Annotated in this window: 48 protein-coding genes (1 of these 48 only partly in view); 26 read left to right on the top strand and 22 right to left on the bottom strand. The window is 69.5% G+C overall.

Annotation, left to right across the window (positions count from 1 at the left end):
- Positions 1-102: 102 nt before the first annotated feature.
- Positions 103-2,379 (bottom strand): molybdopterin cofactor-binding domain-containing protein, encoded by a 2,277-nt coding sequence (locus ACSQ2F_RS22010; RefSeq protein WP_436026375.1) that lies wholly within the window; start codon positions 2,377-2,379, stop codon positions 103-105.
- Entirely contained in the window at positions 2,376-2,855 is a 480-nt protein-coding gene (locus tag ACSQ2F_RS22005) for a (2Fe-2S)-binding protein (RefSeq protein ID WP_436026374.1), read from the bottom strand. Before ACSQ2F_RS22005 ends, ACSQ2F_RS22010 begins: the two co-directional genes overlap by 4 nt.
- 185 nt (positions 2,856-3,040) lie before the next feature.
- On the opposite strand from ACSQ2F_RS22005, the gene ACSQ2F_RS22000 reads away from it, so the two are divergent.
- The 3 genes from ACSQ2F_RS22000 to ACSQ2F_RS21990 all read left to right on the top strand — a co-directional run bounded on the left by ACSQ2F_RS22000 (position 3,041) and on the right by ACSQ2F_RS21990 (position 6,547).
- Positions 3,041-4,054 (top strand): porin, encoded by a 1,014-nt coding sequence (locus ACSQ2F_RS22000; RefSeq protein WP_436026373.1) that lies wholly within the window; start codon positions 3,041-3,043, stop codon positions 4,052-4,054.
- Positions 4,055-4,456: 402 nt separating this feature from the next.
- Positions 4,457-5,281 (top strand): esterase, encoded by an 825-nt coding sequence (ypfH, locus tag ACSQ2F_RS21995; RefSeq protein WP_436026372.1) that lies wholly within the window; start codon positions 4,457-4,459, stop codon positions 5,279-5,281.
- A 102-nt stretch (positions 5,282-5,383) separates the two neighbouring features.
- On the top strand, positions 5,384-6,547 hold the full coding sequence (locus ACSQ2F_RS21990; protein ID WP_436026371.1) for a diguanylate cyclase: 1,164 nt from the start codon (positions 5,384-5,386) through the stop codon (positions 6,545-6,547).
- A 20-nt stretch (positions 6,548-6,567) separates the two neighbouring features.
- Here the strand turns inward: ACSQ2F_RS21990 and ACSQ2F_RS21985 are convergent, their stop codons facing one another.
- From ACSQ2F_RS21985 to aceB, 4 genes are all read right to left on the bottom strand, one after another.
- The gene (locus ACSQ2F_RS21985) at positions 6,568-7,323 is read right to left on the bottom strand and encodes a class II glutamine amidotransferase (RefSeq protein WP_436026370.1); all 756 of its coding nucleotides are present in this window, start codon (positions 7,321-7,323) and stop codon (positions 6,568-6,570) included.
- Between the two features lie 8 nt (positions 7,324-7,331).
- A complete protein-coding gene (locus ACSQ2F_RS21980) occupies positions 7,332-8,561 on the bottom strand; it encodes an NAD(P)/FAD-dependent oxidoreductase (RefSeq protein WP_436026369.1) in 1,230 nt (409 codons plus the stop codon).
- A gap of 63 nt (positions 8,562-8,624) precedes the next feature.
- Entirely contained in the window at positions 8,625-10,079 is a 1,455-nt protein-coding gene (locus tag ACSQ2F_RS21975) for a DHA2 family efflux MFS transporter permease subunit (protein WP_436026368.1), read from the bottom strand.
- Between the two features lie 102 nt (positions 10,080-10,181).
- Positions 10,182-11,762, bottom strand: a complete 1,581-nt coding sequence (gene aceB / locus ACSQ2F_RS21970; RefSeq protein ID WP_436026367.1) for a malate synthase A — start codon at positions 11,760-11,762, stop codon at positions 10,182-10,184.
- A gap of 121 nt (positions 11,763-11,883) precedes the next feature.
- Between aceB and ACSQ2F_RS21965 the strand changes: the two genes are divergently transcribed.
- A complete protein-coding gene (locus tag ACSQ2F_RS21965) occupies positions 11,884-12,798 on the top strand; it encodes a LysR family transcriptional regulator (protein ID WP_436026366.1) in 915 nt (304 codons plus the stop codon).
- 22 nt (positions 12,799-12,820) lie between these two features.
- On the opposite strand, the gene ACSQ2F_RS21960 is transcribed toward ACSQ2F_RS21965, so the two are convergent.
- Together ACSQ2F_RS21960 and ACSQ2F_RS21955 are read right to left on the bottom strand one after the other, a co-directional pair.
- A complete protein-coding gene (locus ACSQ2F_RS21960; RefSeq protein ID WP_436026365.1) occupies positions 12,821-13,180 on the bottom strand; it encodes a hypothetical protein in 360 nt (119 codons plus the stop codon).
- Positions 13,181-13,300: 120 nt separating this feature from the next.
- Positions 13,301-14,659, bottom strand: coding sequence for a serine/threonine-protein kinase (locus ACSQ2F_RS21955; protein ID WP_436026364.1), 1,359 nt, complete (start codon positions 14,657-14,659; stop codon positions 13,301-13,303).
- Between the two features lie 141 nt (positions 14,660-14,800).
- Between ACSQ2F_RS21955 and argS the strand changes: the two genes are divergently transcribed.
- From argS to ACSQ2F_RS21910, 9 genes are all read left to right on the top strand, one after another.
- Positions 14,801-16,486, top strand: coding sequence for an arginine--tRNA ligase (gene argS / locus ACSQ2F_RS21950; RefSeq protein WP_436026363.1), 1,686 nt, complete (start codon positions 14,801-14,803; stop codon positions 16,484-16,486).
- A gap of 10 nt (positions 16,487-16,496) precedes the next feature.
- Positions 16,497-17,114, top strand: coding sequence for an SPOR domain-containing protein (locus tag ACSQ2F_RS21945; protein ID WP_436026362.1), 618 nt, complete (start codon positions 16,497-16,499; stop codon positions 17,112-17,114).
- A 63-nt stretch (positions 17,115-17,177) separates the two neighbouring features.
- Positions 17,178-17,822, top strand: coding sequence for a thiol:disulfide interchange protein DsbA/DsbL (locus tag ACSQ2F_RS21940; RefSeq protein WP_436026361.1), 645 nt, complete (start codon positions 17,178-17,180; stop codon positions 17,820-17,822).
- A gap of 119 nt (positions 17,823-17,941) precedes the next feature.
- Entirely contained in the window at positions 17,942-18,571 is a 630-nt protein-coding gene (lptA, locus tag ACSQ2F_RS21935) for a lipopolysaccharide transport periplasmic protein LptA (RefSeq protein WP_436026360.1), read from the top strand.
- The gene (gene lptB, locus ACSQ2F_RS21930) at positions 18,568-19,323 is read left to right on the top strand and encodes an LPS export ABC transporter ATP-binding protein (protein WP_436026359.1); all 756 of its coding nucleotides are present in this window, start codon (positions 18,568-18,570) and stop codon (positions 19,321-19,323) included. The genes lptA and lptB overlap by 4 nt, the downstream gene beginning before the upstream one ends.
- 90 nt (positions 19,324-19,413) lie before the next feature.
- Positions 19,414-20,949: an RNA polymerase factor sigma-54 gene (locus tag ACSQ2F_RS21925; RefSeq protein ID WP_436026358.1), complete on the top strand. Its 1,536-nt coding sequence runs from the start codon at positions 19,414-19,416 to the stop codon at positions 20,947-20,949.
- 5 nt (positions 20,950-20,954) lie between these two features.
- Positions 20,955-21,776, top strand: coding sequence for a helix-turn-helix transcriptional regulator (locus ACSQ2F_RS21920; protein ID WP_436026357.1), 822 nt, complete (start codon positions 20,955-20,957; stop codon positions 21,774-21,776).
- Between the two features lie 54 nt (positions 21,777-21,830).
- Entirely contained in the window at positions 21,831-22,385 is a 555-nt protein-coding gene (locus ACSQ2F_RS21915; RefSeq protein ID WP_436026356.1) for a YbhB/YbcL family Raf kinase inhibitor-like protein, read from the top strand.
- Between the two features lie 79 nt (positions 22,386-22,464).
- Positions 22,465-23,739 (top strand): THUMP domain-containing class I SAM-dependent RNA methyltransferase, encoded by a 1,275-nt coding sequence (locus tag ACSQ2F_RS21910; protein WP_436026355.1) that lies wholly within the window; start codon positions 22,465-22,467, stop codon positions 23,737-23,739.
- On the opposite strand, the gene ACSQ2F_RS21905 is transcribed toward ACSQ2F_RS21910, so the two are convergent.
- The 8 genes from ACSQ2F_RS21905 to ACSQ2F_RS21870 form a co-directional block, all read right to left on the bottom strand.
- Positions 23,682-25,103 carry a sensor histidine kinase gene (locus tag ACSQ2F_RS21905; RefSeq protein WP_436026354.1) on the bottom strand — a complete coding sequence of 474 codons (1,422 nt, stop codon included), beginning with the start codon at positions 25,101-25,103 and terminating at the stop codon, positions 23,682-23,684. The genes ACSQ2F_RS21910 and ACSQ2F_RS21905 overlap by 58 nt on opposite strands.
- A gap of 187 nt (positions 25,104-25,290) precedes the next feature.
- A complete protein-coding gene (locus ACSQ2F_RS21900) occupies positions 25,291-26,013 on the bottom strand; it encodes a 16S rRNA (uracil(1498)-N(3))-methyltransferase (protein ID WP_436026353.1) in 723 nt (240 codons plus the stop codon).
- Between the two features lie 195 nt (positions 26,014-26,208).
- Positions 26,209-26,682, bottom strand: a complete 474-nt coding sequence (locus tag ACSQ2F_RS21895; RefSeq protein ID WP_436026352.1) for a hypothetical protein — start codon at positions 26,680-26,682, stop codon at positions 26,209-26,211.
- A 177-nt stretch (positions 26,683-26,859) separates the two neighbouring features.
- Positions 26,860-28,533: a long-chain-fatty-acid--CoA ligase gene (locus ACSQ2F_RS21890; RefSeq protein WP_436026351.1), complete on the bottom strand. Its 1,674-nt coding sequence runs from the start codon at positions 28,531-28,533 to the stop codon at positions 26,860-26,862.
- 96 nt (positions 28,534-28,629) lie between these two features.
- Positions 28,630-30,066 (bottom strand): NAD(P)(+) transhydrogenase (Re/Si-specific) subunit beta, encoded by a 1,437-nt coding sequence (locus tag ACSQ2F_RS21885; RefSeq protein WP_436026350.1) that lies wholly within the window; start codon positions 30,064-30,066, stop codon positions 28,630-28,632.
- The gene (locus ACSQ2F_RS21880) at positions 30,063-30,389 is read right to left on the bottom strand and encodes an NAD(P) transhydrogenase subunit alpha (RefSeq protein ID WP_436026349.1); all 327 of its coding nucleotides are present in this window, start codon (positions 30,387-30,389) and stop codon (positions 30,063-30,065) included. The genes ACSQ2F_RS21885 and ACSQ2F_RS21880 overlap by 4 nt, the downstream gene beginning before the upstream one ends.
- A gap of 22 nt (positions 30,390-30,411) precedes the next feature.
- Positions 30,412-30,777, bottom strand: a complete 366-nt coding sequence (panD, locus tag ACSQ2F_RS21875; protein WP_436026348.1) for an aspartate 1-decarboxylase — start codon at positions 30,775-30,777, stop codon at positions 30,412-30,414.
- A 60-nt stretch (positions 30,778-30,837) separates the two neighbouring features.
- A complete protein-coding gene (locus tag ACSQ2F_RS21870) occupies positions 30,838-31,953 on the bottom strand; it encodes a Re/Si-specific NAD(P)(+) transhydrogenase subunit alpha (RefSeq protein ID WP_436026347.1) in 1,116 nt (371 codons plus the stop codon).
- Between the two features lie 123 nt (positions 31,954-32,076).
- Here ACSQ2F_RS21870 and ACSQ2F_RS21865 point away from each other — a divergent pair, with 123 nt between their 5' ends.
- Entirely contained in the window at positions 32,077-32,568 is a 492-nt protein-coding gene (locus tag ACSQ2F_RS21865; protein ID WP_436026346.1) for an NUDIX hydrolase, read from the top strand.
- Positions 32,569-32,626: 58 nt separating this feature from the next.
- A complete protein-coding gene (mnmA, locus tag ACSQ2F_RS21860; RefSeq protein WP_436026345.1) occupies positions 32,627-33,712 on the top strand; it encodes a tRNA 2-thiouridine(34) synthase MnmA in 1,086 nt (361 codons plus the stop codon).
- A 99-nt stretch (positions 33,713-33,811) separates the two neighbouring features.
- Here the strand turns inward: mnmA and ACSQ2F_RS21855 are convergent, their stop codons facing one another.
- Positions 33,812-34,495, bottom strand: a complete 684-nt coding sequence (locus ACSQ2F_RS21855) for a CAP domain-containing protein (RefSeq protein WP_436026344.1) — start codon at positions 34,493-34,495, stop codon at positions 33,812-33,814.
- Positions 34,496-34,670: 175 nt separating this feature from the next.
- On the opposite strand from ACSQ2F_RS21855, the gene ACSQ2F_RS21850 reads away from it, so the two are divergent.
- From ACSQ2F_RS21850 to ACSQ2F_RS21835, 4 genes are all read left to right on the top strand, one after another.
- Entirely contained in the window at positions 34,671-35,327 is a 657-nt protein-coding gene (locus ACSQ2F_RS21850) for a methylamine utilization protein (RefSeq protein WP_436026343.1), read from the top strand.
- Positions 35,324-37,771: a putative bifunctional diguanylate cyclase/phosphodiesterase gene (locus tag ACSQ2F_RS21845; protein ID WP_436026342.1), complete on the top strand. Its 2,448-nt coding sequence runs from the start codon at positions 35,324-35,326 to the stop codon at positions 37,769-37,771. Before ACSQ2F_RS21850 ends, ACSQ2F_RS21845 begins: the two co-directional genes overlap by 4 nt.
- A gap of 109 nt (positions 37,772-37,880) precedes the next feature.
- The gene (locus ACSQ2F_RS21840) at positions 37,881-38,579 is read left to right on the top strand and encodes a c-type cytochrome (RefSeq protein WP_436026341.1); all 699 of its coding nucleotides are present in this window, start codon (positions 37,881-37,883) and stop codon (positions 38,577-38,579) included.
- Positions 38,576-39,859, top strand: coding sequence for a c-type cytochrome (locus tag ACSQ2F_RS21835; RefSeq protein WP_436026340.1), 1,284 nt, complete (start codon positions 38,576-38,578; stop codon positions 39,857-39,859). Before ACSQ2F_RS21840 ends, ACSQ2F_RS21835 begins: the two co-directional genes overlap by 4 nt.
- A gap of 67 nt (positions 39,860-39,926) precedes the next feature.
- On the opposite strand, the gene ACSQ2F_RS21830 is transcribed toward ACSQ2F_RS21835, so the two are convergent.
- Entirely contained in the window at positions 39,927-40,553 is a 627-nt protein-coding gene (locus tag ACSQ2F_RS21830; RefSeq protein ID WP_436026339.1) for a mechanosensitive ion channel family protein, read from the bottom strand.
- 146 nt (positions 40,554-40,699) lie between these two features.
- On the opposite strand from ACSQ2F_RS21830, the gene ACSQ2F_RS21825 reads away from it, so the two are divergent.
- The gene (locus ACSQ2F_RS21825; RefSeq protein WP_436026338.1) at positions 40,700-41,848 is read left to right on the top strand and encodes a PEP-CTERM sorting domain-containing protein; all 1,149 of its coding nucleotides are present in this window, start codon (positions 40,700-40,702) and stop codon (positions 41,846-41,848) included.
- A 3-nt stretch (positions 41,849-41,851) separates the two neighbouring features.
- Here the strand turns inward: ACSQ2F_RS21825 and ACSQ2F_RS21820 are convergent, their stop codons facing one another.
- Together ACSQ2F_RS21820 and ACSQ2F_RS21815 are read right to left on the bottom strand one after the other, a co-directional pair.
- Entirely contained in the window at positions 41,852-44,173 is a 2,322-nt protein-coding gene (locus tag ACSQ2F_RS21820; RefSeq protein WP_436026337.1) for a patatin-like phospholipase family protein, read from the bottom strand.
- Positions 44,174-44,236: 63 nt separating this feature from the next.
- Positions 44,237-45,214, bottom strand: coding sequence for a LysR family transcriptional regulator (locus ACSQ2F_RS21815; protein WP_436026336.1), 978 nt, complete (start codon positions 45,212-45,214; stop codon positions 44,237-44,239).
- A 136-nt stretch (positions 45,215-45,350) separates the two neighbouring features.
- Between ACSQ2F_RS21815 and ACSQ2F_RS21810 the strand changes: the two genes are divergently transcribed.
- From ACSQ2F_RS21810 to ACSQ2F_RS21795, 4 genes are read left to right on the top strand one after another with little or no spacing between them, the layout of a single operon-like run.
- On the top strand, positions 45,351-46,256 hold the full coding sequence (locus tag ACSQ2F_RS21810) for an alpha/beta hydrolase (RefSeq protein WP_436026335.1): 906 nt from the start codon (positions 45,351-45,353) through the stop codon (positions 46,254-46,256).
- Positions 46,249-47,433: an efflux RND transporter periplasmic adaptor subunit gene (locus ACSQ2F_RS21805; RefSeq protein ID WP_436026334.1), complete on the top strand. Its 1,185-nt coding sequence runs from the start codon at positions 46,249-46,251 to the stop codon at positions 47,431-47,433. Before ACSQ2F_RS21810 ends, ACSQ2F_RS21805 begins: the two co-directional genes overlap by 8 nt.
- Before the next feature lie 21 nt (positions 47,434-47,454).
- The gene (locus tag ACSQ2F_RS21800; RefSeq protein ID WP_436026333.1) at positions 47,455-50,643 is read left to right on the top strand and encodes an efflux RND transporter permease subunit; all 3,189 of its coding nucleotides are present in this window, start codon (positions 47,455-47,457) and stop codon (positions 50,641-50,643) included.
- A gap of 3 nt (positions 50,644-50,646) precedes the next feature.
- Positions 50,647-52,107 (top strand): efflux transporter outer membrane subunit, encoded by a 1,461-nt coding sequence (locus ACSQ2F_RS21795; RefSeq protein WP_436026332.1) that lies wholly within the window; start codon positions 50,647-50,649, stop codon positions 52,105-52,107.
- A gap of 580 nt (positions 52,108-52,687) precedes the next feature.
- Here the strand turns inward: ACSQ2F_RS21795 and ACSQ2F_RS21790 are convergent.
- Both ACSQ2F_RS21790 and ACSQ2F_RS21785 read right to left on the bottom strand, forming a co-directional pair.
- Positions 52,688-53,425 carry a helix-turn-helix transcriptional regulator gene (locus tag ACSQ2F_RS21790; RefSeq protein WP_436026331.1) on the bottom strand — a complete coding sequence of 246 codons (738 nt, stop codon included), beginning with the start codon at positions 53,423-53,425 and terminating at the stop codon, positions 52,688-52,690.
- A 34-nt stretch (positions 53,426-53,459) separates the two neighbouring features.
- Positions 53,460-53,876, bottom strand: coding sequence for a DUF1761 domain-containing protein (locus tag ACSQ2F_RS21785; protein WP_436026330.1), 417 nt, complete (start codon positions 53,874-53,876; stop codon positions 53,460-53,462).
- Positions 53,877-54,428: 552 nt separating this feature from the next.
- On the opposite strand from ACSQ2F_RS21785, the gene ACSQ2F_RS21780 reads away from it, so the two are divergent.
- Both ACSQ2F_RS21780 and ACSQ2F_RS21775 read left to right on the top strand, forming a co-directional pair.
- Positions 54,429-55,781, top strand: a complete 1,353-nt coding sequence (locus tag ACSQ2F_RS21780) for a C13 family peptidase (protein ID WP_436026329.1) — start codon at positions 54,429-54,431, stop codon at positions 55,779-55,781.
- Between the two features lie 201 nt (positions 55,782-55,982).
- Positions 55,983-56,366 carry the 5' portion of a PEP-CTERM sorting domain-containing protein gene (locus ACSQ2F_RS21775; protein WP_436026328.1) on the top strand. 348 nt of this gene lie beyond the right edge of the window, so 384 of the gene's 732 nt are visible here — the first part of the coding sequence; it begins with the start codon at positions 55,983-55,985; the stop codon falls past the right edge of the window.

Below are 56,366 nucleotides of genomic sequence, written 5' to 3'. Positions count from 1 at the left end.
TGGCGTTGCACGCGATAAGACGCCGCACTCGTTCGAGCGCCCCGGTTCGCAAAGTCTTGAAGGTTTGATGAGGGGTCGCGGCATCGCGGCCCCTCACGCGCTTCACAGCGCGAGCGGAAGACTCCTCAGCCGCTGTCCCGTGAGAGCGAACACGGCGTTCGCCACGGCCGGGGCCACCGGGGGCGTACCCGGCTCACCCACACCGCCCGGCGGGCGGTCGCTGTCGACGAGGTGCGTTTCGATGCGCGGCGTTTCCGCGAGGGAGAGAAGGCGGTAGTCGTGGAAGTTCTGCTGCTGAACGACGCCCGAGCGGATGTCGATGCGCTGATTAAGGGCGGCGCACAGACCGAAGACGATGGCGCCTTCGAGCTGCTGCGCGACGATCGTCGGGTTGACGACGGTGCCGACGTCCGCTGCGCACACGACGCGGATCACCCGCGGTTTTCCGTCGACGAGGCCCACTTCGACCACCTGCGCCACGATGCTGCCGAAACTCTCGTGCAGCGCCAGGCCGCGAGCCCGGCCGGGCGGCAGCGCGCTGCCCCAACCCGCACGTTCGGCGGCCAGTTGCAGCACGGCGGTGTGGCGGGGTTGCTGCTCCAGCATGGAGAGCCGGAAGGCCAGTGGGTCTTGCCCTGCGGCCGCAGCCAGTTCATCGATGAAGCCTTCGCTGAAGAAGGCGTTGTGCGAGTGCCCGACGGAGCGCCAGTAACCCACGGGCACGCCGCTTCGGGTGGCCACATGGGCCATGCGCTGGTTGGGGATCGCGTAGGGCAGGTCGAACAAGCCTTCGCTGTTGCTGCGGTCCGGGGTGTCGGTGGCGGACAGCGACGGCACGGTGCGCTCGAGCCAGCGCGGGGTGATGGCATCGCCCGCGCTGGTGATGCTCAGCGCCAGCAGGTTGCCGTTCGCATCCAGGCCCCCGCGCAGCTCCGCCACGGCCGCCGGGCGGTAGAAGTCGTGCGACATGTCCTCCTCGCGCGGCCACACGAGCTGGACCGGGCGCCCATTGGCCTCCATGGCGACGCGCACGGCCTGCCCGACATAGTCGACATCCAGCCGGCGGCCGAAGCCGCCGCCGAGGTAGGTCACGTGCAAGGTGACGTGGTCGAGAGCGACGCCCGCCACCTCGGCGGCCAGTGCGCGCGCGGCCGAGGGAAACTGGGTAGGCGCCCACACCTCGACCCGGCCCTCGCTGACCCGCGCGGTGCAGTTGATCGGCTCCATGGCCGCATGGGCCAGGTAAGGGGCTCGATAGAGGGCGGTGAGGCGGCGCGCCGCGCCCGCCTGCACGCCCGCCGCATCGCCCTGGCCATGGAACTCGAAACCCGCGCCGGAGGCAGCCGCCTGCCGGGCCGTGCGTTCGAGCCGGACCATGATGCGATCGGAATCGGGCGACCCGGCGGGCGGGGCCTGCCACGTCAGCTCGAGGGCGCGCGCGCCGCGCAGGGCGTGCCAGTACGTGCTGCCGATCACGGCCACGCCGGCCTCGGACCCGGCGAACCGGCGCAGGCGCACGACACGCTCCACTCCGGGCAGGCGCATCGCCGCCGTGGCATCGAGCCGGCCCACGCTGCCATCGAACATCGGTGCATGGCGCACCACCGCGAAGAGCTGATCAGGCAGCCGCACGTCCATGCCGAAACGGGCCGAGCCGTTCACCTTGGCCGGGAGGTCGATGCGAGGCGCCGCCGTGCCGATGAGCGTCCAGTCGCGCCGCGGCTTCAACCGGACGTCCGACGCCGGCGTGGCGGCAGCGACGCTGGCGAGTTCGCCAAAATGGGCGCGCAGGCCGGAGCCGTGCTTCACCACACCGCGTTCGATGCTGAGTTCGGCCACGGGATGGCGCCAGCGCAGCGAGGCGGCACCGAGCAACTGCGCACGCGCGGTGGCCGCCACCAGTCGGAGCACCTCCCAGGCATCGGCGACGCTCGACGAGCCGCCGGTGACCGACAGGCCGAGTTCGGTGGCCACCTTGGCGACCATCCAGCGGGTGGCGCGAACGGTGCCCGTCTGCACATCGGGCTCCAGGGCCGAGGGATGCAATGGCAGGCTCGCGACGAACAACGCGACGTTGCCGAAGATGCGGTCCGGACCGGCGGGCACGAGGCGCACGCGGTGCAGGGGCAGGTCGAGTTCCTCGGCCACCAGCATGGCGAGCGCGGTGTGGACGCCCTGCCCCATTTCGCTACGCGGCATGGCCAATTGCACCGTGCCGTCAGGCAGCACCTTGAGCCATCCGTTGAGCGCGACGGCACCATCCGCCGCAGCACCCCGCACGGCACGGCCCAGCCGGCTGCGCGGCGGCAGCAGGCTCCAACCGACCAGCAGCGCGCCGCCCGCCCCGAGGCCACCGACGAGCAGGCTGCGCCGCTTCATCCGGCAGCAGCCCCGCCGCGCAGCTGGCGGGCCGCGGTCTTGATGGCCTCGCGGATGCGGGGATAGGTGCCGCAGCGGCACAGGTTGGTGATGGCCGCGTCGATCTGTGCGTCGCTCGGATCGCGGTTGCGGGACAGCAAGGCGGCGGCCGCCATGAGCATGCCGCTCTGGCAATAGCCGCACTGGGGCACCTGATGGGTGATCCACGCTTCCTGCAGGGCGTGCGGACGCTCGGGCTCGCCGAGCGCTTCGATGGTGCGCACCGCCTTGCCTTCCACCGCCGCCAGCGGCGTCACGCAGGCGCGCACGGCCTGCCCGTCGACATGTACCGTGCAGGCACCGCAGGCGGCCACGCCGCAGCCGAACTTCGTGCCGGTGAGGTGCAGCACATCGCGAAGCACCCACAACAGGGGCATGTCGGGATCGACGGCGGTGTCAGGCAGGGCGCGGGGTTCGCCGTTGAGGTGAAGGTTCATGCGACGGCCCGCGGCGATGGCGGGCGTTTCGAACAGGGTGACATTCTGACTGGAAGGCCCCCATGCGCTGCCGTGAAGCGCGACACGGAAGCAACGAATGTGACAATCGGGTACGCAGCTTGCATGAGCGCTACCTGCAAGCCTGGTTTTTCGTTCGCATCCCAAGACCTCTACTGGAGTCCTTCATGAGCAGTTCCTTCCGTGCCGTGGCCGTCGCTGCGGCCCTCGCCTGCGCCGGCGCATCCGCCTTCGCCCAATCCACCGTCAGCATCTACGGCCTGATGGACGGCTCGGTGGGTTCGTACAAGACACCCGGTGGCGTGCGCAACAAGGCCGTCGCCAGCGGCGACATGACGACGAGCTTCGTCGGCTTCAAGGGCGCGGAAGACCTGGGCGGTGGCGTCAGCGCCGTGTTCATGCTCGAGCACTTCATGCGGCCCGATGTCGGGGCCGCAGGCCGCTTCGACGGCGATGCCTTCTGGGCCCGCAGTGCCTACGTCGGCCTGAAGGGTGCCTTCGGCTCGACCACGCTCGGCCGCAACACCACGCCGTTCTTCGTCTCCACGCTGGTCTTCAACCCGTTCGGCGATTCGTTCACCTTCTCGCCCAGCATCCTCCACTACTTCCAGGTGGGCGGCGCGCTGCGCGGTGACTCGGGCTGGAGCAACTCGATCGCCTACAAGAGCAACACCTACGACGGCCTCAGCGTGAACCTGCTGGCCAACACCGGCGAGAACGCCCCCACCTCCAAGGGCAACAACCTCGGCGGCAACGTGATGTACTTCAAGGGCGACTTCGCCGGCACCGTGGCTTACCAGAGCGTGAAGAACGGGAGCGGCGGACTGCCGGCGGGCGTGGACAAGCAAGAGGCCCTGCAGGTCGGCGCCACCTACGACTTCAAGGTGGTCAAGCTCTTCGGCCAGGCCGGCCAGGTGAAGGACAAGGGCGCCGCTGCGCTCAAGTCGAACATCTACCTGCTCGGCGCCACCGCGCCGCTGGGCAACGGCCGGGTGCAACTCGCCTACGGCCACGTGGAACGTGAAGCCACCGGCGTGGACGTGACGCGCAAGACCACGACCATCGGCTACGACTACAACCTGTCCAAGCGGACCGACGTCTACGTCGCGGCGATGAGCGACAAGGTGACCGGCCTGGAAGACGGCAGCAGCTACGCCGCCGGCATTCGCCTGACCTACTGACCGCCCGGCGAGCGCACGGGCCGCGGGAGGGCGCCCGTGCACCGGGGACCAAAAGCCCTCGCGACCGACCGCTTCGGCCGCGGCGTACCATGGTGGCATGCGCCGCGCGCGGGCCTCGTCGACGGCCCTTGCGGCGCAACCTCCGATGCCTGTTGCCCGCACGCCCCCCTTTCGCCACGCCTCGATCCCTGGAGGCCGCCGCGCCGGCCCTCGAGTCGCAGGCGGGTGGCACGGCGCCTGCCGCCACCAGCGTGGCTACGCCAAGCCGGTGCAGGACCCGGTTCCTGCGCTCGCAAGACCGGCTCGATGGCCGGCAAGCCAGGCGCCGTGGAGCGCACCAGCCACCTCGGGCGCTGTCCTGCACCGGACGCCGCCTCCAACGAATCCGCAAGAGCCCTGCCGATGAGCACTGATCCCCGTCCGCCCTGGACTCACCAGCCCGGCGCTGAATCCCTCGAGACCGTCATGGGCCGGAACGCGCTGGTCCGCTGGCCCGCCACCCCTGAACCGGCCACGCTGCTGTTCATCCTGTCGCACGGCGTCGGCCTGAGCGCCGAGGCCATGAAGCCGCTCGCGGAGCGCCTGGCGGCCGAGTACCCGCAGGCCGCCGTGGTGAGCGTCAATGCGCCGCGGCCGTACGAGGGGCCCACGTCCGGGCGGGCCGGGTACCAGTGGTTCTCGCCCCAGGGACTCGATGAAGCACTGCGCAAGGAGCGGGTGGCCGCCGCACTGCCCGACTTCATCGCGGTCGTGCGCTGGCTCACCGCCCGCTTCGCCGTGCCGTGGCAGCACACGGCCCTGTTCGGCTTCTCGCAGGGCGCCATCATGTCGCTCGAAGCCGTCCAGGAGGAGCCTCACCTGGCCGGCCGCGTGGTGGCCCTCTCGGGGCGCCATGCCACGGCGCCCGAGCATGCCCCTGAAGACACCACGGTGCACCTGCTGCACGGCATGACCGACCGCGTGGTGCCACCCGGCCCGGCCATCGACGCGGCCGAGCGCCTGGTCGCTCTCGGCGGCGATGTCACCGCGGACATCCTTCCCGGCATCGGCCATGAACTTCATCCCAAGCTCATCGCCAAGGCGGTGGAACAGCTGCGCACCTTCATCCCCAAGAAGGTGTGGCGACAGGCCATGGCCGAAGCCCCCGTGCTGCCACGGCAGGCGTCGAGCACGGAACTGGGCGGCGGCACCCGCCGGACCGCCTGCGACAGCGACGAGGAGGGCTGAGCCGAACGGCCGCCGGTACGGCATGATGGCCGGGAGTTCGTGGAAAGGTCCACGGACGAATGACCGGCGGCGGGCACGCCCCCCGGTAGAGTCCCGAGGTTCATGCCCAACAACTCGTTCAGACGCATCGCACGCGTCGTCCAGCTCACCCAGACGGTGGCGCTCGTGCTGGTCGTCGGCAGTACGGCGCTGCTCTATGGCAGCGCTCGCGACTTCCGCACCGCCGACCGCTGGGTCGACCACACGCACGAGGTGCTCGACGAAATCGACGAGGTGCGCAACTCCGTGCTGCGCGGGGGCCTGGCGCTTCGCAACTACACGCTCTCGGCTCAGCCCCTGTTTCTCGACCGCTTGAACGCCGCCGCCGATGAATCGGCCCTGGCGCTGCGCCGACTGGAGGCGAGGGTCGCCTTCGATCCCGCACAGGCGGCGCGTGCCACCGAGGCCTCCGCTGAAACGGTGGAAATTCTCGGCTGGTACCGCAGCTCGCGCGTGATCGCGGAGCGAGACGGCCCGGAAGCGCTCAGGCGCAGCATGCAGGCCCGCGTCAGCATCGATGCGAGCCAGCGGTTGCGAAAAGTGCTGGATGAGATGGAGCTCGCCGAGCGTGAGGCGCTGACGCGCTACCGCGCCGAACGCGATGCCCGCCTGGACGCCGTGAAGGCCGGGGCCGGCGTGGCCGTTGCCCTGTTCATCGGCTTCATCCTCTGGACCATCGCCTACGCATCGCGGCTGGTCGGGGTGGGCGAGGCCCGGATCGAGCGACTGTCCGCCAATGCCGACCTCGATCCCCTCACCGGCCTGGCCAACCGGCGCGCGCTCGACCGTCGCGTGAAGGAATTGTCAGGCCAGCCCTTCGCCGTGATGGTGTGCGACCTCGACAGTTTCAAGCCCGTCAACGACCAGCACGGCCACGCGGCAGGGGACGAGGTGCTGCGGGCCGTGGCGGCCCGCCTGATGCAGCAGTGCCGTGACAAGGACCTCGTCGTGCGGCCCGGCGGCGATGAGTTCGTCGTGGTCCTGCCCGGCTTGTTGAGCGAGGAGCGTCTGCGTGCCATCGCCGCGCGCATCGGTCTCGCCATTGGGGAGCCGGTTGCCCTGGAAGGCGGCGCGACCGTTCGCGTCGGCGCCTCGATCGGCTTCGCGTCGACCCCTGGCGACATTCCCTTCGATGCCTTGATGCGGGCCGCCGACGCCATGTCGTACGCCGAGAAGAAGCGGCAGAAGGTGGCCACCGGCGAGCGGAGCGGGACGGACGGGCGCTGAGCGACCTGACCGTGCCCCCCTCAATCCACGGCGCGCCCGTCCACGAACACCTTCAGCTCGCCCGGCTGCATCGACGTCCACCGCTCGTCCTGCGTCAGCGGCTCGGTCACGACGACCGCCACCCGATCGTCCGGCGTGGTGACGGTGGCGAAGTCCACGCTCATGTCCTCGTCCTGCAGGCGCGCGTGGCCGAAGGGATGTCGGCGTTCGACGTAGTGCAGTTTCGTGGAGCAATGGGCCCAGAGGGCATCGCCCTGGCTCAGCATGAAGTTGAAGGTGCCGTGCCGGGCGACCCGGGGCACCAGTTCGGCCAGCGTGGCCGTGAGCTCCGGCACGGCGGGCATGCGGGCGTGGGCCTTGGCCAACTCCTGCATCAGCCAGCAGAACGCGCGCTCGCTGTCGGTCGCACCCACCGGACGGAAGGCGCCGTGCAGCACCGGATGAAAGTCCACGAGGTTGCCGTTGTGGGCGAACACCCAGTAGCGGCCCCACAGCTCCCGAACGAAGGGATGGGTGTTCTCGAGCCGCACCTCGCCCTGGGTGGCCTTGCGGATGTGGGCGATGACATGCCCGCTGCGGATGGGGTAGCTGCGCACCATCTGCGCCACCGGCGAGACGCTGGCGCTTTGCGCGTCCACGAAGAGCCGCGCGCCCGCGCCCTCGAAGAAGGCGATGCCGAAGCCGTCCTTGTGTTCCTCGGCCCGCCGGGCGAAGCCGGTGAAGCTGAAGACCAGGTCGGTCGGCGTGTTGGCATTCATTCCGAGCAGCTGGCACATGGCGCGACCTACAACGTGAAGAGCCGCGCCACACCGCGCAGGCTGACGAGGTTGCCCGGGTTGCTGGTTTCTTCGAGCACGCCGGCCATGCGCTCGACGATGCGCGGGTTCTTGCGCGCCCGCCACACCAGCAGGTCGGCCAGCCAGGGATGGGCATTGACCTGGTTGGCGCGCTCGTACAGGTCGAAGCGCGGCTTGAGACGGGCAAGGCGGCTGGCGTAGTCGCTGCGGGTCATCGCGTCGTCATCGCCGCCCACGATGATGGCTTCGGCGCACAGCATGCCGGTCTCGAGTGCCTTGCCGATGCCCTCCCCGGTGAAGGAGTACGTGCTGCCGGCCGCCTCGCCGGTGACCAGCAGCCCGGGGCGCGAGAAGGCCGCGCCCGTCAGCGAGCAGCGCAGGGGCGCCCCCTTGAGCTCGCCTTCCCACTCGCCGTCGGCCATGAGATCGCGGGCCGGGGCGTGCAGTGACGTGAAGGTGTCGAACAAGTCCCGCAGGTTGACATCGCCACGCTTGGCCGTGCCGCCGCCCGGGCGGGCGGTGTGGCTCTGCGCCACGCCCACGCCGATGTTGAACAGGCCCTCCCCGCAGGGAAACAACCACCCATAGCCGGGCCGCAGAGCCTTGTGCCAGACGATGTCGAGCGTGCCGATGCGGCCCGCCATGCGCGGGTTGCGCACATAGCCCCGCAGCGCGATCCCGCTCGGCAGCTGGCGCTCGCAGACGCCGGCGGAGATCAGCGCCTGCGGCACGGCGCCGGTCGCCAGCACCACCCACCGACAGCGCACGTCGCGCACGGCATCGCGCCCGCGCAGGCGCGCGCCGACGACGCGATCGAACTCAACGAGCGGCTCCACGAAACGCAGCGGTGCGTACATGCGCGCGCCGGCCAGCACGGCGGCTTCGCACAGCAGCGCATCGAGCACCTTGCGCGGCAGCACGGCCAGGCGGCCCGGTACGTCGACGCGACCACCTCGTGGCGCGACGCAACCGACGTGGCTCACGCTCTGCGCCCGTGCCATGACCTCGGGCAGGACGCCCAGCCGCTGCAGGGCAGCGTGCGAGTCGGGAATGAGCGCGTCGCCGCAGACCTTGTCACGCGGGAAGGCGTGCTGGTCGACCAGCACCACGTCCAGGCCTTCCCGCGCCAGTTCGATGGCGGTGGCGCTGCCGGCCGGACCGGCACCGACCACGAGGACGTCGCAGGAAGCGGGGAGCAGCTCGGAGGGCAGGTTCATGGTGTGCGACGGCAACGGGGCGTGTCCGCTATCGTAGACGCTCACCGGGTCGCAGTGCTCGGCTCAAGCCGGTGGCGGGTTCGCGTCGGCCGGGTCCTGCGGGCGAGGCTGCATGCGCCACGCGGCCAGCACCGCCCCCATGCAGATGAGTCCCAGCAGGAAGAAGGTCTCGTGGAATCCGCGGATGGGATCGCCCGCATGTACGCGCAGGCGCCACTCGAGCACGATGCCGACCAGGCTCACGCCGACGGCGCCGCCCAGCTGGCGCAGGAAATTGATGCCGCTCGCGCCGTACGGCAGCAGATCCATCGGCAGGGCACGGACGGCACCGAGGTTGAGCGAGGGCAGGACGAGCCCGAGCCCGATGCGGCCGACGATGGCCCACACGGTGATGGTGAGCAAGGCCGTTGCGGCACCGACCGTCATCATCAGCCAGAACGACACCGCCAGCAGCAGCACGCCGGCCGACAGCGTGCGGTGGAAGGCATAGCGGTCGGCCAGCCGCCCGGCCACCGGGATGGTCAGCGCCAGCACGAAGCCGGCCGGCAGCAGCACGGCGCCCGCCTGCGAGGGCGGCAACGCCAGCGCGATCTGCATGAACACGGGGACGAGGTAGGTCGACCCGAACAGCGCCATGCCATAGATGAAGGCGACCACGCCGCCCCACGAGAACGTGTGGTGGCCGAAGAGGCGCAGCTGCATCATCGGGTGCTCGGCCCGGCGTTGCCGCACGAGGAAGCCGGCGGCACCCGCGGTGGCGATCGCGAGCAGCGCGATGGCAGTGCCGTGCGCGCTGTCGTGCAGGTGCACCAGGCCGTTGAGCAGGCAGAGCACGGCCACCGCGAGCAGCACGAGGCCGGGCCAGTCGAGCCGCCGCCGGCTCTCGTTGATGGTGGCGCTGCCCGGCGAGCTGTGCGGCAGGAAGCGCTGCCCCAGTGCGAGCGCGGCCACGCAGAACGGCACGACCACGAAGAAGATCGACCGCCAGCCGAAACCCTCCACCAGCACGCCGCCGATGCTCGGGCCGATGGCCGGCGCCAGCACCACGCCGAAGCCGAAGATGCCCATGGCCTTGCCCTGCTCGTGGCGGCCGAAGGTGTGCAGGATGAGGATGGCGGGGATGGGTTGCAGCACCCCGGCGGCCAGCCCTTCGGCGGCGCGCATGGCGAGCACCCAGTCGATGTTGCGACCGAGGCCGCCACCGATGCCCCCGAGCATCAGCAGCACCATCGCGCCGGCGTAGGTCCGGCGGTAGCCGAAGCGATCCAGCAGCCACGGCGTGAGCAGCATGGAGATCGTCATGGCGGCCATGAAGCCGGCGGAGAGCCACTGCGCACGCTCCTGTCCGAGCGCGAACTGGTGGCTCATGTCGGGCACGGCGACGTTCACGATGGTCGAGGCCATGATGGACGCCATGGTGCCCAGCATCACGGTGAGCAGCACCCACCAGCGGTAGGAGCCGCCGTGGCGCTCGGCAAGGGCTTCGGGGGAAAACGGGTGGGACGGCACGTTCGCCATCCTAAGCGCATCGGCAGCCCATCCTCGGGCGAGGGGCGGCCCGGCCTCCCGGCCGGGCCTTCAACCGGCCGCACCTCGCGGTGCGCCGGTGGCGCGGCACGCTCAGATCTCTTCGTACAGCGGCAGGGTCAGGAATTCCTCGAAGGCGTCCTGGGTGCTCATCGTGGTGAAGATCTCGGCGGCCCGATCGAACTTGCCATCGAAACCGCCGGCCTTGATCTTGGCGAGCTCCTCGGGCACCAGGGCGCGCACCAGATCGGCGGTGACCTTGCGGCCGTCTTCCAGCACGCCCTTGGGCGAGCGGATCCACTGCCACACCTGCGAACGGCTGATCTCGGCGGTGGCCGCGTCTTCCATCAGGTTGTGAATGGGCACGCAGCCGTTGCCGCCGAGCCAGGCGCCCAGGTAGTGGATGCCGACGTTGATGTTCATGCGCAGGCCGGCCTCGGTGATCGGGGCTTCGGGCTGGAAGTTCAGCAGGTCGGCGGCCTTGACCTCGACGTCCGGGCGCTGCTTGTCGAACTGGTTCGGGCGGTCGCCCAGCACGGCGACGAATTCCTTCATCGCCGGTTCAACGAGGCCGGGGTGAGCTACCCAGCCACCGTCGTAGCCGTCGGTCGCGTCACGCTTCTTGTCGGCAATGATGCCGGCCATGGCGACAGCGTTCTTCTCCGGGTCGTTCTTGATCGGAATGAGCGCGCTCATCCCGCCCATCGCCGGGGCACCGCGCTTGTGGCAGGTCTTGAGCAGCAGCAGCGCGTAGGCGCGCATGAAGGGCGAGGTCATCGTGACCTTGGCGCGGTCGGCCAGGCAGAAGTTGCGATCGACCTTGAACTTCTTGATGCAGCTGAAGATGTAGTCCCAGCGGCCGGCGTTGAGGCCGGCACTGTGCTCGCGCAGCTCGTAGAGGATCTCTTCCATCTCGAACGCCGCGTTGATCGTCTCGATCAGGACGGTGGCCTTGACGGTGCCCTGCGGCAGGCCGAGTTCCTTCTGCGTGGCGACGAAGACGTCGTTCCACAGGCGAGCCTCCAGATGGCTTTCCATCTTGGGCAGGTAGAAGAACGGGCCAGCACCACGGGCGATCTGTTCCCGGGCGTTGTGGAACATGAAGAGCGCGAAGTCGAAGATGCCGCCGCTCACGCGCTGGCCGTCGATGGTGACGTGCTTCTCGTCGAGGTGCCAGCCGCGCGGACGCACCTGCAGGGTGGCGATCTTGTCGTTGAGCTTGTAGGTCTTGCCGTTCTGCTCGAGCGTGAGGGTGCGGCGGATGGCCTGGCCGAGGTTGATCTGGCCCTGGATCTGGTTGGACCACAACGGCGAGTTGCTGTCCTCGAAGTCCGTCATGTAGCTGTCGGCACCCGAGTTGAAGGCGTTGATCACCATCTTCGCCTCGACGGGGCCCGTGATCTCGACGCGACGGCAGTGCAGTGCGGCCGGGATCGGCGCCACTTTCCAGTCACCGTTGCGGATGTGCGCCGTCTCGGGCAGGAAGTCCAGCTTGGCGCCGGCATCGAGCTCGCGTGCCCGCTCGACGCGCTTGGCCAGCAGCGCCTGCCGGGTCGGCTCGAACTGACGATGCAGCTTCGCGACCAGCTCGAGGGCGGGCAGCGTCAGGATGGTCTCGAACCCGGGAAGGATGGGCGCGTTGATCTGCATGCCCTGGGGCAGGGAAAGGCTCATGGTGTCGTGCTTTCAGGCGGAAGGGTGGAACGGTATGCCGGGACTTTATTCCATCCCTTCTCTCCCATTAAGCGCCTGAAAAGTCTTTGATTTGTGACTTTCCTGAATATAGTCATTGGCCATGGACAAATTCAAGCAGCTGGAATCCTTTGTCTCGGTGGCGGCCAGGGGCAGTCTCACCGCGGCCGCGCGTGCCGAGGGCGTGGCGCCTGCCGTCATGGGGCGGCGCATCGATGCGCTGGAAGAGCGCCTGGGGGTGAAGCTGTTCGTCCGCACCACGCGCCGCATCACCCTCACCCACGAAGGCAGCGCGTTCCTGGAGAACTGCCAACGCCTGTTGAGCGACCTGACGGCGGCGGAGTCCGGGGTGAGTGCCGGCGGCGCCCGCGCCAGCGGGCATCTGCGCATCACCGCGCCGGCCGGCTTCGGGCGCCGGCACGTCGCACCCCTCGTGCCGACCTACCTCGCTGAACATCCCGACGTGCGCGTGTCCCTGAACCTGAGCGACCGGGTGGTGGACATCGTTCATGAAGGAGTCGACTGCGCGGTGCGGGTGGGCGACCTGCCCGACAGCAGCCTGGTCAGCGTGCGCCTCGCCGACAACCGGCGGCTCTGCGTCGCCACCCCGGCTTACCTCGCCAAGGCCGGCGTGCCGCACCACCCGGAAGACCTGGCGCGCCACGAGTGCCTGACCCTGTCGAGCGACGCCAGCCAGACGCGAGGCTGGGCGTTCTCCATCGACGGGGCCGTCACCCACTTGCGCCTGGCCGGGCGGCTCGACTGCAGCGACGGTCAGGTGCTGCACGACTGGTGCCTCGCCAGCCTCGGCCTTGCCTGGCGCTCGACCTGGGAGGTGCAGAGCGACATCCGGCAGGGCCGGCTCGTGAGCGTGCTCGACGCCTATGCCGCACCGCCGAACGGCATCTATGCCGTGTTCCCCCATGCGCGGCACATGCCGCTGCGGGTCCGCCTGTGGATCGACTTCCTCAAGCAGACCTACAGCGACGAAGCTTACTGGCGCTCGCACGGCGGCTGAGCCGCGCGGTGCCCTCAGGCCTTCAGTTCGCCGCGCATTTCTTGACGAAGCTGTTGCGCGCGGCGCCAGCCAGCTTCTTCTCGTCGGCCTGGACGGCGCAGCGCGCCTGGGACGACTCGGCGGCCGAGTCCTTCTCGCACTTCTTGACGAAGCTCGCCTTGGCCGCTCCGGCCAGCTTCTTCTCGGCGGCACGGCCGTCGCAGGTGGCGCTGGCCGCCGAGGCACCGGCATCCCGCTCGCACTTCTTCAGGAAACTGGTCTTGGCAGCGCCGGCAAGCTTCTTCTCGGTGGCCTGGGCGTCACAGGTGGCGTCGGCCGCGAAAGCCGCGGGGGGGCACAGGGCGGCGGCGACGATGGCGACGGCGGACAGCAGGTGTTTCATGGGAATGGCTCCGTGAAGGTGGCGCTGGGATGGACAGGACCCGCAGCGCAGTATGCGCGGCAGGCGCTCCAGAGGCAACGCACGGGCAGGTAACGCGGCCGACAGGCGGCCGCGTCGGTCTCAGAGGATGCGCCGCGGATGCGCGATCGACTCGTGCGCCGCATGCAGGCGCCGCACCAGCACCCGGATGAAGGCCTCGTCGAAGAGGTGGCGGCAGTTGGGGCTGACCTGCGCCAGGTTCTCCGGGGTGAAGCTGATGGTGGTGGTGGCTTCGGTGACGATGACGTCGGTGCTGTGGCGGCGCAGCTCGTCGCTCGGCGCCAGGTAGGCCATCTCGCCGACGGACGTGCCCGCACCGAGCTGGGCCACGCGCTGACCGTCGCGGAACACCTCCACCTCGCCCTGGGCGATGATGTGGAAACTCGTGCCCTCTTCGCCGCGCCGGTACAGCGCGTGGCCGAAGGCGAAGCGCTGCCAGCGTGCGCGGTGCACCACCTCCCAGAGCTCGACGTCACCGAAGTTGCTGAAGAAGTCGAGCGAGCGCAGGAGGTTGAAGCGCTCGGAGTCGAGTACGCCCTGCAGATGGCCGCGTGGCACCTGCTGCGTGGTGATGAGACTGGACAGCGCCTGCGCGAAGGCTTCCCAGCTGCCGTAGCGATCTTCCGGGCGCTTGGCCACGGCGGTGAGGATCACGTCGTCGACGCCGGGGCCGACCCCCGAGCGCAGCTGGCTCAGGAAGGCCGGGTCGGCGGTGTAGATCTGGTTCATCATGGCCGACTGCGACCCGGCGTCGAACAGGGGCCGGCCGGCGATGAGGTGGTACAGCACCGCACCCAGCGAGTAGATGTCGGCGCGGCAGTCGAGGGTGTTGCCGTCGAGCTGCTCGGGCGACATGTAGGCGAGCGAGCCGACCCGGTAGACCTGCGTGGTCTCGGAGGCCATGTTGAGCGCACTGCCGAAATCGCTCACCTTGACGTCGGTGATGTTGCCGTTGGTGATGACGGCCAGCAGGTTGGCCGGCTTCACGTCGCGGTGGATCAGGCCCTGGCGGTACACGTAGCCGAGCGCCATGGCGCACTTGAAGCCGATCTCGACGATGAGCTCGAGCGGCAGCAGCTGGTCGGGCCGGCAATAGCGGCGCAGGGTACTGCCCGGCACGTACTCCATGACGATGTAGGGCTCGCGCGGATCGGCGACCGCATCGAAGATCTGCACCACGTTCGGGTGGTTGAGGCGTCCGACGAGCGCGGCCTCGGCGGCAAAGAAGCGCTCGAAGAAGCGGCCGTCGCCCGGGTCGTCGACCGCGCCGGACCGCACCCGCTTGATGGCGACGTCACGCTGGTGGAACTCGTCGCGCCCGAGGAACACCTCGCTCGTGGCGCCATCGCCGAGCCGGCCGATGATGGGGTACTTGCCGATCTGCGCAGGCAGCGGCAAGGCATCCATCGGGGCGAAGTCGGAGGGGGAAGGTGTGGACATCGGTTCAGGGTGGGGCGGCCTGGCGGCCCCGCGCCCTCCATCTTGTCATTGCCGGCAGGCGCTGGCTTTCCAAATTACACACGTTTCACAGGCCAGTTCCCTCCCCGGGCGAACCCGGAGACGCCACTTAGAATCCCGGCCATGATCCAAGCCAAACAGGAATTGCTGCAGGCACTGGCCGCCGCGACCGCGGAAGTCAGCCCCGACAGCACGCTGCGCCCCGCATTCGAGCTGCCCAAGCAGGCCGCCCACGGCGACTTCGCCATCACCTCGGCCATGCAGCTGGCCCGACCGCTGCGCAAGAACCCGCGCGAGGTGGCCCAGGCGCTGGTCGATGCCCTCGGCCGCCAGCCCGCCGTCGCCCGCTGGGTGGACGCGCTCGAGATCGCCGGTCCCGGTTTCATCAACCTGCGCCTGAAGGCCGCCGCCAAGCAGGCAGTGGTCGCCGAGGTGCTGTCGGCCGCCGACACCTTCGGCCGCCAGCCTTCCCAGGACCAGCGGGTGGTGGTCGAGTTCGTGTCGGCCAACCCGACCGGGCCGCTGCACGTGGGCCATGCACGCCAGGGGGCCCTGGGCGACGCCATCTGCAACCTCTTCGAGAGCCAGGGCTGGACGGTCAACCGCGAGTTCTACTACAACGACGCGGGCGTGCAGATCGGCACGCTGGCGGCCTCGACCCAGGCGCGCATCAAGGGGCTCAAGCCCGGCGACGCGGGCTGGCCCGAGTCGGCCTACAACGGCGACTACATCGCCGACATCGCGGCCGACTTCATGGCCGGCAAGACCGTCAAGGCCGACGACCGCGAGTTCACGGCCTCGGGCGACCCCGACGACCTCGATGGCATCCGCCAGTTCGCCGTCGCCTACCTGCGCCATGAGCAGGACCTGGACCTGCAGGCCTTTGCCGTCCGCTTCGACAACTACTTCCTGGAATCGAGCCTCTACACGAGCGGTGCGGTGGAGGCCACGGTGGCCCGCCTGACCGAAGCCGGCAAGACCTTCGAGCAGGACGGCGCGCTGTGGCTGCGCACGACGGAGTACGGCGACGACAAGGACCGCGTGATGCGCAAGTCCGACGGCACGTACACCTACTTCGTGCCCGATGTCGCGTACCACCTGAACAAGTTCGAGCGCGGCTACACCAAGGCGATCAACCTGCAGGGCACCGACCACCACGGCACCATCGCGCGCGTCCGCGCCGGCCTGCAGGCGAGCAACTCCGGCGTGCCCGAAGGCTACCCGGACTACGTGCTCAACACGATGGTGCGGGTGGTGCGTGACGGCGCGGAGGTCAAGATCTCCAAGCGCGCCGGCAGCTACATCACCTTGCGTGACCTGATCGACTGGACGAGCAAGGACGCCGTCCGCTTCTTCCTCATCAGCCGCAAGGCCGACACCGAATTCACCTTCGACATCGACCTGGCGCTGAAGACGAACGACGAGAACCCGGTGTTCTACGTCCAGTACGCCCACGCCCGGCTCAGCAAGGTGCTGCGCGACTGGGCCGCCAACCAGGCTGGCGATGTCGCCACGCTGAAGGATGCCGACCTCGGGCGGCTGGTGGCCCCGACCGAAGCGGCGCTCCTGCTCAAGCTGGCGGAGTATCCGGACATGCTGGCAAGCGCCGCGGCCACGCTCGCCCCGCACGACGTCGCCTTCTACCTGCGCGAGGTGGCGAGCGCCTTCCACAGCTACTATGCCGCCGAGCGCTTCTTCGTCGAGGACGCCGAGCTGATGCGCGCGCGCATGGCCTTGCTGGCCGCCACCCGGCAGGTGCTGCGCAACGCGCTCGGCATGATTGGCGTGAGCGCGCCCGATTCGATGTGATGGAGAACGAATGAAGAACCAACGTGGTGGCTTTTTCCTGGGCATGATCGTCGGCCTGCTGATCGGGCTCTCGCTCGCGCTCGGGGTGGCGCTGTACATCGCCAAGGTGCCCGTGCCCTTCGTGGACAAGGTGAAGCACCGCACCCCGGCCGAGGATGCCGCCGAGGCCGAGAAGAACAAGAACTGGGATCCCAACGGCGGCCTGGCCAACAAGAACCCGCTGCCGCGCCCGGGCACCTCGTCGAGCGGCGTCGTGCCGGCCACACCGCCGGCAACGCCCCCGGCCGTGCCCGGCACGCCGGCCTCGACCCGCGACCCTGCCGCCATCCTGGGCGACAAGCCCGCTGCACCTTCCGCACCGACCACGTCCACCAGGTCGCCCGCTGATGCGTTGATCAGTTACTTCGTCCAGGCCGGTGCGTTCGGCCGGGCCGAGGATGCCGAACAGCAGCGGGGCAAGCTCGCCATGCTCGGCATGACGGCGCGGGTCACGGAACGCGAGCAGTCCGGGCGCACGGTCTACCGTGTGCGCCTCGGCCCGTTCGAGAGGAAGGAAGACGCGCTGTCAGCGAAGGAACGCCTGGACGGCGCTGGTGTCGACGCCGCGCTCATCCAGGTCCAGAAGTAGGAACGGGCCTGAACTTTTGGCCCGGGCCCCACTCCACACCCCGTCATCAGCTTGGAACCGAACATGAAACGTCGCGATTTTTCCGCCCAGCTCGCCGGCCTCGGCATCGGCCTGTCCACCCTGGCCAGCCCGCTGACCGCGTCCGCGCAGGCTGCGATCAAGGACTCCGACTACGTGCGCCTGAGCCAGCCGCTGTCCACGGAAAAGGGCAAGATCGAGGTGCTCGAGTTCTTCTGGTACGGCTGCCCCCATTGCTTCTCGTTCGAGCCGGCGCTCGACGCCTGGCAGAAGAAGCTCCCGGCCGACGTGGCGTTCCGCCGCGTGCCGGTGGCCTTCCGTGAGAGCTTCGCCATTCACCAGCGCCTCTACTACGCGATCGAGGCCATGGGCAAGGTCGAGGAACTGCACCGCAAGGTCTTCCAGGCCATTCACGGCGAGCGCAAGCGCCTCGACAAGGAAGCCGATATCCTTGCCTTCGTCGAGAAGAACGGCGTCGACAAGGCCAAGTTCCTCGAGGTCTTCAACTCGTTCACGGTGGCCACCAAGGCCAAGCAGGCAAGCCGCCTCGTCGACGCCTACAAGATCGACGGCGTCCCGGCGCTGGGCATCCACGGTCGCTACTTCACCTCCGGCCAGCTGGCGGGCTCGCCCGAGCGGGCCCTGGTGGTGGCCGATGCGCTGATCGAGCGCTCGCGCAAGGGCGGCTGATCGCCGGTCGGGCCTCGCGGCGGATGGCCGCGCAGCCCTTCCCCCGCAGGCAGGGGAGCAGTTTTATTTCAAGCGGCATGCAACTTGTGGCTAGAATGGTCTGCAAGTTTCATGCCGCTATGAATTCATCCCCTTACAAATCCCTCTGGTGCCTCGTACCCGCCCTCGTGGCGGCACTGATGGCCACGCCCGTCCTGGCCGAGCGGGCCGACCGCCTGAAGAAGATGGAGGTCGAGTCCGACCAGCCGGGCAAGGTCGACCTGCAGAAGCAGATCGTCACCTTCAACGGCAACGTGGTCGTGACCAAGGGCACGCTCATGCTGCGCGCCGATCGCATCGAGGTCCGGGAAAGCGCGGACGGTTACCAGGTGGCCATCGCGACCGGCACGCCGGCCCAACCGGCCCGCTTCCGTCAGAAGCGCGAGGGGGTCGACGAGTACATCGAAGGCGAGGCGGAGCGCCTGGAATACGAGAGCAAGGCCGACACGCTGCGCCTCATCAACCAGGCCCATGTGCGCCGCCTGCGGGGCTCTGAGGTGGCCGACGAAGTGTCCGGCGCCCTGATCGTCTACGACAACGCCGCCGAGGTGTTCACCGTTTCCGGTGGCGCGAAGGCCGCGACCCCGGCCAACCCGACCGGTCGCGTGCGCGCCGTGCTCGCCCCACGCGCCGGCACGCCAGCCGCGGCCGAAGCGGCCAGCGCGGCGGCCTCCCGCCCCGCTCCGGCACCGGCCGGAGGCCAGCCGTGAACGCGGCGGCCTCGCACAGCCTCGTCGCCCAGGGCCTGCAGAAGACCTACGGCGCGCGGCAGGTCGTCAAGGACGTTCGCCTGTCGGTGCACGGCGGCGAAGTGGTGGGCCTGCTCGGCCCGAACGGCGCCGGCAAGACCACGAGCTTCTACATGATCGTCGGGCTGGTGCGGGCCGACGCCGGCGAAATCACCCTCGCGGGCCAGCGGGTCGAGCGCCTGCCCATCCACCAGCGCTCCCGCCTCGGCCTGAGCTACCTGCCGCAGGAAGCCTCCATCTTCCGCAAGCTCACCGTCGAGGAGAACATCCGGGCGGTGCTGGAACTGCAGCACGATGCCGACGGCAAGGCGCTGTCCAAGGCACGCATCGACCAGTTGCTGGCCGGGTTGCTGAACGACCTCAGCATCGAGAAGCTGCGCGACAGCCCGGCACCTGCCCTGTCCGGCGGCGAACGGCGTCGGGTGGAGATCGCCCGGGCGCTGGCGACCCAACCTCGCTTCATCCTGCTCGACGAACCGTTCGCGGGCGTCGACCCCATCGCCGTGATCGAGATCCAGCGGATCATCGGCTTCCTGAAGGGACGTGGCATCGGCGTACTGATCACCGACCACAACGTGCGGGAGACGCTCGGCATCTGCGACCGGGCCTACATCATCAGCGAGGGGCGTGTGCTGGCCGAGGGCACGCCGAGCGAGATCGTCGAGAACCCGGACGTGCGCAAGGTGTACCTCGGCGAACACTTCCGGATGTGAGTCAGGCATGCGCAGCAGTACCTTCCGCCTCTTCCCGGGCCGCGCCGGCGCGGGCCGCCTGTCCTCCCCGACCTTGAGGGAGTGCACGGCATGAAACCGTCCCTTCAGGTCCGGCTCTCGCAGCACCTGGCGCTCACGCCCCAGCTGCAGCAATCGATCCGGCTGCTGCAGCTGTCCACGCTGGAGCTGCACCAGGAAGTCGAGCAGATGCTCGAGCAGAACCCGTTCCTCGACGTCGAGGAAGACGCGACCACGCCTTTCGAGCCCCTGGCCGAGCGGCTGACCGCGACCGAGCGGGTGGCCGAACGCGAGACCGAGCGGGCCGCCGAATCGCCCACGGCCGATGCCGCCGAGGACACCGCGGGCGTGGACGCCGCCGAGTTCGGCGCCACCGAGCGCGAGGACTGGGAGAACGGCACCGAGCGCGACGACTTCGACGGCATTCGCGAGCTGCCCAGCTCCAGCAGCTCGTCGTCCTCCCAGGGCGACAACGATGACTTCGAGCCGCAAGACCGCAACCCCGCCGGCCCGAGCCTGCAGGACCACCTGCGAAGCCAGCTGCTGGGCATGCGGCTGAGCCCCGAGGATGCGGCCGCGGTGCACGTGCTGATCGAGTCGCTCAATGACGAGGGCTACCTCGACGACCCGCTGGAGGACATCGCCGCCCAGCTCGCCGAGGCCGACGAAGACCGCGAGCTACTGCTCGAGCGGCTGCAGGTGGCGCTCAAGTGGCTGCAGAACATGGACCCGCTCGGCGTGGGCGCGAGCAACCTGGGCGAGTGCCTGGCCATCCAGCTGCGTGCCCTGCCGCGCTGCGAGGCCCAGACCATCGCCATCATCATCTGCAAGCAGCACCTGGAGCTGCTCGCCAGGCGCGACCTGAAGAAGCTGATGGCGGCGACCGGAGCCGACGAGGAACTCATCAAGGCCGCGCAGGCGCTGATCGTGCAGCTCGAGCCCAAGCCCGGCCGGCGCTTCGCGCGAGCCGAGGCGAACATCATCGTGCCGGACGTGATCGTGCAGAAGTCCGGGCGCAACTGGAAGGTCGTGCTCAACCCGGACGTGATGCCCAAGCTGCGCATCAACGACCTGTACGCGCAGGCCATCCGGCAAAACCGCGGTGCCGGCGGAAGTGGCGCAGGCGCCGCACTCAGCTCCCGGCTGCAGGAAGCGCGCTGGTTCATGAAGAACATCCAGCAGCGCTTCGACACCATCCAGCGGGTGTCCCAGGCCATCGTGGAACGCCAGAAGAGCTTCTTCACCCACGGCGAGATCGCGATGAAGCCCCTCGTGCTGCGCGAGATCGCCGACGAGCTCGGCCTGCACGAGTCGACCATCTCGCGCGTCACCACGGCCAAGTACATGGCCACGATGTTCGGCACCTTCGAGCTCAAGTACTTCTTCGGCTCGTCGCTGAACACCGAGGCCGGCGGCAACGCCTCCAGCACCGCCGTGCGCGCGCTCATCAAGCAGCTGGTGGCCGCCGAAGACCCGTCCAAGCCGCTGTCGGACAGCCAGCTGAGCCGCATGCTCGAGGAACAGGGCATCCAGGTGGCACGCCGCACGGTGGCCAAGTACCGCGAGGCACTGCGCATCGCGCCGGCCAACCTGCGCCGCGCCATGTAGGCCTCATGCGCACCGACGGTCTCGTGGCAGGCGCTGCCGCGGCCCTGGTGGCCAGCACGGTGCGACATCGCCTGAAGACGATCGTCGTCAGGGACGACCTCATCGGATGGGTGCAGTCCGGCACGAAGACGCTGCACGAGCACGACGCGCGACGCCAGTGGCACCGCGACGAGATCTTCCTGCTGCAGCGGGGCACCGCCTGGGACGTGGAGAACGATCCGGCCCCTGACGGCCACTACCGCGCCCTCGTGCTGCTTCCCGGGACCGAGCGGCTGCGGCAGTTCGAACCGGGCCCGGGCCCGGTGCGGAGCGTGGACGCGAGTGCCCGCCTGCCGGCCGATGCCGAACTGCGCGAGGCGCTCGATCGCGCCGCGCGTGCACTCGACCCGGTGTCACCCGCCTCCGCCGCCCTGCAGCACCATCGTCTCCTCGAGGTGCTGATGCTGCTCGCCGAACGTGGTTGGCGATTCGAGGCGGGGCCAGATGTGCCGTGGAGCGACCGGGTTCGCCGCCGAATCGCCAGCCATCCTGCGTTCGACTGGTCGGTGCACGCGCTGGCCGAGGCCTTCGCCATCAGCGCCAGCACGCTGCAGCGCCGCCTGGCGGCGGAGAACACGACGGCGAGCGACGTGGTCCGGGACGTGCGGCTCGAGACCGGCCTCGCGCTGCTGCACGGGACAAGCCTGCCCGTCGGCGAGATCGCCGCCCGCTGCGGGTACGAGTCGCACAGCCGCTTCTCAGCGGCCTTTCGGGCCCGTTTCGGGCTGCCGCCCTCCGATCTCCGCCCGGTGACGTCTGCGGCACAGCCGATGACCGTTCCGGGCTGACGGCGCCGTCGCGCCAGCGACACCATGGGAGCGTCTTCACTCCAGGAGCTTTCCATGCAAACCCGTCTCGTCACCACGCTGCTCGCCTGCCTTGCGTTTGCGGGTTCGAGCCATGCGGCCGATTTCACGCTCGAGAGCCCGAGCCTCGCCGCGGGCGGGACCCTCGGTGCCGACCAGGTGTTCGACGGCTTCGGATGCCAGGGCGCCAACCGCTCGCCGGCGCTCGGCTGGCACCACCCGCCTGCCGGCACGAAGAGCTTTGCCGTCACCGTTCACGACCCCGACGCACCCACGGGCTCCGGCTGGTGGCACTGGGTGGTGCACGACCTGCCCGCGGGCACACGGGGACTGCCGGCCGGGGCGGGTACGGCCGCGGGGAGCGCGCTGCCGGTCCCGGCCGTGCACGGGCGCACGGACTTCGGGACCTTGGGCTATGGCGGCGCCTGTCCCCCGGCAGGTGATGCGCCGCACCGCTATCGCTTCACCGTGCATGCCCTCAAGGTGGAACGGCTCGGCGCCCCGCCGGACGCCACCGCCGCCATGATCGGCTTCCTGCTGCACCAGCATCGCCTGGGCGAGGCCACCATCGAAGTCCGATACGGCCGCTGAGAAGCGGGAATAGAAGCCGGAACAGAAGGGGGAACGGCGACAATGGCGGCTGCTCCACGCCTCCTTTGATTGCCGTCCCATGGCCCTGCCCCTGTTCCTCCCCTGCGCCGCTGGCGTCGAATCGCTGCTCGAAGAGGAAGTGCAGCGCCTCCTGCCGAGCAAGATCCTGTATCCCACGCGGGGCGGCATCGGCCTGGACGGCGGCCCCCAGGACGTCATGCGGCTCAACCTGCACAGCCGGCTGGCCATGCGGGTGCTGGCCCAGGTGGCCGAAGGCCCCTACCGGGACGAAGCCGACCTGTACGCGCTGGCCCGGACGGTGGACTGGCAGCAGTGGATCACGCCCGAGCACACCCTGCGCGTGGACACCACCGCCCAGCGCAGCCCGCTGCGCAGCCTCAACTTCGCCGCCCTGCGCATCAAGGATGCGGTGTGCGACAGCCTGCGCGAAGCGACCGGTGAGCGGCCCAGCGTCGACACCCGGCACCCCGACCTCCAGCTGCAGTTGCACGTGGGCGAGGAACGGGCCGCGCTGTACGTCGACACCTCCGGCGAGTCGTTGTTCAAGCGCGGCTGGCGCGAGGACAAGGGCGATGCGCCACTGAAGGAAACGCTGGCGGCGGCGATGCTCGCGGCGGCCGGCTGGCGCGGCGAGCCGCAGGCCGGCGGCGCCCTGCACGACCCGTGTTGCGGCTCGGGGACGATCGCCATCGAGGCGGCGCAGATCGCCTGCGGCATCGCCCCGGGCCTCAAGCGCCGGTTCGCCTTCGAGCGGCTGCTGCCGTTCGTCGATGCGGACATGCGCGGCGAGTGGCAACGGCAGAAGAGCCAGGCGCAGACGGCCATTCGCCCCAGCGCCGTGCCGATCTTCGCCAGCGACGTGTCGTTCCGCATGGTCGACTTCGCGCGGCGCAACGCCGAGCGCGCCGGCGTGGCGGCAGCCATCCAGTTCAACGGCGGTGATGCGCTCGAGCGCCCCGCTCCCGACCTGCCGGCCGACCTGCCCGGCACGCTGATCATCAACCCGCCCTATGGCGAGCGGATCGAAGTGGCCGGCAAGGCGGCCCGCCCCTCGGCCGAGGACCGCGATACCCCCGACGACTTCTTCCCGCGGCTGTCCGCCCACTGGAAGCGGGCCTACACCCGCCACCCCGCCGGCTGGACCGCCTGGGTGCTGAGCCCGGACATGAAGCTGCCGTCGGCCATGCGCCTGAAGGAGTCGCGCCGCGTGCCCATGTGGAACGGCCCGATCGAATGCCGCCTCTTCCGCTTCGACCTGGTGTCGGGCTCGATGCGTCAGGGCACGAGTGGCGACGGCGGTGGCGGCGCCCCCGGCGGTCCGAGCCAGAAGTAGAAGGTCGCGCCAGCCTGCGGGCGCGAGCGGGCCCACACGCGCCCGCCGTGCCGCTCCACGATGCGCTTGACGATGCTCAGACCGACGCCATGCCCGGCGAAGCCGCCGCGATGCTGGCGCCTGAATGGCTCGAACAGGTGCTCGGCGGCCTCACTGTCGAAGCCGACCCCGTTGTCTCGCACGTACATCACATGCCCGCCGGCCTGGGCGAAGGCGCCCACCTCGATGCGTGGCTCGGCAACGCCGCGCGAGAACTTGATGGCGTTGCCGATCAGGTTCACGTAGACCTGTCGCAAGAGGCTCGGATCGGCCTCCACCGTCGGCAATGCGCCCACTTGCACCGCGAGGTCGGCCGGTGGCGCGGGCAGTGCCGGGTCGGTCAAGCGCAACTGCTCGAGCGTCTCGTGCACGACGCTGTCGAGCGGAACGGCGCGCGGCGCGATCTCGGCATCGTTGACGCGCGCAAGCGTCAGCAGCGAGGCGACGAGTTCGGCGGAGTCCTCGGCCTGCCGCGCGATGACGGACATCATCTGCTCGGCCGCCGGCACGTCGCCCGCCGCCAGCGCCTCCGCGGCCAGCCGTGACACGCCGGCGATGCCGCCGAGCGGCCCCTGGAGGTCGTGGGAGATGCTGCGGTTGAAACTCTCGAGGGCCGTGACGATCTCGTGCAGCTCGGCCGTGCGCTGCAGCACCCGCTGCTCCAGAGCCTCGTTGAGCTGGCGCAGCGCGTCCTCGGCGGCATGGCGCCTGACGAGTTCGCCCCGGGCCACCTCGTGCGCCCGCAGCAGGCCGGTGGTCAGCACCGTCATGCCGGTCAACGCCGTCGGCACGGTGACCAGATATCGCAGCAGCTGTACATCGAAGGCACCGAATGCCGTGGCGACGATGGTGGCGGGATAGCTGATGAGGGAGAGGAACAGCAGCAGGTGCCCTCGATCGGGCTCGCGCCTCAGCGCCATCCAGGCCAGGCCACTCTGCAGCAGCAGAAAGCATGACAGCATCGCAAAGGCCCAGAGGCGGTTCACGAAGCCCGACCATGTCAGCGCCACGATGACGAGGCCGGCGACCACGAGCCCGCGCGTGAGGGGCCGAGCCACCCGTTCGGCCACCCCGACGTACGACATGACCCCCAGCGTCATGACCACGGCCATCACGGCCGCCAGCAGGGCGGCCCAGGGGTTGGGCTGCGAGCCGATCGGTTGCAGCCTTGCATCAAACGTGTAGACCACGGCCATGACGGCAAAGGTGATCGCGAACAGCAACGACCAGCGCTGGCGCAGCTGGCGCCAGACCAATCCATGCAGCACCGCAAGGGCTGCCGTGGCCAGGGCGCTGGCGAAGGCATAGGTGTCGGTCGCGACCATCACGGTCCTTTCACCGGCGGACGATCCGCCGGATGCGCTGCCCAGGATAGCGCCCCCGGGGCCGCATGGCCCATGCCGCGAACTGGGGAGTGGCACGGCCTCCATCCGGGCGGGACGGCGTCGGGCAGACCGAGCGCTGCTCGGAGGTCGCCTTCAGCCTGCCGAGCATTCATCGCGTGTGGCCGTGTCAGCCGAGCATCGGCGTGCCGAGGCTCCACACCGCCAGGGCGGCCAGTGGCGCGGTGTCGGCTCGCAGGATGCGGGGCCCGAGGCTGGCCGGGGCGAAGCCGGCGGCGCGCGCTGCGGCCTCCTCGCCCGGTGCGAGTCCGCCTTCAGGCCCGCTGAGGGCGATCACCGCGCGGCCGGCGGGCACCGGCAGGGGCGGCGCCTCGGCCGTGCTCAGAACGACCCGACCGGCCTCGCCCGCCGGCAGGTCGCGCAGCCAGGCGGCCAAGGTGCGCACCGGCTCGATCACCGGCACCCGGGTGCGGCCGCTCTGTTCGCACGCCGACACCGCGACCGCCTGCCAATGCTCCCGCTTGCGCTCCGCGCGCTCACCGGACAGCCGAAGCACCGAACGCTCACACATGAGCGGCTGGATGCCGGCCACGCCGAGCTCGGTCGCCTTCTCCACCAGGTCATCCATGCGCTCGTTGGCCGGCATGCCGACGGCGAGGGTCACGGCCAGCGCGAGCTCCCGCTCAGACGGGTCATGCGTGCCAACGACGACGTCGACCAGCTTGCGCCCCATCTGGGCCACTTCCGCGTGCCATTGTCCGCCCCGGCCGTCGAACAGCGTGACCGCGTCGCCCGGCTGCAGGCGCAGCACCTGGGCATGGCGCGAGGCCCCGGGAGGAAGGGTCAGCGAGACGCCAGCGGCGAGGGGCAAGTCGACGAAGAAGCGGGGCATGTGAGGCAGGCACGGTCGCCACGGACGTCGGGCGAGGCCGACAGTGTGCCTCAGCCGACGGTCGGCCCGGTTCGACGGTGAATCTCACGCCGCAGGGAGACATTCCGCGAGCCGCGGTCCGCGCAGCGGGCACGGGCCGAAGCGGCCAGGCCGCGGGCCGGGGTGATCCGCGGTTGGCCCGCTTCGCGCCGACCGTCAGTCCCCGTAGAGCTTGCGGCGGGCGCGATCGGCGGCGTCTTCGCCCTTGCGGTCGGCGATCTGGGCGATCACCTTGTCCGCGACGGCACGCAACTCGTCATTGGTGCCGGCTTTCTCCACTGCCAACGTCAGCGTGAAGCCGCGCAGGCCGAGTTCGGAGGAGATCAACTGCGTGAGGGTCTGGGTGAACACCGCATAGTCGCTCGGCTCGGCCGGGGCCGCCGGCGTGGCGGCCGAACGAGACGCGCCCGACGGAGCCGAAGCCCCGGCGGCCGACCCGGTCTGCACGATGAGCCCCATGGCGGCCAGTGCGTCGAAATCGGCGCGCGAGACACCGGCGATGCTCGACAGCAGCATGTCCTGCGACTTGATGCCGTCGATCAGCAGCAGCAGGTTGCGCTGAGTGCGCTCCTTCACCAGGGCGCGCGTCTGCATCTCCAGGCGGCCTGCTTCAGTCTTGGACCAGATCATCCGTCACATCCCCTTCGTGCGCGGCACCCGCGCGGGCCGCATCGCGGCTGTCGGCAGGCACCTGGTCTATCGAGCCCGGCTGCCCGGGTTGCTCGTCCACGTTCCAACTCCCACCGGCCGCCCGTGGACAGGACGGTGGGTCCGCGTTCTGGTTCCGTGAACCTGCAGCGCCGTCGATCAGACCTTCTCGCGCAGTTCCCTGCGCAGGATCTTGCCCACCGGCGTCTTGGGCAGGTCGGTGCGGAACTCGACCACCTTCGGCCGCTTGTAGCCCGTCATGTTGGACTCGCAATAGGCGCGAACGTCTGCCTCGCTGAGGGCGGGGTTGCTGCGCACGATCACGAGCTTCACCGCCTCGCCGGCCTTCGCATCGGGCACGCCCACGGCGGCGCACTCGAGGATGCCGGGCATCTGGGTCACCACGTCCTCGATCTCGTTCGGGTACACGTTGAAGCCGCTCACCAGGATCATGTCCTTCTTGCGGTCGACGATCTTGAACCGCCCCTGCGCATCGACCGTGCCGACGTCGCCGGTGCGGAAGAACCCGTCAGCGGTCATGACCTTGGCGGTTTCATCCGGACGCTGCCAGTAGCCCGCCATCACCTGCGGACCCCGCACGGCGATCTCGCCGGGGGTGCCGGCCGGGACGTCCTGGCCGTCGTCGTCGAGCAGGCGGATCTCGGTGTCGGGCAGGGGCATGCCGATGTCGCCGCTGTAGGCGGTGCTGTCGACCGGGTTGCAGGTGACCGACGGCGAGGTCTCCGACAGGCCGTAGCCCTCGACGATCGGGCAGCGGGTCTTCTCGAGCCACAGGCGGGCCGTGGCACTCTGCACCGCCATGCCGCCACCGACCGAGATGACGAGGTTGCTCCAGTCCACCGTGCCGAAATCGGGGTGGTTGGCCATGGCGCCGAAGAGCGTGTTCACCGCCGGGAAGCTGTGGAACTTCACGCCCTTGAGTTCGCCGAACAGCGCCGGAATGTCGCGCGGGTTGGGAATGAGGATGTTGCAGCCACCGGTGCGCATGCCCAGCATCACGTTCGTCGTGAAACCGAAGATGTGATAGATCGGCAACGCGCAGATCGTGACCACCTGCTCGCCGGCCGGCACCTTGCGCAAGGCCGGCTGGTACCAGGCCTCGGACTGCAGGACGTTGGCGATCAGGTTGCGGTGCAGCAGCACGGCGCCCTTGCTGACGCCCGTGGTGCCGCCGGTGTACTGGAGGACCGCGATGTCGTCCGGGCCGATGGCCGGCGGGCGCAGGCTGCCCTTGCGGCCCTCGGCCAGTGCGTCGTTGAATCGCACGGCGCCCGGCAGCTGGTACGCCGGCACCATCTTCTTCACGTTGCGAACGACGTAGTTCACGATCATCGACTTGGGGAAGCCGAGCAGGTCGCCCATCGAGGCGATGATGACCTTCTTCGTGGGCACGTTGGCCGCGCACTGCTGCAGCGTGGCGGCGAAGTTCTCCAGGATCACGATGCCCTTGGCACCCGAGTCCTTGAGCTGGTGCTCGAGCTCGCGCGGCGTGTAGAGCGGATTGACGTTCACCAGCACGCAGCCGGCGCGCAGGATGCCGGCCAGCGCCACGGGGTACTGGGGCACGTTGGGCATCATCACGGCGACGCGGTCGCCCTTCACGAAGCCTTGCGCCTGCAGGTAGGCCGCGAAGGCCCGGGACATGTCGTCGACCTCGCTGAAGCGGGTCACCTTCCCCATGAAGCGGTAGGCCGCACGGTCGCCGAACTTCTTGAAACTCTCGTCCATCAGGGCGGCCAGCGAGCTGTACTGTCCGGCGTCGATGTGCTGGGCCACCCCGTCAGGGTAGTGCTTCAGCCAGTTCTTCTCCATGTTTTCATCCCCTCGTTCATCACTGTGATTCTGGTCAGAAAAACGCGCTCCCGGTCCCCGGGTTTTCATGTCGGAAGCGCGCTGAGCTGTGCGGTCTTACTCGATCGCCTTGACCATGTCTTCGACGACCTTCTTGGCATCGCCGAACACCATCATCGTCTTGTCCATGTAGAACAGCTCGTTGTCCAGGCCGGCATAGCCGGCGGCCATCGAGCGCTTGTTGACGATGACGGTCTTGGCCTTGTAGGCCTCCAGGATGGGCATGCCGTAGATGGGGCTGCCCTTGGTGTGCGCGGCGGGGTTCACCACGTCATTGGCACCGAGAATGATGGCGACGTCGGCCTGGCCGAACTCGCCGTTGATGTCTTCCATCTCGAACACCTGGTCGTAAGGCACCTCGGCCTCCGCGAGCAGCACGTTCATGTGGCCGGGCATGCGGCCCGCCACGGGATGGATGGCGTATTTCACGGTCACGCCCTTTTCGGTCAGCTTGGCCGCCAATTCCTTCACGGCGTGCTGGGCGCGGGCGACCGCCAGGCCGTAGCCCGGCACGATCACCACGGTCTCGGCGTTGCCGAGCACGAAGGCGGCGTCATCGGCGCTGCCGCTCTTGACGGGCCGCTGTTCGGCGCCACCGGCCGCCGCCGTGGCGGCCTCGCCGCCGAAGCCGCCCAGGATGACGTTGAAGAACGACCGGTTCATGGCCTTGCACATGATGTAGCTCAGGATGGCCCCCGAGCTGCCCACCAGCGAGCCGGCAATGATCAGCATGCTGTTGTTGAGCGAGAAGCCGATGCCGGCCGCGGCCCAGCCGGAGTAGCTGTTGAGCATCGACACCACCACCGGCATGTCGGCGCCGCCGATCGGGATGATGATCAGCACGCCGAGCACGAAGGCGATGGCGAGCAGCAGCACGAAGTCCCCGCCGCCCTGCGCCATCGTGTAGCGGGTGACGAAGAAGATGAGCGCGAGGCCCAGCACCAGGTTCAGCAGGTGCTGGCCCTTGAACGAGACGGGTGCGCCCTGGAACAGCCGGAACTTGTATTTGCCCGACAGCTTGCCGAAGGCGATGACCGAGCCGCTGAACGTGATGGCGCCGATGGCCGCGCCCAGGGCGAGCTCCAGGCGGTTGCCGAAGGGAATGGGCATGTCACGCGCCGTGATGCCGAAGGCCCAGGGCTCCACGGCCGCGGCGACCGCGATGAACACCGCGGCCAGGCCGATCATGCTGTGCATGAAGGCCACGAGCTCGGGCATCTTGGTCATCTCGACCCGCTTGGCCATGAGGGTGCCGGCGGCGCCACCGGCCAGCAGGCCGAGCAGCACCCAGGCAAGGCCTGCCAGGGGCGCCTGCCCCGCGTCGGAGGCGATCTTCCAGATGAGCGCGCCGGTGGTGACGACGGCGATCGCCATGCCCACCATGCCGAACAGGTTGCCGCGGATCGACGTGGTCGGATGGCTCAGGCCCTTGAGGGCCTGGATGAAGCACACGCTCGCGATGAGGTACAGCAGCGTGACGACGTCCATGCTCATTGCGCGGCCCCTTCCTTGGCAACAGCAGCCTTCTTGTCCTTCTTGCGGAACATCTCGAGCATGCGCCGCGTGACCAGGAAGCCGCCGAAGACGTTCACCGCGGCAAGCGCCACAGCCAGCACGCCCATCGACTTGCCCAGGCCGGTCTCGGTGAGCGCAGCGGCCAGCATCGCACCCACGATCACGATCGCCGAGATGGCGTTCGTCACCGCCATGAGCGGCGTGTGCAACGCCGGCGTGACGGTCCAGACCACGTGGTAACCCACGTAGATGGCGAGGACGAAGATGATGAGGTTGGTAATGGTCGGCGAGATGAGGTCCATCCGGCTGGCTCCTGGTTGAAGGTCAGAACTTGCGAACTTCTTTGATGGCGTTGTGCTCGTCGAGCAGCAGCACCTTCGGCTTGTACGCGGCGGCCTCGGCTTCGGTCATGGTCGCGTAGGTGCAGATGATCAGCAGGTCGCCCACCTGGGCCCGGCGCGCGGCGGCGCCGTTCAGCGAGATCACGCCGGAGCCCGGAGGCGCCTTGATGATGTAGGTGGAGAAACGCTCGCCGTTGTTGACGTTGTAGAGCTCGATGCGTTCGAACTCGCGCATGTCGGCTGCCTCGAGCAGGGTGCTGTCGATGCCACACGACCCCTCGTAGTGCAGGTCGGCTTCGGTGACGGTGGCGCGGTGCAGCTTGGCCCGCAGCATGACTCGATTACTCATGGAACTCACTCAGTACAACAATGGAACAACAGCTTTCGCCGGACGGCGGGTCCGCGGCACTCAGGCCCGCTTGACCTCGCCACCCTGCGTCATCAGACAGGCCGCAACGATGTCGTCGTCGAGCGGCACGTTGAAGCCGCCCTCCTTGGTCAGCACGAGCTTGAGGAAATCAAGCACGTTGCGGGCATACAGGGCCGAGGCGTCGGCCGCGACCAGCGCGGGCAGGTTCGTCTCGCCGACCAGGGTCACGCCGTGGCGCACGATGGTCTTGTCGGCCTCGGTCAGCGGGCAGTTGCCGCCCTGGGCGGCTGCCAGGTCGACGATCACGGAACCGGGCTTCATCGCGCGCACCATCTCCTCGGTGACGAGCACCGGTGCGGCACGGCCCGGGATGAGGGCGGTGGTGATGACGACGTCGGCCGCGGCCACGCGCTTGGCGACCTCGATCTTCTGGCGGTCGAGCCAGCTCTGCGGCATCGGCTTGGCGTAGCCACCCACGCCCTCGGCGGCTTCCTTCTCCTCGGCGGTGTCATACGACACCTCGATGAACTTCGCGCCCAGCGACTCGACCTGCTCCTTGACCGAGGGGCGAACGTCGCTCGCCTCGATGACGGCGCCCAGGCGCTTGGCGGTGGCGATGGCCTGCAGGCCGGCCACGCCGACGCCGAGGATCACCACCCGCGCGGCCTTGACCGTGCCGGCCGCCGTCATCAGCATGGGGAAGAAGCGCTGGTAGCGATCGGCGGCGATCATCACGGCCTTGTAGCCGGCGATGTTGGCCTGCGAGCTGAGCACGTCCATGCTCTGCGCCCGCGTCGTGCGGGGGGCGGCCTCGAGGGCGAAGCTCGTGAGGCCGGCGGCGGCCAGGCGACGCAGGCCGTCGCGGTCGAACGGGTTCAGCATGCCGACGAGCGCGGCGCCCCGGTTCATGAGGGTGAGTTCGGAGTCCACCGGCGCACGCACCTTCAGCACCAGCTCGGCCGCGAAGGCGCCGCCCTGGTCGGTGATCTCGGCTCCCGCCGCCTCGTAGGCCGCGTCGGTGACGCTGGCGGCCACGCCGGCGCCCGACTGCACCCGCACCACATGCCCCTGGGCCTTCAGCTTCTTCACTGTCTCGGGCGTGACGGCAACACGCGTTTCACCAGCCACTGTCTCGAGCGGAACCCCAATCAACATGAATGCCTCCTCCGGCGCGGACGAAACTCAACTTTCGCCCAACTTACAAGACGAACAGGGCCGCAAGCGTAACCGATACGGCGAGACGCTTCGAAAACGGGCAGCGCCCGCCTAAGATGGCGCATGCCTGAACGTTGGAAACCGAGTGTCACCGTGGCGGCCATCATCGAATCGGCCGGTCGCTTCCTGCTGGTGGAAGAGCACACGCCCGAGGGCCTGCGGCTCAACAACCCGGCGGGCCATCTGGAGCCGGCGGAGTCGCCGCAGGAGGGCGCCGTGCGTGAGGCGCTCGAGGAAACCGCACGCACGTTCGTGCCGGACTGCGTCGTGGGCCTCTACCTCTCGCGCTTCCAGAGGCCGGCCACCGGCGAGGACGTCACCTACCTGCGCATCGCCTACGGCGGCACGGTGGGCGAGGTGCATGCGAACCGCCCGCTTGACGAGGGCATCGTGCGCACGGTCTGGATGACGCTCGACGAAGTGCGCGCCAGCAGCGCCCGGCACCGCAGCGCACTGGTGTTGCGCTGCATCGAGGACTTCGCCGCCGGCCGCCGCCTGCCGCTCGACGTCGTGCATGCCGACCCGAGCCTCCACGACCCCGAACAGAAGCACTGAAGCCCGCTTGCGCGGACTTGTGCCGGCACGGGCGGCCGCGCATCCGTAAAATCGGTGGATGTTGAAGCAACGCGTGGTCGTGGGATTGAGCGGGGGCGTGGACTCGGCGGTCAGCGCGCACCTCCTGAAGCAGCAGGGCCACGAAGTGGTCGCCATCTTCATGAAGAACTGGGAGGACGACGACGACAGCGAGTTCTGCTCGTCGCGCCAGGACTTCCTCGACGCCGCCAGCGTGGCCGACGTGCTCGGCATCGAACTGGAGCACGTCAACTTCGCCGCCGACTACAAGGACCGGGTGTTCGCCGACTTCCTGCGCGAGTACCAGGCCGGCCGCACGCCGAACCCGGACGTGCTCTGCAACGCCGAGATCAAGTTCAAGGCGTTCCTCGACCATGCCATGCGCCTGGGCGCCGAGAAGATCGCCACCGGCCACTACGCACGGGTGCGCCAGGCCGGCGACGCCTTCCAGTTGCTCAAGGGGCTCGACCCCTTGAAGGACCAGAGCTATTTCCTGCACCGGCTCAACCAGGCGCAGCTGTCGAAGACGCTGTTTCCGGTGGGGGAACTGCCCAAGACGGAGGTGCGCCGCATCGCCGCGGAGATCGGGCTGCCGAATGCCCGCAAGAAGGACTCGACGGGCATCTGCTTCATCGGCGAGCGGCCGTTCCGGGAGTTCCTGAACCGCTACCTGGCGAACACGCCGGGCCCGATCCGGGACGACCAGGGGCGGCGCATCGGTGAGCACGTGGGCCTGAGCTTCTACACGCTGGGCCAACGCAAGGGCATCGGCATCGGCGGCTTGAAGGACCACGACGCCGCACCCTGGTTCGTCGCCCGCAAGGACATGGCCACCAACACGCTCTACGCCGTGCAGGGCCACGACCATCCCTGGCTGCAGTCGAACGCCCTGTGGGCGCAGGACACGAGTTGGGTCGCGGGCGCGCCGCCCGCGGGCGGGGCCCTGGCGGCCAAGAGCCGCTACCGGCAGGCGGATGCCGCCTGCGAGATCGCCGCCACTCCCGAACGCTTCGAACTGCGCTTCGCCGAACCGCAATGGGCGGTGACCCCGGGGCAGTCGGCCGTGGTCTACGACGGCGAGGTGTGCCTCGGCGGCGGCGTCATCGGAGGCACGCTCGAGGGCTGAGCCGCGCGGCGGCGCATGACGCCCCGCGGTGTGACCAAAGCCCCAATGCCGCCCCCGGAGGCGGGTTCGCCCCCTTTGGCCGGGGAACCGCTCAATGCGTCACAGCGGGCGCGCGAGGGTCATGGTCCAGTAGGGGCTGAAGGCCGCTCCGGCGCGCCCTTTGGCGCAGCTCAGGCCGATGTGGGCAAACGACGGGTTCATCAGGTTGGCGCAATGGCCCTTGCTCCCCTGCCACGTGCCCATGACGGACGCCATGGTGCCCTGTCCTGCCGCGATGTTCTCGCCGATCCGTGACCACGCGTAGCCGGTGGCACTGATGCGTTGGCCAAGGCTTCGGCCGTCGAGGCTCGTGTGGGAGAAGTAGTTGTTCACCGCCATGTCGAGCGAGTGGCCATGGGCGGCCTGGGCAAGCTTCTCGTTCCAGACCAGCGCAGGCGCGGCGGCATAGGCCGTCTCGCCACACATCCGCGGTTGCGCCCTGAAGGCGTTGACGCGGGCGACGGCGTCGTTGACGAAGTTGGGCACGTTGCAGTCGCCGGACCACGCGGACGTGGCGGCCATCGTGTCGTCCGGAGGAACCGGCGCGATCGGGAGCGCGGGATCAACCGGGCTTTCGTTGTCCGTTCCCGGAGCGACCGCGACCGGGGGCGGCGTATCGGCCGACGGCGCGCTGGAGTCACCCGAGCCGCCTCCGCAGGCGGCGAGCGCCAGAGTCAGCGCGGCAACGGCAAGCGCCCGGAGGTTGCCGACGGGGCAGCGGGTCGAGGTGGTACGGAACTTCATGCGCAAAGCGTAGCGCCATCCCGAAGCCTTTGGCGTGTGCAGTTGTCACCGCCGGCCCCGGGCAGCGCAACACGTGCAATGCCTCACGAATCGCGGCGTCGCGGGTCAAGCTGCGGACCATCGGGCCGATACCCTTCTGGCAGGCGTGGTGCCTGCGGGCGGCGCGAGTCGCCGGATGACCTCGACTTGCCGCCCCCGCGCGCCCCTGCCCATGCCCTGCCGGCCCCGCTTCTTCCTGCGATCCGCCCTGCCCGCCAGCCTGCTGGTGGTGGCCGGTGCCGCCTTCGGGGCCGACCTGGTGCTGACGGTCACCGGAGCCGACGGCCGTCCCCTGCGCGATGCCGTGGTGATGGCCACGCCAGCGCGCGGCGCCCTGGCGGTCAAGCCGATGCCCATGGTCTCGGTGTCCCAGGCGGCGCGGGCGTTCGACCCGTCGGTCACCGTGATCACCGCCGGCACCGCGGTGAGCTTCCCCAACAACGACACGGTCCGCCACCACGTGTACTCGTTCTCGGCGGTCAAGACCTTCGAGATCAAGCTGTACGCGGGCGTCCCCCATGCGCCGGTCGTCTTCGACAAGCCGGGGGTCGCCGTGCTCGGCTGCAACATCCATGACCAGATGGTGGCGTGGATCGTCGTGACCGACACGCCGCTGCACGCCCGCACCGACGCCAAGGGCCAGGCCCGCCTGCCCGGCCTGGTCGCAGGGGACTACGGGCTGCGCACCTGGCACCCGGCCCTGCCCGTGGACCGGCCGCTGCCGGTGCTTCGCACGACCGTCGGGACGGCCGACGTCGAACTGCCCGTGCGCCTGGCGGTCACCGCGCCATGAACGCCTGGAACACCTTCGCCGGCCGGCTGCGCGGTCTCTCCCGACGCTCGCTGGGCGTGCGCATCGTGCTGCTGTTCCTCGGCCTGCTGCTGGCCGTGCAGGCCGCCAGTTTCGTCGCGATCCGCGCCACCATCGACCGCAATGCCCGTGCGTCCATTGCCAGCGCCCTGGTCTCGGGCGAGCAGCTGCTGGGCCGACTGCTGCAGCAGAACGCCGACAAGCTGGCCCAGGGCGCCACGCTGCTGGCCGCCGACTACGGCTTCCGCTCGGCAGTCGCCAGCGGCGACACGGACACCATCGCCTCGGTGCTCTCCAACCACGGCGACCGCATCGGGGCCACCGTGTCCGCACTGCTGGACACGCGTTTCGCGCTGCGCGCCGCCGCCCAGCCCGGCGTCGACCGCCTGCGGCCCGCCATCGACCGCATGTCCGCCCGCCTGGCGGGCGGCCAGCCCGCACGTGAAATCGTGGTGCTCGACCGCAAGCCGTTCCAGCTGGTGCTGGTGCCGATGCGCGCGCCGGTCGTCGTCGGCTGGGTGCTGATGGGCTTTCCCATCGACGAGCCGCTGATGAACGACATGCGCGACCTGTCCGCGCTGCACGTCAGCCTGCAGGTGCGCCAGGGTCCGGCGCAGGCGTGGACCACCTCGGTGTCGACCTTGCCGGCCAACGTGCATGCCGCCGTCGAAGCCCAGCGCTCGGACGAGACCGCCTCCATGAACGTGCGCCTGCCCGACGGCGAGTACAGCAGCCGCCAGATGCGCCTCGCCACCGACGCCTCGACCGAAGTGGCCGCGGTGCTGATGCGCTCGGTGGACGAGGCGGTGGCGCCCTACCGCCAGCTGCAGTTCGGGCTCGCGGCGCTCACGCTGCTGGGCGTGATCGTGTTCGCCTTCGGCAGCGTGCTGACCGCGCGCCGCGTGACCACGCCCTTGCGCCGCCTGGCGGCCGCGGCGGAGCGACTGGGCGCGGGCGACTACGCCACCCCCCTGCGCGGCCAGCAGCGCGCCGACGAGATCGGCGAGCTGGCCCAGGCCTTCGAGCGCATGCGCATCCGCATCGCCGACCACCAGCAGCAGGTGCTCAAGCTGGCGTATGAAGACAGCCTGACGGGCCTGCCCAACCGCACGAGCTTCCGCCAGGCGGTGTCGGCGGCCACCGAGGCGGCTGCCGCGGCGGGCCGTTCCGTCGCGGTGGTGATGATGGACCTCGACCGCTTCAAGCACGTGAACGACGTGCTGGGCTACCGCTACGGCGACCTGATGCTCAAGCGCGTCGCCGAGCGCCTCGCGCAGGAGGTGCTGCGCGACGGCGACATCGTCGCGCGCCTGGACGGCGACGAGTTCGCGGTGCTGCTGCCCATGCTCGACCCGGCGACCGATGCGGCGCTGGCGAACACGGTGGCGCGCCGCATCACGGAGTCGTTCGACCGCAGCGTGCTGCTGGACGACCAGGCGGTGGACATCAGCGCCAGCATCGGCATCGCCCTGTGGCCCCAGCATGCGGGCGACACCGACACCCTGCTCAGCCGTGCGGAAGTGGCGATGTACGCCGCCAAGCGCCGCCGCGACGGCCCCACCTTCTACGACGCCAAGCTCGATGCAGCCAGTGCGCAGACGCTGTCGCTGCTGACCGAGCTGCGGCACGCCATCGACCATGGTGAGCTGAGGCTCTACCTGCAACCCAAGCTTGCGCTCGACACCGGCCGGGTGATCGGCGCCGAGGCGCTGGTGCGCTGGCAGCATCCGGTGCGCGGACTCGTGCCGCCGATGGAGTTCATTCCCTTTGCCGAGCAGACGGGCTTCATCCGCGTGCTGACCCTCTGGGTGTTCGAGGAAGCGGCGCGCCACTGGAAGCGCCTCAGCCGTTCCGGCGCACCGTTGTCGGTGTCGGTGAACCTCTCGACGCGCGACCTGATGGACCAGGACCTGCCGCAGAAGTTCGAGGCCGTGCTGGTGCGCCACCAGGTGCCGGCCGAGGGCTTCTGCCTCGAGATCACGGAGAGCGCGATCATGGACGACCCCGAGCGCACGCTCGGCACCCTGGAGCGCCTGAGTTCGCTGGGCTTTCGCCTATCCATCGACGACTTCGGCACCGGCTACTCGTCGCTCGCCTACCTCAAGCGGCTGCCGGTCGACGAACTGAAGATCGACAAGTCCTTCGTGCTCAACATGGAAAAGGACATCGACGACGCGCGCATCGTGCGCTCGACGATCGACCTGGCCCACGGACTCGGGCTCACCGTGGTGGCCGAGGGCGTGGAGAACGCGCAATGCTGGGAGCTGCTGCGTGCGCTGCACTGCGACGAGGCGCAGGGCTTTCACATGAGCCGCCCCCTGCCGGCCGATGAATTCGAGCGCTGGTCCTCCCTCTGGACGGCGCGCCATGCGCAGGTGGCCCTGCCGCGCGGCCCCGAAAGCGATCGGGCCATCACGCTGCACTGAGCAGGGCCGCCGCCCGCCTGCTACGCTGCGGGCTCGCCTTGCCTGCCTGCCGCCGCTTCGCGCCGCGGCCTGTCCCATGACCCTGAGATTCCTTTCGCGGCGCGCCCTCATGGCTGCCGCCGCTGTCACTTCCGTCCTGGCCGCCGGCGCCGCGCACGCGCAGGCTCGGCCGGTCTTCGAAGACACGATGGCCCAGCGTGTGCTGGCCTGCGTCGGCTGCCACGGCGCCCAGGGCCGGGCGGCACCCGATGGCTTCTACCCGCGCATCGCGGGCAAGCCGGCCGGCTACCTCTATCACCAGCTCGTCAACTTCCGCGACGGCCGCCGGCACTACGCGTTGATGACGCACCTCGTCGCCCCGCTCACCGACACCTACCTCGCCGAGATCGCCACCCACTTCGCGCAGCTGGACCTTCCCTACCCGGCTCCGGCGCCGCCGCCACCTGCCGCCGTGGCCGCCCGCGGCGAAGCGCTCGTGATGCGGGGTGACCCCGCGCGCGGCATTCCGGCCTGCGTCGCCTGCCACGGCGAACGCCTGACCGGCGTGGCGCCGGCCATTCCCGGCCTGCTCGGCCTGCCGCGCGACTACCTCAACGCCCAGTTCGGGGCCTGGCGCACCGGCAAGCGCCACGCCCATGCGCCCGACTGCATGCGCGAGATCGCCGGCAAGCTGAGCCTCGACGACGTGGATGCACTCTCGCGCTGGCTCGCCTCGCGGCCGGTGCCGCAGCCGGCTCATGCCGCGGCCTCGCTGCCGGCCGCCCTGCCCATCGCGTGTGGCGGCGTGGCCGACGGAGCCGCGCGATGAGCCGCGCTCGCCTGGGCGTCTGGATCGCCCCCTTGCTCGTCGCCGCACTCATCGCCGTGCTCGCCATCATCGGGGCGGTGGCCTGGCTCAACGTGCGTGGCGAATCGCCTGTCGCGATGGATGCGGCGCCGGTGGCCGGCACGGCCGAGCAGGTGGCCCGCGGCCGCTACCTCGCCACGGCCGGCAACTGCGCCGGTTGCCATACCGCCCCGGGCGGCGCTGCCTATGCCGGAGGCCGCGCGATCGACACGCCCTTCGGCACCGTCTTCAGCTCCAACCTCACGCCCGACGCGGCAAGCGGCCTCGGGCGCTGGTCGCCCGACCACTTCTGGCGCGCGATGCACCACGGCCGCTCGCGGGACGGGCGCCTGCTCTATCCGGCGTTCCCGTACCCCAACTACACCCACGTCACCCGGGCAGACAGCGACGCGCTCTACGCCTTCCTGCAGTCGCTGCCTGCGGTGGCCCGCGAGAACAGCGAGCACACGGTCGGCTTTCCCTACAACACCCAGGCCGCCCTGGCGGTATGGCGGGCGCTCTACTTCCGCGCGGGCGCCGCGCCCGAAGACCCGGCGCGCTCGGCCGAATGGAACCGCGGCGCCTACCTCGTGCAAGGCCTCGGTCACTGCAACGCCTGCCACTCGGCGCGCGACGCGCTCGGCGGTTCAGCAGGAGCCTTCGACCTGAGCGGCGGCCTGATTCCCATGCAGAACTGGTACGCGCCCTCGCTGACCTCCGCAGCGGAAGCCGGGGTGGCGGATTGGGCGCTCGACGACATCACGGCGCTGCTGCGGGACGGCGTCACGCACCGCGCCACCGTCATCGGCCCGATGGCCGAGGTGGTGCTCAACAGCACCCAGCACCTGAGCGACGCCGACCTCCGCGCCATGGGTGTCTACCTGCAGGCGCTGCCGCAGCAGCCGGTGCAGCCGCCCGCGGCCACGGCCCGGCCGGACGAGCGCGGCGCGGCCCTCTACGAGCGGCACTGCGCCGCCTGCCACCGGGCCGACGGGCGCGGGGTTCCGGGCGCCTATCCGGCGCTTGCCGACAACCGGGCCGTGACGATGGATCCGCCCGCCAACGCCGTGCGCGCCGTGCTGCTGGGCGGGTTCGCCCCCGCCACGGCGGGCAACCCGCGACCCTTCGGCATGCCGCCCTTCGCCAGTACCCTGAGCAGCGACGAGGTGGCGGCCGTGCTCACCTACATCCGCGGCAGCTTCGGCAACCGCGGCACCGCCGTCACCGCGCTGGACGTGCAGCGCTACCGCACGCAGGACTGAACACCCGGGCGTCGAGGCCACCGCCGCCTGAGTCCCCGGGGGCCGGTTGCACCGCCGTTCGACCCGGTCAAAGTGCCGGACCGTGCCCGTCGTGCGGCGTGGCCTCGGCCGCCGCTTCCTGCGCGGCGGGGCCGTGCCAGCGCCTCAGGGTGCGCTGGAAAAAGAGACTGTTCGGAAGCTGCAGGCTGGTGCCGCTGTGGGCATCACCGCTTTCGAGCAGCGTGGTGTAGACGAGGTTGATATCCACCACCTGGCCCTTCATGCCCGCCTTGTCACCCGCTTCCAGCAACTCGACGAAGTCGCCGATGCGAAACGAGCGGGTGACGTAGATCAGCAGGGCACAGAAGAGGTTGGACAGCACACTCCAGGCGGCAAAGAAGGCCACGGCGCCGACGGTGGCAAAGCCGGTGAAGGCGGTCCAGAGCACCGCGCCCGAGACCCCGAGCCGCTCCAGCACCCACAGCAGCGCGCCACCATAGACCAGCACGCCGACCGTGCGCAGGAACAGGCTCGTCACCTTGACCGGCAGCCCATAGGTGCCGGTGAGGCGGCGGATGAGGTGGCGCGCAACGCGCATCAAGAGCCAGGCCGTCACCGCGATGAGGGTCACCTCGATCAGGGGCATCAACACGCCCACCCAGTCCTGCGCCCAAGGCGACAGGCGGTCGTACAAGGGTTGGATCAACTTGTTCATGACGCCGATTGTCGGCTGAGGCGGCGACGGCGGGAGCCGCCGCACGCCTGGCAGGGCCGGGTGCGAAGCGAGTGCGATTCGTGGGATGGCGGACGGCCGCGGCAGCGCCTAGGTTTCAAGGCTGCTTCCCTCCAACGGAGATCCCCATGCGCAAACCGATTGTCCTGCTGTCGCTCCTGCTGGTCGGCCTGTCGGCCGCGCCGGCGCATGCCATCGACTACCGGCTGTTCGACATCAGCAGCGCGGGCCGCTTCGAGGAGGCCACCGCGATCAACAACCTCGGGCAGGTCACCGGCGGCTCGGCCGCCGGCGGTTTCTTCTACAGCCGGGACACCGGGCTGCTGCGGCTGGACGACCGGCCGCCCGCCGGTTCCCCCGGAGGCGCAGCACTGCAGTCCTGGGGCGTCGACATCAACGATTCGGGCGAGGTGGTCGGTCGCTGGCATGACGGTGCATCGACCCGGGGCTTCACCTACACGTTGTCCGGCGGCATGCGTGACCTGGGTCGCGCCAACCTCGAGCCGACCTACATCGACCATCGCGGCTGGGTGTCCGGCATGACCACGCCCGCGGCGGACGGCTCCCGTGACGCCTTCTTCACGACGGGCGGTGACAGCGCCCCCTACGTCTATGCCACGTCGGCGGTCTCGGTCGTCGGCTTCGTGGACTTCGGCGCGCTCGTCATCACGAACTTCAGGCACCAGGAACTGGGCGATCCTTACACCATCGCAGGCTGGGGCCTGGATGGAATCGGCACCGGCTTGGCAGGCCTTCCGGACAACACCGGCAGCTACGCCACCGACAACACCGCCGACAACATTGTGGTCGGCTACCTGCAGGTGCCTGCGGGCGAAGGCGTGCCCCCTGCCCGGCGCGCCTTCGCATTCACCTCCGCCGACGGCATCATCGACTTCGGCCCCACCCTGCCCGCCGCCGCGGCGATGAGCTTCGCGACCGCCATCAACAACGTCGGCCAGGTGATCGGCGGCGGCCAGTGGGCCGATGGCTCGGCCTTCAATTTCCTCTACGACCTGCCGACCCGGAGCTTCCTCGACCTGGCGACCGTGCTGGACCCGCTGACCTCCGCCGGCTGGACCTCGCTCGCAATCAACGACTTGAACGACCTCGGCCAGATCGTCGGCACCGGCCTGTTCAACGGCCAGCAGCGGGCCTTCATGCTGGCGCCCTCCGGGCCGATGGCGCCGGTGCCCGAGCCGGCGATGTGGCTGATGCTGGCCCTGGGTGGCATGGGTGTGGCCGGCGCTGCCCGACGTCATTCCGGCGGACCCGCCTGAGGTTCAGGGCTGGCCGAGGAACAGGTACACCGATTCACTGCCGTCCCGTGCGCGGCCGAACGCGCCGTACACCGGCCCGAACGGCGTGTCGAGCGCGAGGTAGACCGATCGGCCCTGGCGGGTGAAGGCCCCTTCGCGGCTGGAAACGCTGTCGCCGATGCGCCCTGCCTCGGCCGAGACGCCGACGAAGGCGCCGTCCAGGAGGCCGGGCACGGACAGCCGGTAGTTGTAGATCAGCCGCCCGAAGGCGAGTTCGCGACCGAGGAACTGGCCCGTCTTGTAGCCGGACAGCCGCAGGAAGCCGCCCAGGCTGAAGAGTTCGTGCAGCGGCAGCGCGCCCGTGTCGAGCGCCTTGGCGCCTCGAAGGCCCACCTGCATCGAGTGCGCCCCCCAGGCCCGCGCCATGTTGAACGTGGCGGAGCCCTTGGTGTACGTCTCGTCGGCGCCGAGGCCCTCGCTGGAGGCATACAGGCGCAGTTCACCTTCCACCCCTGCGCGCGGAAAGCGCCGGTTGTCGAGCGTGTCATAGCGCACCCGGGCCAGCACGCCACCGGTGTCGGTCTGCGGCTGCAGCAGCTCGCCGGCCACCGTGCCGGTGTCGGTGATGAGCCGGGCGCGGCCCCGCCACACCCCGAGCCGCGCCTCTCCGCCGCGCCCGATGGGCGTGCCCACGTCCAGGCCCACGCCGAAGGTGCCACGTCGGTAGCGGGCGATGCGGTCGCCTTCCTCGTCGTACAGATCGAACGGCTCACGTGCGCCCTCGGCGCGCGCCGCGACGAAGACGCGCTGGGCCGGCGTCAGCGGCTGGTACCACTCGGTGACCAGCCGGTCGGTGTTGCCCAGCTGCACGTCATTGCGCCACTCGCCACCGAGGCGGTTCAGCCAGGTGGCGCGGTGGGTGCCCGACAGGTCGAAGACGGCATTGCCGGCCAGGTCGGTCGACAGACCCAGGCCGAAGCGGAGGTAGGTCGGCCCCCAGGACTTCTCCGCCACCTGGGCGGTGAGCACATGGCCCACGCCCGGCTCCTCGGTGAGCGTGTAGCCGACGCGCTCGAAGTCGCCCCGTGCGTAGATGCGGCGCACGTCGCCGTCGGCGCGGGACGCGTCGAAGACCTGTCCGCGCTTGGAGCGCATCACCGACGTCACGACTTCGGGGTCCACCCGCTCGGTACCCATGACGCGGACGTCCGCGAGCGTGCGCGGCACGCCGTCTTCCTTGACCGACGCGGCGGCTCGCCATGCGCGGTACTCCGCGGGCGCCACGGCGAACCGGGCCAGGCGCGCCGAGGCGTCCCGGGCGGCCCGCTCGCCGGCCTGTGCAGCGTCGGCCAGGCGATCGAAGTCGCCCGTGGTCACCGTGCCGAGGTCGGGCGTGAGCAGCACGTCGGCGTCGCGGATCTCGCGCACCGAGGCAGCCACGTTGGTGTTGGTCAGGATGCGGGTGATCTGGTCCGACACCGACAGCACCGAGCGGATCTCCTCACGCTTGAGCAGGGGCGTGCCGATGTTCACCGCGATGATGACGTCAACGCCGAGGGCGCGCGCCACGTCCACCGGCAGGTTGCGACTCGGCCCCCCGTCGACGAGCAGGCGGCCGTCGAGTTCAACGGGATCGACGACCGCGGGAATCGCCATGCTGGCGCGCACCGCCACCGCCAGGCTGCCCTTGTCCAGCACCACCATCTCCGAGGTGGCGAGGTCGGTCGCCACGGCGCGAAAGGGGATGGGCAGTTCGTCGAAATCCTGGGCGCGTTGCCGCTGCGTCAGTCGCCGCAGCACGGCCTCCATCGAGATGCCGGCCACGGCCCCTTTGGGCAATGCCAACTCACCTTGCCGGATGCCCATCTCGGGGCCGACGTAGTTCACCCGGTCATGCACCTTGGTGTTCATCGGCACTTCGGCCCGGTCGATGTCGCGGAACAGCATCGCGGTGTTCAGCCCGGCCATCTCGCGCTCGATCTCGGCCAGGGGCATGCCGGTGGCATAGGCCGCGCCGACGATGGCGCCGGCGCTCGTGCCGACGATGACGTCGATCGGCACGCCCAGTTCCTCCAGCACCTTCAGCACGCCGAGGTGGGCTCCGCCGCGGGCACCGCCGCCCGACAGGACGACGCCGATGCGCGGCCGGGCGCCGGCCTCGGGGCCGCGCGAAGCGCTTCGCGTGCGCTCGAGGAGTTCCGCTGAGGAGGTGGGTGCGGGTGCCGGTGCAGCCGAAGCGCCGACCGGTCCCAGGGCCATCGACGCCCCCGCACTGGCGGTGAGCGTCAGTGCAAGCGCCCATGCGCGCGCGGCCGTCCGTACGGCAGCAGATCGATTGCGGCCCATGCGGCCCTCCTCCCCAAGTGCTTCTTGTCGACGCGCGCCGGACGCGCTCCCCATCCGTCAGGTTCAGGCCGGCAGCGCGAGCGCCTTGGCTTCCTTCTGGATCCAGTCGCATTGTTTCGCATCGAGCCGGGTGCACAGCTGCATGCCGCTGTGGTGCTCGAAGATCTCCGCCACCCATTCGACGAACACGCGAACCTTGGGCGACAGGTGACGGTTGGAGGGGTAGACGACGTGGAAGGGCGTCGGGTCGGACAGCCATTCACCGAGGACCAGCTCGAGCGCACCGCACTCCAGGTACTGGTTGAAGATGTACGTCGGGAGCCGCCCCACACCGAGCCCGGCCAGGCAGGCGTCGACGTAGGCGTTGGTGTCGTTCAAGGTCAGCGGGCTGACGACCGGCAGCGAGACGCGTTGTCCGTCGCGCGAGAAGTCCCAGTCGAAGAGGTGGCCGGTGCGCTGCGAGAAGTAGTTCAGGCAGACGTGGTCCTTCAGGTCGTACGGGTCCGTCGGGCGGCCACGGCGCTCGAGGTAGCAGGTGGTGGCGCAGGTCACCACGTGCATGGTGCCCACACGGCGAGCGATCATCGATTGATCCTCGATCTCGCCGCCACGCAGCGCGCAGTCCACGCCGTCGCTCAACAGGTTCAGCGGGCCATCGCTGCAGCCGAGTTCGAGCTGGATGTCGGGGTAGCGTTCGAAGAAGGTGTGGAGCTGGGGAATCAGCAACCGGCTCGCCACCGCCGTGGCCACGTCCACTCGCAAGCGGCCGCGCGGATTCGCTTGCCGGGACGAGAACGACTCTTCAGCGTCACGAAGATCCTCGAGGATGCGGACACAGCGTTCGTAGTAGGCCGCGCCGTCGGCTGTGACCGACACCCGTCGCGTCGTGCGATGCAGCAGCCGCACCTTGAGGTGGGCCTCGAGCTCGGCAACGCTGGCCGAGAGGGTCGCCTTGGGGGTACCGAGCAGCTCTGACGCCCGGGTAAACCCGCCCGTGTCGACCACCGCCACGAAGGCCCGCATCGCTTTGATCGTGTCCATTGTCTGGATTCCTGAACAGTCATTCTCAGAAAAGACACTTTATCTGGACATCGCGGACAAATAAAGTTCTGCTGCACCGCACAAGCAGGCATTGCGTGATTTTGCCCAGTGCACCCCCTCCGTTCTGAAGCAGGCCATGAACACCCCTTCCACCCACAAGGACAGCGCAACCCCGGGCGCCGACCAGACCTTCGAATGGCCTGGCGCGTCGGGTCGCCTCACCTTGCGCCTGTACATCGGCACCCGCGCCAAGTCCGAGGCGCTGCTGGTGTTCTTCCCGCCGGGCGGCTTCGTGGAGGCGGACCTGGATGCTTCGGACGCCTGCCTGCGCGAGTTTGCCCAGGACTGCCAGGTCACCATCCTCGCGCCCAGCTACGCCGTGGCGCCCGAACACCCGTTCCCGGCGGCCATCGAGGACAGCCATGCCGTGCTGAGGATGGCCGCCGCCAAGGGCGCCCGGCTTCGCGGGTGGACCGGCCGGCATCTGCTGGTGGGCGGACTCGAGGCGGGCGGCAACCTGGCGGCGGTCTCGGCCTTGATGTCGCGCGACCGGCTCGGGCCGCGTCTGGCCGGACAGGTGCTGCTCATGCCGATGCTCGACCCGAGCATGCGCGAATCGCGCACGAGCCCGTTCGAACCCGTCGGGGCCGAAGGTGCCGCCCGCGCGATGACCGATGCCTACCGCGGCTACCTGCCCCGGGCAGCCGATCGGGTGCACCCCTACGCCTGCCCCATCGAGTCGAGCCGACTCGCCGGCCTTCCCCCCGCATTGATCATCCACGCCGAAGGCGACCCGCTCACCGCGGGTGCGATCGCCTATGCCGACAAGCTCGCTGCCGCCGGCGTCCCGGTCCAGCAGCTCTCCCTTCCCGCCAGCGCGCTCACCGACGCCGAGGAACGCTGCGAAGCCGCTGCGGACCCGGCCTGCGCCCAGGCCGTGAAGGCCTTCCTCGTTCCCTTTCTCAAGCCGGCCGCCGCCCACCCCGGGCGATCGGTCGCATCCGTTCTCTCTTCCCAAGTGCCTGAGGTGCCCCATGACTGACCGCCCCATCTCCTTCGCCCTGACCATCACCACCCTGGCGCTGGCCTCCGCCGGCCTGCTGACCCTGGGCGCCTGCTCCGACGGCATCGACGCCCAGGCGCAGACGGCCGCAGCCCCTCCACCCCCACCCGTGAGCGTCGCCGCCGTCGTGACGAAGAAGGTCGTCGAGCACCAGGAGTTTTCCGGCCGCATCGAGGCGGTGGAGTCGGCCGAGATCCGCGCCCGCGTGCGCGGCACGGTGGAGGCGATTCACTTCAAGCCCGGCTCCATGGTGAAGAAGGGCGACCTGCTCTTCACCATCGACCCCCGCGCGTACCAGGCCGAGATGCTGCGCGGCGAAGCCGCCGCGGCGGCCTCGGCCGCGAAGGCGGAGCTGGCCCGTACCGAGCTCGAACGTTCCAAGCGCCTGCTGGCCGACAATGCGATCGCGCAGCGCGACTTCGACGAGCGCGCCGCCAATGCCCGGCAGCTGGAGGCCGCCGCCCGTGCCGACCAGGCCGCGCTCGCCAGCGCCCGACTGAGCGTCGAGTACTCGGCCGTGCGCGCCCCGTTCAGTGGCCGCGTCGGCAAGGCCGAGGTCACCATCGGCAACCTGGTGGACGGCAATGTCGTGCTCACCTCGCTGGTGTCCGTCGACCCGGTCTATGTGAGCTTCGACGGCGACGAAGGCACCTACCTCGCGCTCGGCCCTGCCGCGCGCGGCGGCGCCGAGGCGGTGAAGGTGCGCATGGGCCTGGCCAACGAGACGGGCTTCCCGCGCGAAGGCCGCCTCGACTTCGTGGACAACCGCATCGACCCGACCTCCAGCAGCGTGCGCATGCGCGCCGTGGTCGACAACAAGAGCGGCACGTTGACGCCCGGCCTGTTCGCGCGCGTGCAGATCGGTGCCGAGGCCAACAGCGCGGAGTCCGTGCTGATCCACGACGCGGCCATCGGCACCGACCAGAACCGCAAGTACGTCTATGTCCTCGGCGAGGGCAACAAGGCCGAGTACCGCGTGGTCGAGCTCGGCCAGTCCATCGACGGCCTGCGTGTGGCCCGCACCGGCCTGAAGCCGGGCGAACGCATCGTCGTCAAGGGCCTGCAGCGCGTGCGCCCCGGCGCGCCGGTGCAGCCGGAGGAAGTGCCCATGGCCTCGCCCGCCGCCTCGGGCGTGACGGTGGCCTCGGCCAAGTAAGCCTTTCAGGGAAGACCTTCCATGCAATTTTCCAGATTCTTCGTGGACCGGCCGATCTTCGCGGCCGTGCTGTCCATCATCATCTTCCTCGGCGGGCTGCTCGCCATCTTCAAGCTGCCGATCTCCGAGTACCCGGAAGTCGTGCCGCCGTCGGTGGTCGTCAGCACGCGCTTCCCCGGCGCCAACCCGACGGTGATCGCCCAGACGGTGGCCGCGCCGCTGGAAGAGGCCATCAACGGCGTGGAGGACATGCTCTACATGTCGTCCCAGGCCACCGGCGACGGCGGCATGAACCTGACCGTCACCTTCAAGGTCGGTACGAACGTCGAACAGGCCGAGACGCAGGTACAGAACCGGGTGCAGCGCGCCTTGCCGCGCCTGCCGGAAGAAGTGCGCCAGGTGGGCGTCACGACCGTCAAGAGCTCACCCAACATCACGATGGTGGTGCACCTGCTCTCGCCCAACTCGACCTACGACGAGGTGTACCTGCGCAACTACGTGGTGCTCAACATCCGTGACCGCATGAGCCGCATCGCGGGCATGGGTCAGGTGCAGGTGTTCGGCGCGGGCGACTACTCCATGCGCGTGTGGCTCGACCCGCAGAAGGTTGCCGCCCGCGGCCTGACCGCGCCCGACGTGGTGGCCGCCATCCGCGAGCAGAACGTGCAGGTGGCCGCCGGCGTGGTGGGTGCCGCCCCCGCCAAGGACGCGCCCTTCCAGCTGTCCGTCAATGCCCAGGGCCGCCTGAGCACCGAGGACGAGTTCGGCGACATCATCATCAAGACCGGCGCCGAGACCGGCGGCGTCGTGCGCCTGCGCGACGTGGCACGCATCGAGCTCGGCTCGGCCGCCTACTCGCTGCGTTCGCTGCTCGACAACAAGCCGGCCGTGGCGATGGGCCTCTTCCAGGCACCGCAGTCGAACGCGCTGCAGCTGTCGACGGACGTGCGCGCCCTGATGGACGAGCTGAAGAAGGACTTCCCGCAGGACGTCGACTACGCCATCGTCTACGACCCGACCCAGTTCGTGCGTGACTCCATCAAGGCCGTGGTGAAGACCCTGCTGGAGGCCGTGGCCCTGGTGGTGCTGGTCGTGATCGTCTTCCTGCAGACCTGGCGCGCCTCCATCATCCCGCTGCTGGCCGTGCCGGTGTCGGTGGTCGGCACCTTCGGGCTGATGCTCGCCTTCGGGTTCTCGATCAACACGCTCTCCCTCTTCGGCCTGGTACTGGCCATCGGCATCGTCGTGGACGACGCCATCGTGGTGGTGGAGAACGTGGAACGCAACATCGCGAACGGGCTCAACCCGCGCGACGCCACGGTGCAGGCGATGAAGGAAGTGTCGGGGCCGATCATCGCGATCGCGCTCGTGCTGTGCGCCGTGTTCGTGCCCATCGCCTTCGTGTCGGGCCTGACCGGCCAGTTCTATCGCCAGTTCGCCCTGACGATCGCCATCTCCACCGTCATCTCGGCCTTCAATTCGCTGACCTTGTCGCCGGCCCTGGCCGCCGCGCTGCTGCGCCCGCACGACGCTCCGAAGGACCGCCTGTCGCGCGGCATGGACTGGGCGCTCGGCGGCTTCTTCCGCCGCTTCAACAAGTTCTTCGACCGCTCCTCGGCCCGCTACCAGGGCGGCGTGGGCAAGGTGCTGACGCACAAGACTGCCACCATCGGCGTGTACCTCGTGCTCGTCGTGCTGGCCGCGGTGATGTTCCGCGTGGTGCCGTCCGGCTTCGTGCCGTCGCAGGACAAGCAGTACCTCGTGGGCTTCGCCCAGCTGCCTGACGCCGCGTCGCTCGACCGCACCGAGAGCGTCATCCGCCGCATGACCGACATCGCCAAGTCGGTGCCGGGCGTGAAGAGCGGCGTGGCCTTTCCCGGCCTGTCGATCCACGGCTTCATGAACGCGCCCAACTCGGGCATCGTGTTCTACACGCTCGATGACTTCTCCGAACGCAAGGGCCCCGGCCTGAGCAGCGGAGAGATCGCCGCGGAAGTGAACAAGCGCCTCGGCGCCATCCAGGACGCCTTCATCATGGTCTTCCCGCCGCCCCCGGTGGACGGCCTCGGCGCCATCGGCGGCTTCAAGATGTACATCGAGGACCGCGCCAACCTCGGACAGGACGAGCTCTACAAGGCGGTGCAGGCCCTGCAGATGAAGGCCTGGCAGACACCTGAGCTGGCCGGCGTGTTCTCGGGCTACCAGATCAACGTGCCGCAGCTCGATGCGCGCGTGGACCGCACCAAGGCCAAGCAGCTCGGCGTGCCGCTGTCGGACATCTTCGACACCATGCAGATCAACCTCGGCTCGCTCTACGTGAACGACTTCAACAAGTTCGGCCGCACCTACCAGGTGATCGCCCAGGCGGATGCCCCGTTCCGCTCGGACGCCGCCTCCATCGGCCAGTTCAAGGTGCGCACCGCAAACCAGGAGATGGTGCCCCTGGGCAGCCTGATGAACGTGACCAGCACCTACGGCCCGGACCGGGTGGAGCGCTACAACTCCTTCATGGCGGCCGACTTCAACGGCGGCGCGGCCCCGGGCGTGTCGTCCGGCCAGGCGCAGGCCATCATGGAGAAGCTCGCCACCGAGACGCTGCCGCGCGGCATCAACTTCGAATGGACGGACCTCACCTACCAGGAGATCCTGGCCGGCAACACGATGGTCATCGTGTTCCCGCTGTGCGTGCTGCTCGTGTTCCTGGTGCTGGCCGCGCAGTACGAGAGCTGGACCTTGCCGCTCGCCGTGATCCTCATCGTGCCGGCGTCCATCCTGTTCGCACTGTTGGGCGTCTACCTGACCAAAGGTGACAACAACATCTTCACGCAGATCGCGCTGTTCGTGCTGGTGGGGCTGGCGTCGAAGAACGCCATCCTGATCGTCGAGTTCGCCCGCGACCTGGAGCACCAGGGCAAGGGCATCGTCGAGGCGGCGCTGGAAGCCTGCCACCTGCGGCTGCGCCCGATCCTGATGACGTCCATCGCGTTCATCATGGGCGTGCTGCCGCTGGTGTTCTCATCGGGCGCCGGTTCGGAGATGCGCCATGCCATGGGCGTGGCGGTATTCGCCGGCATGCTGGGCGTGACCCTCTTCGGTCTCTTCCTCACGCCCGTCTTCTACGTGCTGCTGCGCACGCTGGCCGTGCGCCTGGAGCGCGGCCGCCCGCCGCGCCGGCATGCCTCCCACGCGATCGAGGCCGAAGGAGCCTGACGAATGAACTTCTCCTCTTTGATCCAACCCGTGCTCACGCCGCTGGCCGCGGCCCTCGTGCTGGCCGGTTGCTCGCTGACCCCGGCCGTGCCCACCCCGGAGCTGGGTGTGCCCTCGGCCTACAAGGAGAGCCAGCAACCGGTGCTGCCTGAAGGTGCGGGCGGCGAATGGAAGCCGGCCGCGCCGTCGGAGGCGGTGGCCCGCGGGGAATGGTGGACGAGCTTCGGCGACGCGCGCCTCGATGAACTCGAAGCCCGCGCCGCCCAGGCCAACCCGACGCTCGCCGCCGCCGCTTCCCGCGTGAAGGCCGCGCGCAGTTCGCTGCGCGGTGCGCAATCGCTGCGCTCGCCGCAGGTCAGCCTGGATGCGGGTGCGGGGCGCTCGCGCTCGGCACCGGTGACGCTCGGCCAGCCGGACGGTGCCGCCGTGGGCCCCGGCACCACCTTGCAGGCCGGGCTCGGCGCGAGCTACGAGCTCGACCTGTTCCGCCGCGTGGAGAGCACGGTCAACGCCGCGCGGGCCGACGCCGAAAGCGTCGAGGCCTCGTACCGGTCGGTGCTCCTCGCGCTGCAGAGCGACGTGGCCCAGACCTACTTCGCGCTGCGCACGGCTGACGCCGAACTTGCACAGATCGACTCCACCATGAAGCTGCGCGACGAGAACGTGCGCCTCATCGACAAGCGGTTCCAGGCGGGCGACGTGGCCGAGATCGACGTGGCCCGCTCGCGCGCCGAACTCGCCACGGTGCAGGCCGAGGCCGCGGCGCTGCGCGGCGAACGTGCACGCCTCGAGCACGCGCTCGCCCTGCTGCTGGGCGAGGTGCCTGCGAACTTCAAGCTCGATCCGCTGCCGCTCGACGCCGGCGTGCAGGTGCCCGTGGTGCCACCCGGCCTGCCGTCGACCCTGCTCGAACGGCGACCGGACGTGGCCGCCGCCCAGTTCGCCATGCAGGCGGCCACCGCACGGGTGGGCTCCACGCGCGCCGCCATGTTCCCGGCACTCGCCCTCACCGCGAACGCCGGCTATGCATCGTCCGAGCTGGAGAACCTCTTCAAGTGGAGCAGCCGCGCCTGGCTGGTGAGCGCCGTCTTCTCGCTGCCCATCATCGATGGGGGGCGCAACAAGGCCGCCATCACCTATGCCGAGGCCCAGCTCGACGGCGCCGTGGCGCAGTACCGCGAGTCGGTGCTGCAGGCGTTCGCGGATGTCGAGGGCAGCCTCGCCGGCCTGCGCAGCGTGCGCGAGCAGGTGGCCTACACCGACACCGCCGTCGCCTCGGCGCGGCGTGCCGCCCAACTGGCCGACACGCGCTACCGCGCCGGTGAAGACAGCTACTTCCAGCTGATGGACGCGCAGCGCAACCTGCTCTCCATCGAACGCCGCGCCGTGCAGCTGCGCGGCCTCTGGGCCACGAACACGGTCGGGCTGATCCGCTCGCTCGGTGGGGGCTGGCAGGCACCCTGACCTACCCGTCAGGACCGGCCTCCCCGGGCCGCCGCCGGCAGATCGCCGCGGCGGCTTTTTTTTTCGCGCACAGCCAGCCAGCCAGCATGCCAGCCAGCCAGCCAGCAAGCCGCCCGGGCTACCGTCCCCCTTTTGCGGGAGACCGCGCCGGGAATTCGCCCCGGCGGACGAGTAACTTTTCTGCTGGTGCAGAAAAGTCACCAAAAGAGCACCTGAACACCAGCTTCAGCTTATTCGGCCCTGCTGCTCCTTCTCTGCGGGACTCGCGCGGCGAGCGCCGAGGACGTGATGACGCCAGGACTTCTCGCCAGGCTCGGACTCGCGGGGTCTGCCTCCGTGAGCGCCCGATTCAATCGAGCCATTCGCGTCGTTCCGCGAAAGGCGGAACATCCTGCTGAGGGACGGCGCGCGCCTGCACGCGCCGGGATCTTCAACAAGGTCCGCCAAGCCGCGCAACCAACCGGGGTCACGTCTCCCATTTCGCAACCAACCGGGGTCAAGTCTCCCATTTCGCGTCGCGCGGGGCATGCAGTGGGATCAGGTCCTTCACGGCCAGGATTCACGCCACTGATCCTTCCGCTCAGGTCTGCGTTCTTGCATCTGGCGCAAGCCGCTTCGCTTCGTCCTGCATGGCCTTCTGGCGGCGCTCCTGGGCCAGCCACTGTCGACGCAATGCAGCAACGGACGTTGGGGCGGCGGACGTCAGGAAGTCGAGGCTTTCGATCCGGTCGATGCGGAACACACGGAAATCACTGCGCAGTTCGCACCAGGCCATGAGGGCCTGCACGCCGGCCACGTAGCCGACCATGAACGGCCACACCACGCGCTCGCTTCGGGTGCCCGCTTCATCGATGTAGCGCACGGCCAGCTTGCGGCCGCTGCGGCTCCATTCACGCAGCCGGCCCACGACCAGGCCGATACCCTCGGCTCGAATGCCCGGCGGCACGCCGATCACCGGATCGTCAATGGCCACCCGCAAATGGGGGGGCACGACGGCGGCGATCTTGGCCAGGACGTCTGCGGCCGCCTTGGCCAGGCCGGCATCACCATGGGCGGCCACCCACTGCGCGCCGAGCACCATGGCCTCCAACTCATCGGTGGTGAGCATCAGGGGCGGCAGGTCGAAACCACGCTCCAGTTCGTAGCCGATGCCGGCCTCGCTGCGGATCGGAACCCGCTGGGCCATCATGGCGCCGAGGTCACGGTAGACGGTACGCCGACTGGTTTCGAGCGTGTCCGCGATGGCCTGTGCGGTGAGGGGCCCCTTTGCACGGCGAAGGACCTGCAGGATCTCGAATAGGCGTTCGGCGCGGCGCATGGCGGGATTGTTGGAGGGGCGTAGCGGCCCTGATTCAGGGCACGGCGACAAGGATCACGCTGGACAGAAGACTGCCAATGAGGAACATCGGCGCGCTGACGAGCGAGTATAGGAACGGCCGCGGGAACAGCGGGTTGATCGCGATGTTGACGGTCATCGGCACCAGGTAGCCCAGGCCGACCAGCAGCCCGAGCGTCAGGGCGCCGACGATGTCCACGATGCCGAGGGCCTTCACCAGCACGGCGGTGGTGGCGATGTTGGCGGCACTGCAAAAGAACGGCCCGGCGAGGAATCGCAGACGAGGCTTGGCAGGCGGTCCGCCAGCCAAGCCCAGTGCCGCGGCATATGGACGGGCAAAGAGGACGGCGAACCACACGCCTCCGAGGAAGAAGTGGGCGACGCTTGCGGCCAGGAGGGCCAGGCCGTCGAGCTGGAAGAGGGCTTCGGTCATGTGGATATGTGAAACGAGAAGGAAGAACCGTGAGGCGCGGCGCCCCCGACAGCAGCGTGGCGCGGCCTGTCGTCGGCGTGGCCACTGTATGAACAGGCTGTGGCCACCGTGCTGGCCACAGCCTCGCCGCTGGCGTCGGCAGCGCGCCACATCGGCCTGGCATGTGACGAAAGGCCGACTTTTCAGGTCTCGGCCTCCCCTCACCTCGCTGCGCGCCATCGCCGCGCCGCCTCTCCACAGCCGTTGGTGCGTGACACGGTGCACACCCGCTTCACCAGCGCGTCGCTTGCGGCGCGATAGCATCCGACCCCAAAAGCCGCGCACGGGTGCGACGGCCAGGGAGCCAGAACAATGACCGGGGTTGACCACGCTGCAGAGAGAGAGTCCGGGAGCGAGCCACGTCCGGAACCACCGGCGTCCGATCTGCCGCCGGCAGACCGCCCACCGCGAGGCGACTCCGGCGGTCTGCGCCTACGTCCGTGGTTTCGGCAAGCGGCCCGGGCGCTGAGCTTTCGACCTGTTCGACCGGACCACCTCCGCGGTGGTCCGGCCATGCTCGTCGTCCTGACCATCGCCTTCTTCGCGACCGCGCTGGGGGCCCAGCGCGCCTACATCGACGGCCCGGCGCAGTTCTACTGGACCGGTGTGCTCCAAGGCTGGGCGGGCGTCGCCATCGCCGCCTGGCTGTGCTGGACGGTCGCCCGGTCAAGCGCGGGCGGCCGCGGGGTCGCAGACGAGGTCATCGTGCCCATGGATGCCGGCACGCTGATGACCGTGTTGACGGCCGCATCGCTCATCGTCGGCGTCGCCTTCAGCGGCTTGAACCTGCTGGTGCAGCGCGTGGTCGGGCCGATCGACGAATGGCCCGTGGCGCTGAGCTGGGTCCTGTGGCTGCTCCCGATGGGCTGGCTGGGCCTTGCGAACCTGCGACTGCTGTGGCGCCAAGCGGGCTCGCACGCGGTGCGGGCGCTCTGCGTGCTGATCGTGCCCCTGCCCCTGCTCGTCGGCAGCTGGCTCCAGCCCATCGTGTTCTGGTGGCCCGAGCCGCCGGAAGACACGAGCGAGGTACGGCACCTGCGACTCACCGACGACGTGCTGGCCGCGCAGGCCCGCTTCACGGCCGGGGCGCCAGCCCCGCTGAGCCCGCCGGTGCCGGGGCGCGTGAACCTGTACGCCATCACCTATGCGCCTCACGCCACGGAAGATGTGTTCATGCGCGAGAGCGCCGTGGTCGCCAAGACCCTGGCCGACCGGTTCGACGCCGGCGAGCGCACGGTGCAGCTGGTCGTCCATCCCGACACGGCCACCTCGTTCCCGTGGGCCACGCCTGGCAACCTGCGCAACACGCTCGCGCAGATGGCCCGCGTGATGGACCGCGAGCGGGACGTGCTGTTCATTCACCTGACCTCGCACGGTGGGCAGGACGGCAAGCTCGCCGTCAGTGCCTGGCCCCTGTCGCTGGAGCCGGTCACACCGGGCGACCTGAAGCAGTGGCTGGACGAGGCGGGCATCAAGTGGCGGGTGATCTCGGTGTCGGCCTGCTATTCCGGCAGCTGGATCGAACCGCTCGCCGACGACAACACTCTGGTGATGACGGCCGCCGATGCGGACCACACGTCCTACGGCTGCGGCCGGCGCTCGACGCTCACCTTCTTCGGGCGCGCCATGTACGAAGAAGGAATGCGCGCGACCTGGTCGTTCAAGGACGCGCATGCCGAGGCGCGCAACGTCATCGAAGTGAGAGAACAGGAGGCCGGCAAGACCGACGGCTATTCGAATCCGCAGATCAGCGAAGGGCGTGCGATCGCGCCCGTGTTGGAGCGGCTCGAGCAGGAGCGGCGTGCCGCCCAGGCGGCGGGACACCGCGTCGAGCCTGCACGCGAGGGAGCCACCTCGAAGGACTGAATCCGTGTCTCGCGGCCGGCAACGTGCCCGGGCACTTCCAAAGCCGATCGGCCGTGTTCAGGCAGACCATCCAGGCGCATACTCGCCCACGGGCACCGCGCTTCGTCGGCGCCCGCTTCGCGCAAGCGCCGAGTTCCTGGCCCGCAGTCGAAGGACCTCTCCGTTGTGCCGCCACGACCGTGTTCACACGAGGAGAGCCCCATGCGCACCCTTTCGCTCCCTGCCATCGCGCTGTCGAGCCTGATGTTGGCCGGCGTCCCGGACGCCTCGGCCGAGCGGGTCACGATGACCTACCGGAATCTCGAGTTCCAGGGCGCCGGCTACCTGACCAGCGACCCGCCACCGGCCGGCTTCACGCAGGCGCTGATGGGCTCGGGCCCGTCATGGGCTCAGTTCGTCTATGACGATGCGAGGCTGGGCGCATTCGGCCCGATCACCGACGTGCCGCTCGGCTTTCGGTTCGATACCTTGCACTCGGTCACCCTGTCCCTCGGCGGGAATGTGTTCGAGACGCGGTTCACGACCAACTCGCTCGGCTCGTTCACCACCTACCGGTATCCCAACAGTCTCAGTTGGTGGAACGCG

Source organism: Rhizobacter sp. LjRoot28 (assembly GCF_964253025.1).
Classification (GTDB): Bacteria; Pseudomonadota; Gammaproteobacteria; order Burkholderiales; family Burkholderiaceae_C; genus Rhizobacter.
Note: the sequence above shows the minus strand (reverse complement) of the source record. Positions and strands in the feature narration are given on the sequence as shown.

Excerpts from the sequence above, each read along its gene's own strand:
- ACSQ2F_RS21840 (WP_436026341.1), top strand. The coding sequence starts at position 37,881 with ATGGCTGCCGCCGCTGTCACTTCCGTCCTGGCCGCCGGCGCCGCGCAC.
- ACSQ2F_RS21920 (WP_436026357.1), top strand. The coding sequence starts at position 20,955 with ATGCGCACCGACGGTCTCGTGGCAGGCGCTGCCGCGGCCCTGGTGGCC.
- ACSQ2F_RS21880 (WP_436026349.1), bottom strand. The coding sequence starts at position 30,389 with ATGGACCTCATCTCGCCGACCATTACCAACCTCATCATCTTCGTCCTC.
- ACSQ2F_RS21825 (WP_436026338.1), top strand. The coding sequence starts at position 40,700 with ATGCGCAAACCGATTGTCCTGCTGTCGCTCCTGCTGGTCGGCCTGTCG.
- ACSQ2F_RS21980 (WP_436026369.1), bottom strand. The coding sequence starts at position 8,561 with ATGAACCTGCCCTCCGAGCTGCTCCCCGCTTCCTGCGACGTCCTCGTG.
- panD (WP_436026348.1), bottom strand. The coding sequence starts at position 30,777 with ATGAGTAATCGAGTCATGCTGCGGGCCAAGCTGCACCGCGCCACCGTC.
- ypfH (WP_436026372.1), top strand. The coding sequence starts at position 4,457 with ATGAGCACTGATCCCCGTCCGCCCTGGACTCACCAGCCCGGCGCTGAA.
- ACSQ2F_RS21975 (WP_436026368.1), bottom strand. The coding sequence starts at position 10,079 with ATGGCGAACGTGCCGTCCCACCCGTTTTCCCCCGAAGCCCTTGCCGAG.
- ACSQ2F_RS21910 (WP_436026355.1), top strand. The coding sequence starts at position 22,465 with ATGGCCCTGCCCCTGTTCCTCCCCTGCGCCGCTGGCGTCGAATCGCTG.
- ACSQ2F_RS21925 (WP_436026358.1), top strand. The coding sequence starts at position 19,414 with ATGAAACCGTCCCTTCAGGTCCGGCTCTCGCAGCACCTGGCGCTCACG.
- ACSQ2F_RS21820 (WP_436026337.1), bottom strand. The coding sequence starts at position 44,173 with ATGGGCCGCAATCGATCTGCTGCCGTACGGACGGCCGCGCGCGCATGG.
- ACSQ2F_RS21800 (WP_436026333.1), top strand. The coding sequence starts at position 47,455 with ATGCAATTTTCCAGATTCTTCGTGGACCGGCCGATCTTCGCGGCCGTG.
- mnmA (WP_436026345.1), top strand. The coding sequence starts at position 32,627 with ATGTTGAAGCAACGCGTGGTCGTGGGATTGAGCGGGGGCGTGGACTCG.
- ACSQ2F_RS21810 (WP_436026335.1), top strand. The coding sequence starts at position 45,351 with ATGAACACCCCTTCCACCCACAAGGACAGCGCAACCCCGGGCGCCGAC.
- ACSQ2F_RS21945 (WP_436026362.1), top strand. The coding sequence starts at position 16,497 with ATGAAGAACCAACGTGGTGGCTTTTTCCTGGGCATGATCGTCGGCCTG.
- ACSQ2F_RS21805 (WP_436026334.1), top strand. The coding sequence starts at position 46,249 with ATGACTGACCGCCCCATCTCCTTCGCCCTGACCATCACCACCCTGGCG.
- ACSQ2F_RS22005 (WP_436026374.1), bottom strand. The coding sequence starts at position 2,855 with ATGAACCTTCACCTCAACGGCGAACCCCGCGCCCTGCCTGACACCGCC.
- ACSQ2F_RS21900 (WP_436026353.1), bottom strand. The coding sequence starts at position 26,013 with ATGCCCCGCTTCTTCGTCGACTTGCCCCTCGCCGCTGGCGTCTCGCTG.
- ACSQ2F_RS21965 (WP_436026366.1), top strand. The coding sequence starts at position 11,884 with ATGGACAAATTCAAGCAGCTGGAATCCTTTGTCTCGGTGGCGGCCAGG.
- ACSQ2F_RS22000 (WP_436026373.1), top strand. The coding sequence starts at position 3,041 with ATGAGCAGTTCCTTCCGTGCCGTGGCCGTCGCTGCGGCCCTCGCCTGC.
- ACSQ2F_RS21795 (WP_436026332.1), top strand. The coding sequence starts at position 50,647 with ATGAACTTCTCCTCTTTGATCCAACCCGTGCTCACGCCGCTGGCCGCG.
- ACSQ2F_RS21990 (WP_436026371.1), top strand. The coding sequence starts at position 5,384 with ATGCCCAACAACTCGTTCAGACGCATCGCACGCGTCGTCCAGCTCACC.
- argS (WP_436026363.1), top strand. The coding sequence starts at position 14,801 with ATGATCCAAGCCAAACAGGAATTGCTGCAGGCACTGGCCGCCGCGACC.
- ACSQ2F_RS21830 (WP_436026339.1), bottom strand. The coding sequence starts at position 40,553 with ATGAACAAGTTGATCCAACCCTTGTACGACCGCCTGTCGCCTTGGGCG.
- ACSQ2F_RS21890 (WP_436026351.1), bottom strand. The coding sequence starts at position 28,533 with ATGGAGAAGAACTGGCTGAAGCACTACCCTGACGGGGTGGCCCAGCAC.
- ACSQ2F_RS21985 (WP_436026370.1), bottom strand. The coding sequence starts at position 7,323 with ATGTGCCAGCTGCTCGGAATGAATGCCAACACGCCGACCGACCTGGTC.
- ACSQ2F_RS21780 (WP_436026329.1), top strand. The coding sequence starts at position 54,429 with ATGCTCGTCGTCCTGACCATCGCCTTCTTCGCGACCGCGCTGGGGGCC.
- ACSQ2F_RS21815 (WP_436026336.1), bottom strand. The coding sequence starts at position 45,214 with ATGGACACGATCAAAGCGATGCGGGCCTTCGTGGCGGTGGTCGACACG.
- ACSQ2F_RS21835 (WP_436026340.1), top strand. The coding sequence starts at position 38,576 with ATGAGCCGCGCTCGCCTGGGCGTCTGGATCGCCCCCTTGCTCGTCGCC.
- ACSQ2F_RS21940 (WP_436026361.1), top strand. The coding sequence starts at position 17,178 with ATGAAACGTCGCGATTTTTCCGCCCAGCTCGCCGGCCTCGGCATCGGC.
- ACSQ2F_RS21785 (WP_436026330.1), bottom strand. The coding sequence starts at position 53,876 with ATGACCGAAGCCCTCTTCCAGCTCGACGGCCTGGCCCTCCTGGCCGCA.
- ACSQ2F_RS21905 (WP_436026354.1), bottom strand. The coding sequence starts at position 25,103 with ATGGTCGCGACCGACACCTATGCCTTCGCCAGCGCCCTGGCCACGGCA.
- ACSQ2F_RS21955 (WP_436026364.1), bottom strand. The coding sequence starts at position 14,659 with ATGTCCACACCTTCCCCCTCCGACTTCGCCCCGATGGATGCCTTGCCG.
- ACSQ2F_RS21845 (WP_436026342.1), top strand. The coding sequence starts at position 35,324 with ATGAACGCCTGGAACACCTTCGCCGGCCGGCTGCGCGGTCTCTCCCGA.
- ACSQ2F_RS21850 (WP_436026343.1), top strand. The coding sequence starts at position 34,671 with ATGACCTCGACTTGCCGCCCCCGCGCGCCCCTGCCCATGCCCTGCCGG.
- lptA (WP_436026360.1), top strand. The coding sequence starts at position 17,942 with ATGAATTCATCCCCTTACAAATCCCTCTGGTGCCTCGTACCCGCCCTC.
- ACSQ2F_RS21865 (WP_436026346.1), top strand. The coding sequence starts at position 32,077 with ATGCCTGAACGTTGGAAACCGAGTGTCACCGTGGCGGCCATCATCGAA.
- ACSQ2F_RS21960 (WP_436026365.1), bottom strand. The coding sequence starts at position 13,180 with ATGAAACACCTGCTGTCCGCCGTCGCCATCGTCGCCGCCGCCCTGTGC.
- ACSQ2F_RS21895 (WP_436026352.1), bottom strand. The coding sequence starts at position 26,682 with ATGATCTGGTCCAAGACTGAAGCAGGCCGCCTGGAGATGCAGACGCGC.
- ACSQ2F_RS21885 (WP_436026350.1), bottom strand. The coding sequence starts at position 30,066 with ATGAGCATGGACGTCGTCACGCTGCTGTACCTCATCGCGAGCGTGTGC.
- ACSQ2F_RS21790 (WP_436026331.1), bottom strand. The coding sequence starts at position 53,425 with ATGCGCCGCGCCGAACGCCTATTCGAGATCCTGCAGGTCCTTCGCCGT.
- ACSQ2F_RS22010 (WP_436026375.1), bottom strand. The coding sequence starts at position 2,379 with ATGAAGCGGCGCAGCCTGCTCGTCGGTGGCCTCGGGGCGGGCGGCGCG.
- ACSQ2F_RS21915 (WP_436026356.1), top strand. The coding sequence starts at position 21,831 with ATGCAAACCCGTCTCGTCACCACGCTGCTCGCCTGCCTTGCGTTTGCG.
- ACSQ2F_RS21855 (WP_436026344.1), bottom strand. The coding sequence starts at position 34,495 with ATGAAGTTCCGTACCACCTCGACCCGCTGCCCCGTCGGCAACCTCCGG.
- aceB (WP_436026367.1), bottom strand. The coding sequence starts at position 11,762 with ATGAGCCTTTCCCTGCCCCAGGGCATGCAGATCAACGCGCCCATCCTT.
- ACSQ2F_RS21870 (WP_436026347.1), bottom strand. The coding sequence starts at position 31,953 with ATGTTGATTGGGGTTCCGCTCGAGACAGTGGCTGGTGAAACGCGTGTT.